The organism is Pseudomonas sp. JC1203 (assembly GCF_056175065.1).
In genome coordinates, this window is the sequence record NZ_JBWCAM010000015.1 from 1 (window position 1) to 54,371 (window position 54,371).

The window sequence follows — 54,371 nt, forward strand, 5'->3', positions numbered from 1 at the left end:
ATGTTCGAGGTCGGCTCGTTCAACTGTTCGGGCTTGTAGCCAGAGCGGAGAGGTGAATGGCGGTTCTGCTGCTACACGTGCTTATCAACACTGCTGCCGAACAACCTGCCATTCACCGCTCTCACCTCAGATTCTATTCCCTTCTCTAGACACAAGCTGCCGCCAGGCTGCGTCAGGCCACGCCGCGGTATGCCTGGAGATGCGCGGTGCGTTCGGACGCGGCCTGCGGCCGCTGCTACGGGGCGGGGATTTCGCTGAACTCTTCGCGCCGCGCGCCAGTCGACTGTGCACGCCCATTGCCCGGAGAGCGGCATGCACATTTCCCTGCAACATCAGGTCGCGCTGGTGACCGGCGCCAGCTCTGGCCTGGGTGCCGGCGCCGCGCTAGCCCTGGCCGAGGCTGGCGCCGCGGTGGTCATCAACTACAACCGCCACGGTGAGCCCGCCGAGCAGCTGGCCGAGCGTATTCGCGAACAGGGCGGCAAGGCCATCACCGTGCAGGCCGACGTGTCAAAAGAGGACCAGGTGCAGGCATTGTTCGCCCGCACCGTGGAAACTTTCGGCGCGCTGGACATTCTGCTGGCCAACTCGGGCCTGCAGCGCGACGCCGCCACCGTCGACATGAGCCTGGCCGACTGGAACCAGGTGCTGGAGGTGAACGTCACCGGCCAGTTCCTCTGCGCCCGCGAAGCCTTGCGCCAGTTCACCCGCCAGGGCCCCAGGCCGTGGGTGTCACGGGCGCTGGGCAAAATCATCCACATGAGTTCCGTGCACCAGCTGATCCCTTGGGCCGGCCACGCCAACTATGCCGCCTCCAAGGGCGCCGTCGACCTGCTGATGCGTAGCATCGCCCAGGAAGTAGGTAGCCAGCGCATTCGCGTGAATGCCATTGCCCCCGGCGCGGTGCGCACGGCCATCAACCAGGACACCACCGAGGGCGACAACGCCCGGCGCCTGCTGGAGCTGATCCCCTATGGCCGCCTGGGCGAGGTCGAGGACGTGGCCAACGCCGTGGTCTGGCTGGCCTCCGATGCCTCGGACTACGTGCACGGCACCACCCTGTTCATCGATGGCGGCATGAGCCTTTACCCAGGATTCAAAGACAATGGCTGAACACGACACGCAACGCCCCATCCAGGCCCACGGCATCATCGGCGACATGCGCAGCGCCGCACTGATCGCCGACACCGGCGCGGTGGACTTCTTCTGCTGGCCGGACTTCGACAGCCCGTCCATTTTCACCGCCCTGCTGGACACGCCCGAGGCCGGGGTATTCGAACTTGCCCCACTGCTGCCGGGCGCGCGACGCCAACAGATCTACCTGCCCGACAGCAACATTTTGCAGACACGCTGGATCGACCATGAGGCCGTGGTGGAGATCACCGACCTGATGCCAATCGGCGAAACCGCCGATGACCTGCCGCGCCTGGTGCGGCGCATCCGCGCGGTGAACGGCACTGCGCAGGTACGCATGCGCTGCCGGGTGCGCCATGACTACAGCCGTGCGGCCAGCACCGCCCGGCAGGACGGCGACAGCGTGCGCTTCACCGCTGAAGGCCAGCCTGGCCTGCGCCTGGCGTCCTGCCAGGCACTGAGCGCCACGAGTGACGGTTGGGCGCTGGCCGAGTTCGAGCTGCGCGAAGGCCAATGTGCCGAGTTCATTCTGGGCGGCGACGACGACCCGCTGGTGCGTGCCGGCCAGGGCCTGAGCTGCTTCGAACACACGCTGAAGTTCTGGCGCGACTGGTTGCGCCAGTCCAGCTACCAGGGGCGCTGGCGCGAGATGGTCCACCGCTCGGCCCTGGCGCTGAAGCTGCTGACCTCGCGCAAGCACGGCGGCATCATCGCCGCGCCCACCTTCGGCCTGCCCGAGCAGGCCGGCGGCGCGCGCAATTGGGACTACCGCTACACCTGGATCCGCGACGCCTCGTTTACCGTGTATGCGTTCATGCGCCTTGGCTTCAGCGAAGAGGCCAACGACTACGTGCGCTGGGTGCGCGCGCGGGTCAGCGACTGCTGCCAGGAGAAGGTCGACCTGCGCCTGATGTACGCCCTGGACGGCCGCCAGGAGCTGCCGGAAAGCGAACTGCCGCACTTGGCCGGCCACGGTGGCGCGCAACCCGTGCGTATCGGCAATGGCGCCTACACGCAGACGCAGCTGGACATCTACGGCGAGCTGCTGGACGCGGTGTACCTGGCGAACAAATACGGCGAGGCCATTTCCCATGAGGGCTGGGCCAACGTGCAGACCCTGGTGGACAAGGTGTGCGAACGCTGGCAAACCAAGGACGTGGGCATCTGGGAGATGCGCGACAACCCGCAGCACTTCCTGCACTCGCGGCTGATGTGCTGGGTAGCCCTGGACCGCGCCCTGCGCCTGGCGAACAAACGCTCGCTGCCGGCCCCCTTCGCCCGTTGGGACGAGGTGCGCCAGGCCATTCATGCCGACATCTGGGACAACTTCTGGGACGCCGACGCCGGGCACTTCGTGCAGCACCTGGGCAGCCGCGAAGTGGACGCCGCCTTGCTGCTGATGCCGCTGGTGCGTTTCGTCGGCGCCAGCGACCCGCGCTGGCTGGCGACGCTGGCCGTGATCGAACGCAAGCTGGTGCGCGACGGCATGGTATACCGCTACCGCAGCGGCGACGGCCTGGACGGCGAGGAAGGCGCGTTCACGGCGTGCAGCTTCTGGTACGTGGAGTGCCTGGCGCGGGCGGGCCGGGTGGAGCAGGCGCACCTGGAGTTCGAGCAGCTGTTGCGCTACGCCAGCCCGCTGGGCCTGTACGCCGAGGAGTTTGACCGCCAGGGCTGCCACCTGGGCAACACGCCGCAGGCGCTGTCGCACTTGGCGCTGATCAGCGCCGCCAGCTTCCTCGACCGCAAGCTGGGCGGCCAGCGCACCCATTGGCAGCCATGACGCGGTGCTTGTGGGAGCCGGCTTGCCGGCGAGTTTTGGGCGGATCCGAAAAACTCGCTGGCAAGCCAGCTCCCACAAAGGGCATGACGAATTGTGCATGTGCAATGAAGTTTTTCATTCAGGCAGGCGCAAACGCGTGGAAACAGCCATAATGGCATGCATCACATCCTGATACTTATTTGTTTCCTATTCTGAAAAGACCGGATCAAGGCAAGTTCGGGGAATTTAATCCGGTCTTGTGCGTCTCAATCCCGACCCGAAAGTCAAAAGTGGACTCACTGACCCAGCAAGGAGCAGCACATGCTGATACTCACTCGTAAAGTAGGCGAGACAATCGTCATCAACGACGACATCAAAATTACCATCCTGGGCGTCAAGGGGATGCAGGTTCGCATCGGCATCGACGCGCCGAAGGAAGTCCAGGTTCACCGCGAAGAAATCTACAAACGCATTCAGGCCGGCAGCCCTGCCCCCGAAAAAGAAGACCACAACCACTAAGGTCTCCTGCGTTCCCGCCTTGCCGCCTGGGCCTTAGGCCCAGTCGCACGTTCTCGAAGCCACCACGGTGCTGAAGGTGCCCCTGTTCATTCAGGGCAGCGGTTGCGTGCCCGCAAGGTTGTGCTCGGCCACCAGTGCCTGCTCCAGCTTCTCGGCCAGTTCATCGTCACGGAACGGCTTCTGCACCACCAGGGGTTCATTGCCCACCAGGCCGCCCATTTCCGCATACCCGGTGATAAACACCACGGGCAACTGCGGGAACAGGCCACGCGCCACCTGGGCCAACTGCGCACCGTTCATGCCCGGCATGGCGTAGTCGGTCACCAGCACGTCCACCTGCTCGCTCAACACATCCAGCGCCACCTGGCCGCTGGCGGCTTCCAGCACGCGGTAGCCCAGGCGTTCGAGCAACTGCGCGGTCACCTCGCGCACCTGATGGTCATCGTCCACCAGCAGCACCGTGCGGTCGCCACCGTTGACCGGGCGCTCAGTGCGCGGCGCCGCAGCGGCAGGCCGCTCGACATGGGCGGCCAGCGCCGGCAGGTAAACGTCCACCGTGGTGCCCTGCCCCGGCGCCGTGACAATGCCCACGCCGCCGCCCGATTGCTTGGCGAAGCCGAACACCTGGGCCAGGCCCAGGCCTGAACCCTTGCCGATGTCCTTGGTGGTGAAGAACGGCTCGAACGCCTTTGCCAGCACCTGGGCGCTCATGCCGCTGCCGGTGTCGCCGATGGACAGCACCACGTAGGCACCCGGCTCCGGGTCTTGGGGACTCTGTGCCGGGCGCTCGACGGTTTCGTTGCGGGTACCCAGGCGCAACGTGCCGCCGCCAGGCATGGCGTCGCGGGCGTTGATGGCCAGGTTAAGGATGATCATCTCGGTTTGCGTGGGGTCGACCAGCGCGCTCCACAGGCAATCGTCGGTGTGGGTCTGGATCCAGATGCTGCCACCCAGGGTGCGCTGCAGCAGCTCGAACATGCCGAACACGGTGTCGTTGAGGTTCACCGGAATCGGCTCCAGCCGCTGGCGCCGGGAGAACGCCAGCAACTGCGCGGTCAGCTTGGCACCGCGCTCGCCGGCTTCCTGGATGTTGTGCAGGCGGCTCTGCACCTTCTCCATCACCCCGCGCGACAGGTCGCGGGACAGGAAGGTGGCGCTGGTGAGAATCACCGTCAGCAGGTTGTTGAAGTCGTGCGCCACGCCGGCAGTCAGTTGCCCCACCGCTTCCAGGCGCTGCATCTGCTGCAGCGTGGCCTCGATACGTTCGCGCTCATTGATCTGCTGGCGCAATTGTTCGTTGGCCGCGGCCAGCTCGTCGAGCACCGCGCGTTCGCTGGTGATGTCGCGCACGGCGGCGTACATCAGGTCCTCGTCGGGGACGATGGTCCAGGACAGCCAACGGTAGTCGCCGTTGGCGTGGCGCATGCGGTTGACGAAACGGGTGGAAACGTTGCCGCTGGCAATGTTCTCGGTCTCGCGCACCGTGGCGCCGATGTCGTTGGGGTGCACCAACTCCCACAACTGCATCTGCCCCAGGGTTTGCCGCGACCAGCCCAGGGCGTCTTCCCAGGCGGGGTTGAGGGCGATGGGCGACATGTCGAAGCGCATCACCGCCAACAGCTCGCGGGACAACTCCCAGGTGCGGTCACGCTCGCGGGTGCGTTTTTCCACGCGGTCGCCAAGCAGTTCGTTCAAGCGTTGCAAGGCTTCGGTGGCTTGCTTCTGTTCGGTGATGTCCTGGATGACGCCGGTGAAGCGCACGCACACCAGGCCTTCGAAGAACGCCCGGCCACTGGTGGACAACCAGCGTTCGCCACCGTCGGGCAACAGCGCACGGTACTCCACCTGATAGCCGACACTGCCTTGGGGGGACATGGCCTGGGCCATCCTGGCCTGCACCAGCGAACGGTCCTCGGGGTGGCAGTGCTCAACAAAATAGGCCATGTCGATGGGCGTGGATTCGGGGATGCCGTACAGCGCGCGGCAGCGCTCGTCCCACAGCAGCAGGCCGGTGACCGGGGAAAAATCCCACACGCCCATCTGCGCGGCATCGATGGCCAGGCGCGCACGCACTTCCACCTGCTGCAGGTTTTCCTCGGCGCGCACGCGCTGGCGGCGCTCGTCCACCTCGGCCAGGGCGCGCTTCACGGCCTTGGGCAGCAGGCTGAGGTTTTGCTTGAGCACGTAGTCGATGGCGCCCAGGCGCATCATCTCCACGGCGTTTTCTTCGCCGAACACGCCGGAGAGGAAAATGAACGGGGTCTGCGGGGCGATCTCGCGCGCGCGCTGCAACACTTGCGCGCCGGACGAACCGGGCAGCAGGAAGTCGCACAGAATCAGGTCAAACACTTTGGTGCGCAGGGCTTGCTCGGCACCCTGGTGGTTGTACACCAGTGTCGATTCAATCACCAGGCCGGCCCGCTCCAACGTGAGCAAGCTCAGTTCGGCGTCGCGCGGGCTGTCTTCAATCATCAGCAGTTGCAGGGGCTTGGACAGCATACGCAGGTGTCGATCTCGCTTGGGGTATACCGCTAAAGGGTCAGGTGGGGCGGCGCTGCAGGCGCAACGAGCCCGGCGGCGGCTCGTTGAGCACAGCCCAGAACACGCCGAGGTCGGAGATCGCCGCGACGAACTCCTTGAATTCCACCGGCTTGACCACGTAGGCGTTCACGCCCAGTTCGTAGGCGCGCATCAGGTCCGGCTCTTCGCGTGACGAGGTCAGCATCACCGTGGGAATGCTGCGCAGCTCCGGGGTACCGCGCACGGCCTCCAGCACCTCAAGGCCATCGACCTTGGGCAGCTTGAGGTCCAGCAACAATACCGCCGGGTTGCCTTCGAGGCGCTCGGCATGGGCATTGCGACGGAACAGGTAATCCAGGGCCTCGGCGCCGTCACGCATGACGATCACTTCGTTGGCCAGCTGGCTGCGCTCAAGCGCAACCAGGGTCAGCTCCAGGTCTCGTGGATTGTCTTCCACCAGCAGGATGGGTTTGAGCATGTATGGCCTCAGTACAATTAATCTTGGGAATGGGCCGCGGGCCGGGGCAAGGCGAAGCTGAACGTCGCCCCTTCACCCAGGCTGCCCTGGGCCCACACACGGCCATCATGGCGTTCGATGATACGGCGCACGCTGGCCAGGCCAATGCCGGTACCTTCGAATTCTTCCATGCGGTGCAGGCGCTGGAACACGCCGAACAGCTTGTCGACGTACTCCATGTCGAAACCCACACCGTTATCACGAACATAGACAACCGTTTCGCCGATTTGCTCAGTGGCGCCGATTTCGATGATGGCCGGGTCGCTGCCGCGGCTGTATTTGATCGCGTTGCTGATCAGGTTGCGCAGCGCCAGGTGCAGGAAGGCGGCGTCGGCGGTAACCCGAGGCAGCGGCTGAATGTGCCACTGCACCTCGCGCCCTTCATAGTCGGGCGCCATCTCCAGGCGGATGGCTTCCACCAGCGCCCCCAGGTCGACGTCGGACAGGCGCAGGGCCGCACGGCCCATCTGCGAGAAGCTCAACAGGTTGTCCACCAGGCTGCCGGCGAAACGCGCCGACTCGCCAATGTGGTCGAGGAAGCGCTGGCCGCGCTCGGAGAGTTTTTCGCCCTCGAAGTCGCCCAGAAGCTCGGCGTAACCGGCGATGTGCCGCAGCGGCGCACGCAGGTCATGGGAGACGCTGTAGGAGAAGGCTTCCAGCTCTTTGTTCGAACGTTTCAGCTCGCCCGCCAGCTGTGCCAGCTCCTCGGCCTTGCGCAGCACGATGCCCAGCACTGCGGTACGCAGCTCGGCCACGCCCTCCACTTCCAGCGGGTCCCAGGCGGTGGAGAAGCCTTTGACGGTCTGTTGCCAGCTGTCGAAGCTGTTGCGCGGGGTGAGCGTGCCTGTGGCACTGACGGCTTTTTCCGGCTGCCCGGCCCAGGTCACGGTGCGCGCCTGCTCGGGCTTGAACCAGATGAGGTAGTGCGAGTGAATTTCCGAGATGGCCACCGCCAGCACGCCGCCGATGTGCGCCGCCAGCCCGGGCAGGCTGGGGATGTCCCGGCCGACGTTGTCACTGTGGAACACGGCGTTGCCGCCGCGCTCGGCCAGCCATTCGGTCAGTGCCAGCACCAATTCCTGGGGCGGGGTGTCGCCCACCAGGTCGCAGCTGGACGAGGTGATGATGGCGGCGCCGCCAGCCCGGGCAAAGCCCAGCAGCGTGTCGCTCAAGGCCAGGGCGCCGTCGCGCACGCTGTCGCGGTCGGCCATGGCCGACAACAGTTGCACGATCTGCTGGCGCACCCCCAGCAGGCGCTGGTTGCGCACGTGCAGCTCCATGGATTCGATCTGCAGCGACAGCACGCTGCCCAGCAGTTCGCAGGCCGTGCGGCTCTGGAACCGCACGGGCCGCGGGTCGGCATGGTGGCAGGAAATCAGGCCCCAGAGCTTGCCGCCCACCACGATGGAAATCGACATGGACGCCAGGGTGCGCATGTTGCGCATGTACTGCAGGTGCACCGGCGAGACGCTGCGCAGCGCCGCGTGGCTGAGGTCCAGCGGCTTGCCCGTGACCGGGTTGAGTGCCGGCACCAGCGCCGCCGGCACGTAGTTGGCGTCCTCGATGACGCGGATGCGGTTGGCGCAGTACAGCGCGCGCGCCTGGGGCGGGATGTCCGACGCCGGGAAGCACAGGCCCAGGTAGCTGGGGTAGCCGGCGTCGGCCTCCTCGGCCAGCACCAGGCCGTTGCCCGCCGCGTCGAAACTGTAGGCCTTGACCCGGCCGAAACCGGTGATGCGCTTGACCTCGGCCACCGCCTGGGCGCACACCTGCTGGATGCTGTCGGCACCCTGCAACTGGCCAATGAAAGTACGCACCAGCGGATAGAGGCTGGCGTAGGCCGCCAGCACGTCGCTGGCAGGCTCGAATTCGGCGATCAGCACACCGTCGTAGCGGTGCACCATCAAGGCTATCGGCGGCCCGTCGTAAGTGCCCACGGCGAAACGCACGTCGGCCACATGCACCGGCTTGTGCTCTTCGCTGGCCCGCTCGGCCAGCAGCCGCACCACCTGGGCGCCGTTGTGCAGTACATCCGGCAAAGCCTGCCCCAACCACCAGGGCGCGGGCTCACCCAGCCAACGCTGGATGTTCTCACTGACCTGCAGCACCACCAGGCTGTGCGGGTCGAGCACCAGCATGAAACCATGGGGCTGGATGCTGCCTGGTAGATGAATAAGTTCTTTCGCACAGTTGTCGGTGGCCTGAGCCAGGGCAGCTGAATTGTCGCCGGATGTCAAAGAAGATCTCCTTATACGCACCGATCGCTCCAGGACGGGAACGGCACGAATCATGGTCATCCGCTCGTAAATCAAACAGACAGTCAGGACTCAGACAGCACATTAGCAAATTCTATCGCTTTACCTCGGAAAAAACCTCTACAGCCGTTGTACAACCCTCCACCCCGTAGCAGCTGCCGAAGGCTGCGTCAGGGTACGTGACGCAGCCTTCGGCAGCTGCTACGGGGGTCACATGCCTTTGGCCACCAATTCCTTGCCGTAGTTCACCAGCCAGCTGCGTACCTGCGGTGTGGTGCCGGCCTTGTCGGCCAGGTGGTGGGTGTTGTTCGACACCCAGGTGAGCCGGGTGTAACTGTTGCCATCGGCATCGCGCACCCCGTACATCATGCCGCGGTGCCCGGCCAGGTCGACGTTGGCCAGTTCCTTGATGGTAGTCACCGACACGCCCTTGAGCACCATGTCCTGCAACAGCAGGTCACCGTCCGGGCAGTGCAGATAACGGCGCAGGCCGTTAAGCCCATCATCGGTGGCGACGCCCATCTTGTAGGACGCCTGCACCTCACACTGCCGCGTCAGGCCCAGGCGCGGCGGCTCGTACAGCCCTGGCGCATTGGCCCGCTTGCGCGCGGGGCGCTGGGCCTGCATCTGCGCCAGCCGCGCGGCCATGCTGGCGTTGTCCACGGTTTCCACGTAGCTGGCAGGCTTGCGGCGCTGACGCAGCTTTTCGGCGATCAACGCCCGCTCTTCGGCGCTGGGCCCCATGGGCATGCCGGTACTGGCCCGCAACAGGTGCGCGCTGGTCATGGCCGCTTCCAGGTTGTCCTGCTGGCGCAGGGGAATGTCGTAAATCGAGATCTCGCGGTTGCCTTCCGCTACCGGCGGCCGCTCAAGCGGCGCGGCGTGGGCAGACAGCGCTACCACGACGGGGGAAAACAACAGGCCGCAGGCCAGGGTCTTGGTGGGGGTCATGGTTTCAGTCCTTGAAACACGAAGGGCAACGTATTGGATCAACACGGCCGTTGAATCGTTTTACTACAAACAGAATAAATGGGGAATGCGGGGCGTGGGGTGATTTGGGTCAAGGGGCGGGGCGCATAGCCCAAAAACAACAAGGGCCTGCCAGCACAATGTGCGGCAAGCCCTTGATTTTGTGTGGTGCCCGAAGCCGGGGTCGAACCGGCACGTCCTTACGAACGGGGGATTTTAAGTCCCATGCGTCTACCAATTTCGCCATTCGGGCGGTAGCGCGGTGCAGCTTTCAACACGGGATTTCAAGTCCCTTGCGCTCGCTTTCTTAATGCGCGCCAATGACTTGAAGTCACCAGGCCATACAGCTGCGAGCCGTCGAATATATACATCCCCCCCTGCTGACGCAATAACCATCAGGGGCTTTCCAAGACAAAATATTACATCGTCATGGAAATAAAAAAGCTCTGTAGATCAAGGATCTACAGAGCTCGTTTATAATGGAGGCCGAGGTCGGAATCGAACCGGCGTAGACGGATTTGCAATCCGGAGCATAACCACTTTGCTACTCGGCCTCAAATGTGAAGCAACTTTACAACCGCTGCTCCACATGTAAAGTGGAGCGGGAAACGAGACTCGAACTCGCGACCCCGACCTTGGCAAGGTCGTGCTCTACCAACTGAGCTATTCCCGCGTCGTGTTGATGGGCGCCATTCTAACGATTTAAAAATCGCCGTCAACCCTTTGATTCAAAAAAGTTTTATTTATTTTCAGAATGGCTGTTCAGGTGCGGCCACGCAGCGCGCAGGTAGTGCGCCATGGACCACAGGGTCAGCGCCGCCGACACCACCAGCAGGCCATAACCCAGCAGCACCCAGAACGTAATGGCGGGCGGGTTGGCCAGCAGGATCACCAGCGCCAGCATCTGCGCGGCGGTTTTCCATTTGCCCAGGTTGGACACGGCCACATGGGCACGCGCACCAATTTCAGCCATCCATTCACGCAGCGCCGACACCACGATCTCGCGACCGATGATTACCGCCGCAGGCAACGTCAGCCACACGTTGTGATGGGCCTGCACCAGCAGCACCAGGGCCACCGCCACCATCAGCTTGTCGGCCACGGGGTCGAGGAAGGCGCCAAAGGGCGTGCTCTGCTCCAGGCGACGCGCAAGGTAGCCGTCCAGCCAGTCGGTGGCCGCAGCAATGGCGAAGACAGTACTGGCCGCCGCGTAACTCCACTCGTAAGGGAGGTAGAACAGCAGGATGAAGAACGGAATGAGCAGGACGCGCAGAACGGTAAGCAGGTTCGGGATATTCATCGGCACAACTGGCGGCTGGGTGAGTGGGGAATTCTACTCGCTGTGCAGGTTCGCATAAATCGACTCCGCCAGCTTTTTGCTGATGCCAGGGGCTTTGGCAATTTCTTCGATGCTTGCACGAGACAGCTCCTGCAAGCCACCAAAATGTTTCAACAAATCGCGTCGGCGCTTCGGCCCCACGCCCGCCACCCCTTCAAGGGTCGAGGTGCGCCGGGTCTTGCCGCGCCGGGCGCGGTGGCCGGTAATGGCAAAACGGTGGGCTTCATCGCGGATCTGCTGTATCAGGTGCAGCGCCGGCGAATCGCCCTTCAGGGTGAATTCGTGGGCCACGTCGTTCAGGTACAGGGTTTCGAAACCGGCCTTGCGGGTGGTGCCTTTCGCCACGCCCAGCAAAATCAGGTCCGGCACCGCCAACTCGTCCAGCACCTCGCGGGCCATGTTCAACTGGCCCTTGCCGCCGTCCACGAGCAGCACGTCGGGCAGCTTGCCCTCGCCGTCCTTGAGCCGGCTGAAGCGCCGGGTCAGGGCCTGGTGCATGGCGGCGTAGTCGTCGCCGGCGGTCACGCCTTCAATATTGTAACGGCGGTAGTCCGACTTGATCGGCCCTTCCGGGCCGAACACCACGCAGGAAGCCACCGTGGCCTCGCCGCTGGAGTGGCTGATGTCATAGCATTCAAGGCGCTGCGGCGGCTCGTCGAGGTTGAGCACTTCGGCCAGGGCGTCGAACCGCGCGGCCACGTGCTGACGGTTGGCCAGGCGTGCGCTCAGGGCCTGCTCGGCGTTGGTCACCGCCAGTTGCTGCCAGCGCGCACGCGTGCCGCGCACCCGGTGGCTGACACTGAGCTCGCGCCCGCGCAGGCTGTCGATGGCGGCCACCAGGGCCTCGACGTCCTCGGGCACCACGTTGACGATCAGCTCGCTGGGCAGGTCGCGTTCGGAGCTGGTGAGATAGTACTGGGCAAGGAATGCCGACATGACCTCGGCCACCTCCTCCTCGATGCCCACCTGCGGGAAGAAATTCTTGCTGCCCAGCACCCGCCCACCGCGCACGCTGATCAGGTGCACGCAGGCGCCGCCGGGGTTGACGAAGGCCGCCACCACATCGACATCGCCGCTGCCGCCTTCCATGCTCTGCTGGTCCTGCACCCTGCGCAGCAAGGCGATCTGGTCGCGCAGCAGGGCCGCGTTTTCGAAATCCAGGGCCATGGCAGCCTTTTCCATGCTGGCCGACAGCTCATTGGTGAGCTGGTGGCTGCGCCCTTCGAGGAACATGATCGAGTGGCGCACGTCCTCGGCGTATTCCTCTGGTTCCACCAGGCCCACGCACGGCGCCTTGCAGCGCTTGATCTGGTACTGCAGGCACGGCCGGGTGCGGTTCTTGTAGTAGCTGTCCTCGCACTGGCGCACGAAGAAGGTCTTCTGCAACAGCCCCAGGCTTTCGCGAATGGCGCCGGCACTGGGGTAAGGCCCGAAATATTTGCCCTTGGCCTTCTTGGCCCCACGGTGGATGCTCAGGCGCGGGAACTGGCCGTCGGACAGGAACACATAAGGATACGATTTATCGTCGCGCAGCAGGATGTTGTACGGCGGCCGCCATTCCTTGATCAGCGTCTGCTCCAGCAGCAGCGCCTCGGTCTCGTTGGCGGTGATGGTGGTTTCCACCTGGGCGATACGCCCCACCAGCGCGGCGGTCTTGGGCGCCAGGCCCGTCTTGCGGAAATAGCTGGCCAGGCGTTTCTTGAGGTTCTTGGCCTTGCCCACGTACAGCAGGCGCGCCTCGCTGTCGAACATGCGGTACACACCAGGGCGACCGCTACAGGTGGACAGGAAGGCAGAAGGATCGAAAGGGGTGTCCATGGTCAAAGTGCAGCGTCAACCATGCCGTGCCGTACTGCCAACAGCGTCAGCTCCACGTCGCTGGCGATCGACAGTTTCTCGAAGATGCGGTAGCGGTAGGTGTTCACGGTCTTGGGCGACAGGCACAGCTTGTCGGAGATGATCTGCACCTTCTGGCAGTTGACGATCATCAACGCGATCTGGATCTCGCGCTCGGACAGCAAGTCGAAAGGCGAGTTGGTGGTCTGTGGCTGGAACGACTTGAGCGCCAGTTGCTGGGCGATCTGCGGGCTGATGTAGCGCTGCCCGGCAAACACCAGGCGAATGGCCTGGATCATTTCATCCAGGCCCGCGCCCTTGGTCAGGTAGCCGGCGGCGCCGGCCTGCAGCAGCCGCGTGGGGAACGGGTCTTCTTCACAAACCGTCACCGCCACCACCTTGATGTCGGGGTAACTGCGCAGCAGCTTGCGCGTGGCTTCCAGGCCGCCGATGCCAGGCATCTTGACGTCCATCAGGACCACGTCGGGCTTGAGCTCACGGGTCAGCCTCAAGGCTTCTTCACCCGACTCGGCCTGGCCGATTACCTGCAGCCCATCGATGTCCGCCAGCATACGCGTAATGCCCGTACGTACCAGGTCATGATCATCGACAACTAGGACCCTAATCAAGCAGACACCTCGTTCTTGTGGGCTTTACAGAATGTTAGCCACCTTATCAAAAAATCGGATCCGTAACCTAGCGCAAAGCGTCATCTACATGACGCCATGCGTCTGCCTGGTGGCTGTCATCGTGGCTTTGGCGCCCCGCGACGCGTGCGCGTGGTGTAGCTGGCGGCCATTTCTGCGAGGCTGATAGCCATGTGCCGAATAGCGTCCTGCCCCTCCCTTGGCAGCACTCGATAATGCCCCAGAACATGCTCCTCGGCCTGGCTTAGCCGATCAGCGGGGATGGGCGCGCGAACCCCCGTGAGCACGTAGAGCACATCGACACCGTGGGTGGCGACGCTGGCGAGGTACGTCGCCTTGGGCGTGCGCTCACCGCTTTCGTATTTTCCCTGGGCGTTGGGCTCGACACCACCGATGTCGCCAAACTCCTTTTGGGTCAGGCCAAGCCTGTCCCGCTCTTCCCGCAAACGCGAACCGATTCCAGTCATTTGAATGTATAATCCCTTATTAATCACCCATTCGGGTGATGTCTATAACCACAATTACACCAAATAAAACGGACTTGAACTATGCACGGTATACGGACTGCCGCACAAGCCAGGGCCTGGCTAGACCAGCAGGGAAAATCGGTACAAGAATTTGCCAGGGAACATGGCGTGGATCCGGCAACCACCTATCAGGTGCTGTCGGGACGCAAGAAGGGACGCCGCGGGGAATCGCACCGCGTCGCCGTTTTGTTGGGGATGAAGGACGGCATATTGCCGGAACGGGCGCCCAAGTGACGGGCACCCCGGGTCAGTCGGCGCTCAGGCGCTCCATGCGCCAGAAGCACTGATCCTCGCCCACCTCGGCAAAGCCTTTGCGCAGGTAAAGGTGCCGGGCGGGGTTGGACTGGAACACCATGAGCCGCACCCGCGGCAGGCGCCGCTCGCGAGCCAGCTCCACGATCCGGTCCAGCGCCCACCCGCCAATGCCGCGGTTGCGCGCTTCGGGCAGCAGGTGCAGTTCACGGATGAACAGCGCCTGCCGGTCGATGCTCAGGCTGAAATAGCCCTGGCCGATGCCATCGGCCAGGACAATGAAATTGTCGCGCCACAACCAGGCCTGGTTGAACGCCTCTTCCTGCCACAGCAGGCTGTAGCGGCCGTAATAGGGCAACATGGCCCGGCGCGTAAGGTCACGCGCGAAGGTCAGGTCATGCTCGGTGGCCGCACGCAGCGCAAGCTCCATCGCCCCTCCCCTCAAGTGAACTGAACCACGTCGCCCTGCCAGCCGTGCGTACCCAGGCGCGCCACCAGCAACTGGTCACCCGCCCCTTGGGCTTGGACAATGCGCGTGCCGCGGGCGTCCCACAGCACGCTGCGCCCGGCGGCCTGCCAGCCACCCGTGACGCCACCGTGGTTGGCCACCAGCACCGCCATGCCATGGGTTTGAGCATAGCCCTGAAGGATAGCGCTATCGACCGCGTAGCCCGTTTCGCCGATGAGCACGCTGGCCGCGTACAGGCTGGCGCCGGCCTCGCGTGCCAGGCGCGCATGGCTGGCCTGGCCGAAGTCTGCGCACACCGCCAGGGCAATCTGCTCGCCGCCCAACTGCAATGGCGCGCCGCCATGGCCGGGAATGAAATACACCTCCTCGCCGCCGTGCAGGTGCTGCTTGGTGTAGACCGCCTGCTGGCCATCGGCACCCAACACCAGCGCGCCGACGTACACGCCCGGCTGCCCGGCTGCACGCAGGGGCAGGCCGACCACGGTGGTGATACCCAGCAGGCGCGCGCGGTCGCGCAGGGGTTGCAGCACGGGCGCGTCAGGGGCCAGCGCAAGGTCGGCAGCCAGCGTCGGCTCGTAGCCAGTGAGGGACAGTTCGGGGAACAGCAGGAACTGCACGCCGTGTGCGGCGGCCAGGTCCATGAAGCGCAGGTGATGGGCGATGTTGGCGGCGAGGTCACCGGCCACTGAACAGGCTTGGGCGGCGGCAATGCACAGGCGGGTCATGGGTCCTTCCCTTTGAGCAGACGAGAAGGCCTGCATCATGCCGCAACATTTCCCCCAACGCACGATCTCCGTAGCAGCTGCCGAAGGCGGCGTCCGAGGCCATCCGCGAAATCCGTGGTGCCCCGTGACGCGGCCTGGTGGCCGCTGCTACGAGGGTGATGTGAATAGTTCTTGAAACATTTAGCCACGCTGCAGTAAGCTCGGCGCATCGAAACGGAGACATTTCATGTCGCACCCAGCTCACCTCCAGGCTCAACACACTGCCAGCGCTCGTCGCCCGGTAGCGGTTGCCTGCGCGTGCGCTGCCGTTGTTGCAGATTATTACTATGGGTATTGGTTTAGCCACTGGCGCGCCTGATACCTGATATCCGGCGGCCAGATTCCAAGGTCGCCCGGTTTGAGAAACTCCAAAACCCCCGGTCGGCCTCCCGACCGGGGGTTTTGTTTTTTCCGCCTTCCAACATTTGATACAGAGGATTACCGCAATGAACTACGCCACCTATTACCGCTACGACTACTGCACCGCCTGGCGATTTACCACCCTCCGTTCGGGCCAGCTTGCCGCCTCCGACCGGTCCTGCCTGGGTGGCCATACACAGACAAACGTCATTAGTCGAACATCGCGATAGGGTTGCGCGAGCGCAGCAGACTGCGCCGCCAACCCAGGGAAAAAATACACATGAACATCTCCATCAGCGCCCTGCCCCTTGCCACCGCCCCCGTCCAGGCCCTGGCGCCTGCTGCCAACGCCCCGGCCTTGCAACGCCTGCCCAGCACCACCGAACTCAAGCAACAGCTGCCCCTGAGCCGCGACCTGGCCCAACAGGTGAACGCCCACCGCAACGCGATCCGCGCCATTCTTGAAGGCCGCGACGAACGCGTGCTGGTAGTGGTCGGCCCCTGTTCGCTGCACGACCCCGAATCCGCCCTGGAGTACGCCGAGCGCCTCGCCGCCCTGGGCAGCGACCTGAAAGGCCAGATGCTGCTGGTAATGCGCGCCTACGTGGAAAAGCCGCGTACCACCGTGGGCTGGAAAGGCCTGGCGTACGACCCGCGCATGGACGGCAGCGACGACATGGTGGGCGGCCTGAAACTGTCCCGCGAGCTGATGCGCGAAATGCTGCACATGGGCCTGCCCCTGGCCACCGAGCTGTTGCAGCCCATGGCCGCCGGCTACCTGGACGACCTGCTGAGCTGGGTGGCGATCGGTGCCCGCACCACCGAATCGCAGATCCACCGCGAGATGGCCAGCGGCCTGAAGATGCCCGTGGGCTTCAAGAACGGCACCGATGGCGGCGTTGCCATTGCCTGCGACGCCATGCGCAGCGCCGCCCACCCGCACCGCCACTTCGGCGTGTCGGCCGACGGCCACCCGGCGATCATCGAGACCACCGGCAACCCCGACACCCACCTGGTGCTGCGCGGCGGCCACCGTGGGCCGAACTACGACCAGGACAGCGTCGCACAGGTGCACAGCGCCCTGGGCAAGGCCGGTATCCCGGCGCGCATCATGGTCGACTGCAGCCACGCCAACAGCAGCAAGAACCCGCTGCGCCAGCCCGAGGTGTTCAACGACGTGCTGCGCCAGCGCCTGGCCGGTGACCGCTCGCTGGTGGCAACCATGCTCGAAAGCCACCTGTTCGAAGGATGCCAGGCCATTGGCCCGGGCATGCGCTACGGCGTGTCGGTGACCGACGGCTGCCTGGGCTGGGACGACACCGAGGCGCTGCTGCGCAACGCCGCGCGCCAATTGCGCGGCTGAGCCGGACGCAGCCTTCGGCAGCTGCTACGCGTGTAAAACAATGCGGTCCCGTAGCAGCGGCCGCAGGCCGCGTCCCGGGGGCCACATAATCGCCCCTGGGGCAGCGCTTTTGCGCAAATTGCGGTAGGCTGCCTTCTTTAAGTTTTTTTGGAGTACGTTCCCATGGCCAAAGCCACTGCCCGTCACATCCTGGTTTCCTCCGAAGCCAAGTGCAACGAACTGAAAGCGCAAATCGAAGGCGGCGCCGATTTCGCCGAAGTCGCCAAGGCCAACTCTACCTGCCCATCCAGCCGCCAGGGCGGTGACCTGGGTTCGTTCGGCCCAGGCCAGATGGTCAAGGAATTCGACACCGTGGTATTCAGCGCCCCGGTCAACGTGGTGCAAGGCCCGGTCAAGACCCAGTTCGGCTACCACCTGCTGGAAGTCACCAGCCGCCAGGACTGATACCTGTCCCGCTGCTGACGGCCCGCCTTGTGCGGGCCGTTTTGTTTGTGATTGGTGCCTTGGTTGATGATAGGGTAAGCACGCGCCCACACTCATTCGAACAAGGCAGACAATGCGCTCGGTTTTCGCCCTTCTCTTCCTGACCGCACAGGTGCTGTTGCTCCCCAGTGCGCTAGCTGCCGCACAGCATGCCCTGACCGTTTACGGCGAAGCCCCCAAGTACGCCGACGGTTTCAAGCACTTCGACTACGTCAACCCCGATGCCCCCAAGGGCGGCAGCCTGCGCCGCTCGGCGGTAGAGATCGGCCAGTTCGACCACCTGCTTCCTTATATAGACAAGGGCACCGGCGTGAGCCAGGTGGACGGCCTGCTGTATGCCCCCCTGGCCCTGCGTTCGCTGGACGAGGCCTACACCGTGTACGGCCTGATCGCCGAGAAAATGGAGCGTGACGACAGCGGCATGTGGTTGCGCTTTTATATCAACCCCAAAGCGCGCTTCAGCGACGGCGTGCCCATCACCGCCGCCGACGTCAAATACACCTTCAACCTGCTGATGAGCCAAGGCAGCCTGCGCTTCCGCACCCAGTTCGCCGAAGTCAAGGACGTCGAGGTCGAAGGCCCGCGCCAGGTGCGTTTCGACTTCAGCGCCAACGACAACCGCAGCCTGCCCCTGGACCTGGCCTCACTGCCGGTGTTGCCCGAGCACTGGTGGAAAGACCACGACTTCGCCAACGGTGGCGGCTTCGAGGCACCGCCCGGCAGCGGCCCCTACACCGTGGGCAAGATCGACAACGGCCGCAGCATCACCTTCCAGCGGGACAAGGACTGGTGGGCGCGGGACCTGCCGGTGACCCGCGGGCTGTACAACTTCGACCAGTTCGGCGTGGAATTCTTCGGCGACACCGAGGTGGCGCGCCAGGTGCTGCTGGGCGGCGCCTTCGACTACAACCGTGAATTCTCGGCCACCGGCTACACCCTGAAATACAAAAGCGCCGCCCTGGACGATGGCCGCTTGCAGCGCGCGCACCTGGCGCCGCAAAGCCTGCAGTCGGCCCAAGGCTTCGTGTTCAACCTGCAACGGCCGGTGTTCAAGGACCGCCGCGTGCGCCAGGCCCTGGCGCTGCTGTGGGATTTCGAGTGGACCAACCGCCAGCTGATGCGCAGCATGTACATCCGCCAGCAGAGCTTCTTCGCCAACAGCCCGTTGGCGGCGCGGCAGTTGCCGGACGCCGCCGAGCTGAAAATACTCGAACCGCTGCGCGGGCAGGTGCCGGACGAGGTGTTCACCGAGGTGTTCGAAGCGCCGCGCACCGACGGCACCGGCTTTATTCGAGACAAGCAATTGCAAGCCCTGGCGCTGTTGAAAGAGGCAGGCTGGACGCCCGACGGTGACCGCCTGGTGAACGCCGCCGGCGAGCCGCTGAGCTTCACCTTCCTCAACGGCCAGGCAGGCCTGGAAAAACTCATCCTGCCGTGGAAGCGCACCCTGGCGCAGATCGGCATCGACCTGCAGATCCGCCGCATCGACTCCTCCCAATACATCAACCGCTTGATGGCCCGGGACTACGACATGATCATCACCGGCTACCCGGTGTCGCCCTCCCCCGGCATGGAACTGTCCAACTACTTTGGTTCGGCTGCCGCGACCGATACCGGTTCCAGCAACTACATGGTGCTCAAGGACCCGGCCGTGGACACGCTGATCAAAGGCCTGGTGAATGCCAGGAGCAAGGCCGACATGACCGAATACGCCCATGCCCTGGACCGGGTGCTGCAGTGGAATTACTACTGGATTCCCAACTATTACCCCCCGGGTACCTCGACAGTGTGGTGGAACCGCTTCGGCATGCCCGCTCACCCCGCCCCCAATGACGAGGCCCCGGAAAGCTGGTGGCAGGTAAGCCCCACGCCCCTGACCAACGCGCAGATGGACGAACTGCGCGCCAAGGAGGCCCATTGATGCTGGCCTATACCCTGCGGCGCCTGCTGCTGATTGTGCCGACGCTGCTGATTATCCTGCTGGTCAACTTCGTCATCGTCCAGGCCGCCCCCGGTGGCCCGGTGGAGCAGGCCATCGCCCGCCTGCAGGGCCTGGGCGGCGTGGCCGTGGGCGGTGGCGGCGGTGATTCGGCCCAGGGCGCCTCGCGTGCCAGCCGCGGCCTGGACCCGAAACTGATCAAGGACATCGAGCACCAGTACGGCTTCGACAAGCCCGCGCCGGAACGCCTGTGGCTGATGGTGAAGAACTACGCCACGCTGGACTTCGGCAACAGCTTCTTCCGCGGCGCCAAGGTCACCGACCTTATCCTGGACAAGATGCCGGTGACCCTGTCGCTGGGCTTCTGGGCCACGCTGATCACCTACCTGGTGTCGATCCCGCTGGGCATCCGCAAGGCGGTGCACCACGGCAGCCATTTCGACATCTGGAGCAGCACCGCCATCATCATCGGCTACGCCATGCCGGCGTTCCTGTTCGCCATGCTGCTGATCGTGCTGTTCGCCGGCGGCACCGAGCTGAACTGGTTCCCGGTGCGCGGCCTGGTGTCGGAAAACTTCGACCAGCTGTCCACCCTGGGCAAGGTCGCCGACTATTTCTGGCACCTGGTGTTGCCGGTGACCTCGCTGGTGATCGGCGGCTTCGCCACCCTCACCATCCTCACCAAGAACTCGTTCCTCAGCGAAATCACCCGCCAGTACGTGGTCACCGCCCGCGCCAAGGGCGTCAGCGAACGCCGCGTGCTGTATGGCCACGTGTTCCGCAATGCGATCCTGCTGGTGGTGGCCGGCTTGCCGCAGGCGTTCATCAGCGTGTTCTTCGCCGGCTCCCTGCTGATAGAAGTGATCTTCTCCCTCGACGGCCTTGGCCGCCTGAGCTACGAGGCGGCCGTGGCGCGTGACTACCCGGTGGTGTTCGGCACCCTGTTCATCTTCACGCTGTTCGGGCTGCTGATCAAATTGGTAGGCGACCTGTGCTACACCCTGGTCGACCCGCGCATCGACTTCGCCGGGAGGAGCGCCTGATGAAACGCCTGTCACCGGTGTCGCGTCGACGCCTCGACCGTTTCCGCAAGAACCGCCGCGGCTGGTGGTCGCTGTGGATCTTCATCGCCCTGTTCGCCCTGAGCCTGGGCGGCGAGCTGATCGCCAATGACAAACCGCTGGCCCTGAGTTACCACGGCCAGTGGTATTTCCCGGCCTTCAAGCGCTACACCGAAACCGAGTTCGGCGGCGTGCTGCCGTTCCAGCCCGACTACCGCAGCGACTATGTGCGCAAGCTGGTCGCCGACGGTGACGGGCGGATGATTTTCGCGCCCATTCCGTTCAGCGCCGACACGCCCAATTACGACCTCACCCAACCGGCGCCCAGCCCGCCCAGCGCCGACAACTGGCTGGGCACCGACGACCAGGGCCGCGACGTGCTGGCGCGGGTGATCTACGGCGCGCGGGTGTCGATACTGTTCGCCATTGCGCTGACGGTCATCAGCTCGCTAATCGGCATTCTGGCCGGCGCCCTGCAGGGCTATTACGGCGGCTGGGTGGACCTGTTCGGCCAGCGCTTGCTGGAAGTGTGGTCGGGGCTGCCGGTGCTGTACCTGCTGATTATCCTGTCGGGGTTCGTCGAGCCCAATTTCTGGTGGCTGCTGGGCATCATGGCGCTGTTTTCCTGGCTGGCCCTGGTGGATGTGGTGCGCGCCGAGTTCCTGCGCGGGCGCAACCTGGAATACGTCAAGGCCGCCCGGGCGCTGGGCCTCAACGACGGCAAGATCATCCGCCGGCACATCCTGCCCAACGCCATGAATGCCACCCTCAGTTACCTGCCGTTCATTCTCACGGGCGCCATTTCCACCCTCACCGCCCTGGACTTCCTGGGCTTCGGCATGCCGGCGGGCAGTGCCTCGCTGGGCGAGCTGATCGCCCAGGGCAAGGACAACCTGCAGGCGCCGTGGCTGGGTTTCACGGCCTTCTTTACCCTGGCACTGGTGCTGTCGCTGCTGGTGTTCATCGGCGAGGCATTGCGTGATGCCTTCGACCCCCGCGCCTGAGGCCAGCATGAGCGAAAACCTGATTGAAATACGCAACCTGAGCGTGGCCTTCAACGACCACACGGTAGTGCGCGACCTGAGCCTGGACATCCGCCCCGGCGAGTGCCTGGCATTGGTGGGCGAGTCGGGCTCGGGCAAGTCGGTGACGGCCCACTCGATTCTGCAGTTGCTGCCGCAGACCGGCAGCCACACCCAGGGCAGCATCCGCTACCGCGGCACCGAGCTGCTGGGTGCACCGGCGAACGTGCTGCGCGAGATTCGCGGCAACCGTGTGGCGATGATTTTCCAGGAGCCCATGACCTCGCTGAACCCACTGCATACAGTGGAAAAGCAGATTGGCGAAACCCTGCTGGTGCACCGTGGCCTGACCGGCAAGGCAGCCCAGGCGCGCACCCTGGAACTGCTGCAGCTGGTGGCCATCCAGCAACCGGAAAAACGCCTCAAGGCCTACCCGCACCAGCTATCCGGCGGCCAGCGGCAACGGGTGATGATCGCCATGGCCCTGGCCTGCGAGCCCGACCTGCTGATTGCCGACGAGCCCACCACGGCCCTCGACGTGACCGTGCAGCGGCGCATCCTGGCGCTGCTGAAATCGTTGCAGCAACGCCTGGGCATGTCGTTGCTGTTGATCAGCCACGACCTCAACCTGGTGCGCAGCATTGCCCAGCGGGTGTGCGTGATGCGCGCCGGCGAGATCGTCGAGCAGGCCGACACCGAGACGCTGTTCTGTACGCCCAAACATCCCTACAGCTGCATTCTGTTGAACGCAGAACCGGCCGGCGAGCCACTGCCGCGCCACGAACGGCCACCGCTGCTGGACGTCGACAACCTGCGGGTGTGGTACGCCACCAGCGGCGGTTTCCTGCGCAAGCCCCATTACGTCAAGGCCGTGGACGGCATCAGCCTGAGCCTGCAGAAAGGCAAGACCCTGGGCATTGTCGGCGAGTCCGGCTCGGGCAAATCCACCCTCGGCCAGGCCATCCTGCGGCTGCTGGATTCAGAGGGCAGCATTCGCTTCGACGGCCAGCCGCTGGAGGGCCTGAACCCCAAGCAGATGCTGCCGTGGCGCAAACGCATGCAGGTGGTGTTCCAGGACCCGTTTGGCAGCCTCAGCCCGCGCATGTCGGTGCAGCAGATCATCAGCGAAGGCCTGGAAGTGCACGTCGAGTGCGACGCCGAAAACCGCGAGCAACGGGTGATCAGGGTGTTGGAGGAAGTGGGCCTGGACCCGGCCAGCCGCCACCGCTACCCACACGAGTTTTCCGGTGGCCAGCGCCAGCGCATCGCCATTGCCCGGGCGCTGGTGCTCAAGCCCGACCTGATTCTGCTGGACGAACCCACCTCGGCGCTGGACCGCACCGTGCAGAAGCAGATCGTCGCCCTGCTGCGCCAATTGCAGGATGACCATGGGCTGACCTACCTGTTCATCAGCCACGACCTGGCAGTGATCAAGGCCCTGGCCCACGACGTGATCGTGGTCAAGGACGGCCAGGTGGTGGAGCGCGGCGCCAGCCACGACCTGTTCGAAGCACCGCAACACCCTTATACCCGTGAACTGCTGCTGGCCGCGCACGTGCAGGCCGAGCCGCACTGACCCTGGAGGCATAGGCATGACCTTGAACGGCAAGACGGCATTGGTCACCGGCTCCACCAGCGGCATCGGCCTGGGCATTGCCCACGGCCTGGCCGCTGCCGGCGCCAACGTGATACTCAACGGTTTCGGCGACACCCAGGCGGTGCTGGCCCAACTGGCCCGCCACGGCACTAAAGTCGGCCACCACCCGGCGGACGTCAGCCAGCCGGCGCAGATAGAGGCGATGTTCGCCTATGCCCAGGCCGAGTTCGGCGGTGTCGACATTCTGGTCAACAACGCCGGCATCCAGCACGTGGCCGCCGTTGAAGATTTCCCGGTGGAGCGCTGGGACGCGATCATCGCCATCAACCTGTCCTCGGTGTTCCACGCCACGCGCCTGGCCCTTCCCGCCATGCGCGAGCGCGGCTGGGGGCGCATCATCAACATCGCCTCGGTGCACGGGCTGGTGGGCTCCACTGGCAAGGCCGCGTACGTGGCGGCCAAACACGGGGTGATCGGCCTGACCAAGGTGGTGGGCCTGGAAACCGCGCGCACCCAGGTCACCTGCAACGCCATCTGCCCCGGCTGGGTGCTGACGCCGCTGGTGCAGAAGCAGATCGATGACCGCGCGGCCAAGGGCGTGGACCCGCAACAGGCGCGCGAGGACCTGCTGGCCGAGAAACAGCCGTCACTGGAATTCGTCACGCCCGAGCAGCTGGGCGAGTTGGTGCTGTTCCTGTGCAGCGAAGCGGGCAGCCAGGTGCGTGGCGCGGCGTGGAACATGGATGGCGGGTGGTTGGCGCAGTGAGACCGCGCGCTCAATGACGCGGCCTGCGGCCGCTGCTACAGATTTGCGTAGCAGCGGCCGCAGGCCGCGTCCGGGGGTCAGCTGTTCTCATCATCCACCAGGTTCCAGTCAGCGCTGTCCACATCCGCCGCCGGCTCCGGCGGCAGAGGCACGCTGCTGGGCTCGTGGCCGTTTTCACGGTGCAGCTTGAGGCGCAGGCGCAGGTTGTTCTGCGAGTCGGCGTTCTTCAGCGCTTCCTCTTCGCTGATCGCCCCTTCCAAGGCCAATTCGTACAACGCCTGGTCAAAGGTCTTCATCCCCAGGTTCACGGACTTCTCCATGATGCCCTTCAGCTCGCCAAACTCGTTGCGGTGAATCAGGTCCTTGATGGTGGCTGTGCCCAGCATCACTTCCACGGCTGCCCGACGCTTGCCATCGGTGGTCTTCACCAGGCGTTGGGAGACGAACGCCTGCAGGTTGTTGCCAAGGTCGTTGAGCAACTGCGGGCGCCGGTCTTCAGGGAAGAAGTTAATGATGCGGTCCAGCGCCTGGTTGGCGTTGTTGGCGTGCAGCGTGGAGATGGCCAGATGGCCGGTATCGGCGAAGGCCAAGGCGTGCTCCATGGTCTCACGGTCGCGAATTTCGCCGATCAGGATGACATCCGGCGCCTGCCGCAGGGTGTTCTTCAAGGCAGCCTGGAAGCTGCGGGTGTCGACACCCACTTCGCGCTGGTTGATGATCGATTTCTTGTGCCGGTGCACGTACTCCACCGGGTCTTCGATGGTAATGATGTGGCCGCTGGCATTGCGGTTGCGGTAGTCGATCAGCGCCGCCAGCGAGGTCGACTTGCCCGAGCCGGTGGCGCCGACGAACAGCACCAGGCCGCGCTTCTGCATGATGGTTTCGAGCAGCACCGGCGGCAGCTTGAGGTCTTCAAAGCGGGGAATGTCGAGCTTGATGTTGCGCGCGACGATGGACACTTCGTTGCGCTGCTTGAAAATATTCACCCGGAAGCGCCCAACGCCATGGATGGACATGGCGAGGTTCATTTCCAGGTCGCGTTCGAAATCCTGGCGCTGTTCAGCGTCCATGATATCGGCGGCGATGGCCGCTACTTCGCCGGGTTTAAGCGCCTCGGCCGACAGCGGCTTGAGCACGCCGTTGAACTTGGCGCAGGGCGGCGCCCCGGTGGACAGGTAAAGATCGGAACCGTCCTGGGTGGCGAGGATTTTCAGCAGGGCTTGGATTTCCATATGCGAGGGTCCACAGGGCGACAATAGAAAAGTAAGCTATAGCTTGGCGGTAGAACACCCCGCCATGCAAACAAAGGATAACCCCAATGAGCGGTCCCCCCGTCGGCGGCTCCATCGTCGAACTGATCGAACAGCTGCCATGGCGCGACAGCCCCCTGCCCGCGCCACACCAATGGCCGCAGAGCCTGCGTACCGCCGTGGACATCGTGGTGCACTCGCCAATGCCCATGTTGCTGCTGTGGGGCCCGCAGTTGTGCCAGCTGTACAACGACAGTTTCGCGCTGCTGGCGGGCAGCAACCACCCGCGCGCGTTCGGCCAGCCGGTGGACTTGATCTGGCCGCAGTTGAAGGAATTCACCGACCCCATCTACCGCGCCGTGCTCGACGGCGAGGTACGCACCTACGTGGAACAGGGCTTCACCCTGCCCCGCGACGCGGGCCCGGCCCAGGTGTGGCTGGACCTCACGTATAGCCCCATTCGCGATGAAAGCGGTGCGGTGGCCGGCATCCTCGTCACCGCCATCGAAGCCAACGAGCGCCGGCGGGTCACCGCCGAGCTGCAACGCCGCTCCGAAGCCAGCGCCAAGGCCCAGCTGGACACCGAAGAGCGCCTGCAGTTGGCACTGGAGGCAACCAACGGCGTCGGCACCTGGGACTGGGATATTCGCGAGGACCTGTTCCAGGCCGACGCGCGTTTCGCCCAACTGCACGGCGTTGACCCAGGCCTTGCCGGCAAGATGCCGATCGGCGAATACCTCAAGGGCGTACACCCCGACGACCGCGGCATGGTGGCGCGTAGCATCAATGCCTGCGTGCACAGCGACGGTGAATACGCCAACGAATACCGGCTGCTGCGCCCGGACGGCGAGGTGCGCTGGGTGTACGCGCGCGGGCGCAGCCACAACGATCACCACGGCCGGCCGGTGCGCTTCGTCGGCGCGTCCATTGATATCACCGAGCGTCGCGAAGCCGAGCGGACTCTGCTGCGCCTTAACGAAACCCTGGAAGAGCGGGTGGCCGAGCGCACCGAGGCGCTGGCCGAGGCCAACCGCCGCCTGCAGACCGAGATGCAGGAGCGCGAACGCGCCGAGGAGGCCCTGCGCCACGCGCAGAAGATGGAAGCCGTAGGGCAGCTGACCGGTGGCATCGCCCATGACTTCAACAACATGCTTACCGGCATCATTGGCAGCCTCGACCTGATGCAGCGCTACATCGCTGCCGGCCGCGCCGATGAAATCGGCCGCTTCAGCGAGGCGGCCATCACCTCGGCCCATCGCGCCGCCGCCCTGACCCACCGGCTGCTGGCCTTCTCCCGGCGCCAGTCGCTGGACCGCAAGCGCCTGGACCCCAACCAGTTGGTGCACTCGCTGGAGGAGCTGTTCAGCCGCACCAAGGGCGAGCACATCGAGCTGAAAATCCGCCTGGCGCCCAACGTATGGCCGGTGAACACCGATGCCAACCAGCTGGAAAACGCCTTGCTCAACCTGGTGATCAACGCCCGCGATGCCATGCCAGACGGCGGCTGCCTGCGCATCGAGACCAGTAACCTCAGCCTCGCCGCCCCCAGCGATGAACCTGGGCTGGAAGCCTTGAAGCCGGGCCAGTATGTACTGCTGAGCGTGAGCGACGATGGCGCCGGCATGAGCCCGGCCATCCAGGCGAAAGCCTTCGATCCGTTCTTCACCACCAAGCCCATCGGCCAGGGCACTGGCCTGGGGCTGTCGATGATCTACGGCTTCGCCCAGCAGTCGGGCGGCCAGGTCACGCTGCACAGCCAGCCTGGCCAGGGCACCTGCGTGCGCCTGTACCTGCCGCGCCACGTCGAACAGGCGGAAGCGAAGCCCAAGGTGCTGGCCCCCCAGGGCGCGCCGCTGGCCCAGCAGGGCGAAAGCGTGATGGTGGTGGAGGACGACCCGGCGGTGCGCATGCTGGTGCTCAACGTGCTGGACGAGTTGGGCTACCACGCCCACCCGGCGGCAGACGCCAAGGCCGCCTTGCCATTGCTGGAGTCAAGCCTGCGCATCGACCTGCTGGTGACTGACGTCGGCCTGCCCGGCCTGAATGGCCGGCAGCTGGCGGAAATTGCCCGGCAGCACCGGCCTGGGCTGAAAGTACTGTTCATGACCGGCTATGCCGAAAAAGCCGCCGAGCGCCACAGCTTCCTGGCCGAGGGCATGGACATGGTCACCAAGCCATTTTCCATCGACCTGCTGGCCAACAAGATTCGCGAGATGATCAATCAACCCGCCGCCGACAGCTGATTTGCGGCATAATCGCGCGCTTTTTCAACGTCGTACACAGGGCCCCGCGTCATGAAAGCTCAAGCTCGCCACATTCTGGTGAAAACTGCCGAAGAGGCCGAACAACTCAAGCAGCGCATCGCCAAGGGCGAAGCCTTCGACGTGCTGGCGAAGAAATTCTCCACCTGCCCGTCGGGCAAGCGCGGCGGCGACCTGGGTGAAGTGCGCCCGGGGCAGATGGTGGGCGCCATCGACCAAGTCATCTTCAAGAAGCCGTTGCGCACCGTGCACGGGCCGATCAAGAGCAAGTTCGGCTACCACCTGGTGCAGGTGTTCTACCGCGATTGATCCCTGTAGCAGCGGCCAAAGGCCGCGTCTAGCCATTGGACGCGGCCTTCGGCAGCTGCTACGTGGGTTTTTCAGAACTGCGTGGTGAAGGTTTCCACCACGTTGAAGCGCTCGTCGACGATGCAGCCTACGCGCCACTTGTCGAACGTGAGGCATGGGTGCGAGGTGCCGAAGGCGATGATGTCGCCGATGCGCAGGTCCACCCCCGGCGCGATCTTCAGGAATGCGTGCTGGTCCATGACCTTGGTCACCGCGCAGGCGCTGACGTCGTCGCCGGTGTCGCCCAGCAGCCCGGCCCGGTAGCGTTTCAACGGTTGCGGCAGGCCGGCATCGTGGGCGACGTCACGCTTGCCCAGCGCCACGATCGCACACCCCGGCTCGGGCATCGACTGTACGTGCGCCCACACTTCCATGGCTGGGCGCAGCCCCTCGGCCAGGTCGGCGCGGCGGGCCAGCACGGCGCGCTGGGCGACCTTGTAGATGCCGTGGTCATGGGCCACGTAGCTGCCCGGCCGCAACACCGCCAGGAAGCGCCCACGGGCCGCGTGGGCGTCGAAGGCTTCAGCGACCAGGTCGTACCAGGCCGAGCCCGAGGCAGTGACAATGGGCTGCGCCAAGGCGAACGCGCCTTGTGCCTGCAACTGCAGCGCAAGGCTTACCAGCGACACGGCAAAGGCGCGGATCTGGCCGATTTCCTGGTCGCCGTGAATCACCCCTTCATAGCCTTCGATACCGGTGAGGCGCAGGGCCGGCTGGGTAGCGATGGCGGCGGCCAGGGCCTTGACCTCGGCCTCGCTGCGGCAGCCACAGCGGCCGCCCGCGACGCCATATTCGATCATCACATTGAGGTGCTGGCCGCGCTGGGCGAAGTACTCACCCAACGCCAGCACCTGGTCGGGGTGGTCCACCAGGCAATGGAAGTCGAAGCCCGGGTCGTGCAGCAGGTCGGCCACCAGGCGCATGTTCGCCGCCCCCACCAGCTGGTTGGCCATCAGCACCCTGCGCACCCCGGCGGCATAGGCCGCGCGGGTTTGCACGGCGGTGGCCAGGGTGATGCCCCAGGCGCCGCGCTGCAACTGCCGCGCGAACAGCGCCGGGGCCATGCTGGTCTTGCCGTGGGGCGCCAGCTGCGCGCCGCTGGCATTGGCAAACGCCTGCATCCAGCGAATGTTGTGCTCCAGCGCCTCGCGGTGCAGTACCAGCGCCGGCAGGCTGACGTCGATCAACAGGTTGTCGCCGGGCACCGCGGCGCCCTTCTCTACTGCATGCATAACGTGTCTCCAGGTGCAGCGGCGGGCGTTCAGGATTTGGACTTGTAGGCCACGCAGTCGATCTCGACCTTGCAGTCCACCACCATGCTCGACTGCACGCAGGCCCTGGCCGGCGCCAGGTGCGGCGGGAAGTATTCGGCGAATACCTTGTTGAAGCTCCAGAAATCACGCGCATCGTCCAGCCACACGCCAGTCCGCACCACGTGCTCCAGGCCGTAGCCCGCCTCGTTGAGAATGGCGATGAGGTTCTGCATGGTCCTGTGGGTTTGCGCGACGATGCCGCCGTCGATGATCTCGCCGTTTTCCATGGCCACCTGGCCGGAGACATACAGCCAGCCATCGGCCTCCACTGCGCGGGCGAAGGGCAGCGGCTGGCCGCCGGCGCCGGTACTGCCAGTGCCATGACGAGTAATGGACATGTGGACTCCTGTGCTGTGCGACTGAACGCAATGATGGGTAATGACGGCAGTGATTGTGCCAGCCGCCCCGGCACTCATCGATGTGAACTTTGCGACAGGGTTTGTAAAACCGATACCAAATTCACATGCGCGCAGGGCCGCGACCGCGCTACTATCAGCGTTTCCGCTGGACGCACCACTTTTTCAAGGACTCGAAATGCCGCTGACTTTCCGTCGCCTCGCTCTTTTTTGCGCCTTCCTCTGCTTCGCCCTCGCCCTTGTATGGGGCACCTGTGCCGAACGCCTGCTCGCCTTCTGGGACATCCCCCACAGTGAAGCCGCCGCCTTGCTGGGCAGGCGCATCGCCGCCCTGCTGCTGGGCGTTGGCGTGATGTTCTTCAGTGTTCGCGCCTGCCCGCCCTCGCCGGCACGCGCGGCCATGGTGCGCGGGTTCATGGTGGGCTGCCTGGCCATGGCAATGCTGGGGCTGTTCGACTGGCTGAGCGGCCATGCCGGCCCGGGCATCCTGATCTCGGTGTTCGCCGAACTGGCCCTGGGCCTGGCCTTCGTCAGCGTGGGCAATGGCGAACGCGCCATGCTGCGGCAGATGCAGACCTCGCGCTGAGCGCACGCTGCGCAACAAAAAACCGGCGCCCCTCACGGGGCCGCCGGTTTTTTTTATGCCCGCGTTGCAGCCATCAAAGGCTGTCGTTCACCCTGCGCACCTGGTTCAGGTGGCGGTGCGCAAGGTCCGCCCGCAAGCCTGCGATCAGGTTGGAAATCGCGCGGCTGCTATTGAGCTGCTGGGCGCTGATGCCGGTGACGGTGAGATCCACGCGGTCGGAGGTGCGGTCGAACACCCTGACCGTCAGGGACTGGTCCTGGGCCTGGGTGCATTGGCAGCGCTGGGGCAGAAAGCTTGATTCAATGATGTTGCGCAGTTCAAGTGTAGACAACATGGCAAAGCTCCATTTCTTATCGGTTGCGTCCGTGATTGTTTCAGCGGCTTCGTGCAGCCTAGATGGCTATTTGATTGCGCGCTGCACCACCGGTCTGATGGCAGGGATCCTGCACTTTTCCTGTGCAGCTTCCATGCCCCGCCAGCGACGGCCCGCGCACCGTTCAAAATCAATGACATAGCCATTAATAGGCGAAAAGCCATCATGCAGATTGCCACGTCGCGAGCCCGTGTCGTTGCAAAATGCACTCTGCCTGCTCGCTGAAACTTAACCGGCCCGGCCATGGTCAGCTGAAAATATCGCACAGCACAACAGATCCCCGAGGTTCAGTCCCAGGAATACACATCATGGCCAAGCCGTTGAGCGAAGATCGTCGCAGCCCCCCTGCCGACACCCCCTCAGAGCCAGCACCCATCCCGCCCCACTTGGCGCCGCAACGGGCCACCCGTGTCGAGCAACCGCCCGAAGGCGAGTGGCTGTTCGAAATCAAGCATGACGGTTACCGGCTGATGAGCCGCATCAGCGGCGGCGAGGTACGCCTGTTCAACCGCGAAGGCCTGGACTGGACCGCCGAACTGCCACACCAGGTGCAGGCCATCGCTGCCCTGCAGCTCAACGAAAGCTGGCTGGACGGCAAACTGGTGCAAGCCAATGCCGAAGGCGTGGCCGACTACCGCGCGCTGCAGGAAGCCTTCGAGGCGGGCCGCTGCATGGACTTGCAGTACTACCTGTTCGACCTGCCGTTCCATAACGGCGAGGACCTGCGCGAGCACCCGCTGGAGCAACGACGGGCGCGCCTGAGGAAACTGCTGGGCAGCGTGAAACATCCGCTGCTGCGCTATTCCGACAGCTTCACCGCCAGCACCCCGGACATTCTAGAGGGCGTTTGCACCCTCAACCATGAAGGCGTGATCGGCAAGCGCCGTGGCAGCCTGTACCGCGACGGTGAACGCAACCTGGACTGGATCAAACTGGACTGCCATACCGACGCCAGCCACGCCCCGCTGATGACCGAAAGCCAGGCCCGCCACACCGACGAGCCCGCCCACGACTTCGGCGATGGCCACCGCGAATCGGTGGCCGGGGTGTCCCTGAGCCAACCCGAGCGCATTCTTGACCGCGTCAGCCAGACCGACAAGGCCGGGCTTGCGCGGCTCTACCAGCAGATCGGCGCCTGGCTACTGCCGCAGCTGCGGCAACGCCCCGTCGCCCTGATGCGCGCGCCCCATGGCGTGGAGGGCGACCTGTTCCTGCAGCGCCACACCGAACACCTGGCATTGCCGCACATCACCTTGCTGCCACCGGCGCTGGACCCCGGCCATGCGCAGCTGATGCAGGTGGACCGCCTGCCCGCGCTGATCGAAGCGGTGCAACGTGGCGCCGTGGAGTTCCACGCCTGGGGCGCGCGCAGCGACCGCCTGGACGCCCCTGACCGCCTGGTGCTGGACCTTGACCCGGACCCCGCCCTGCCCTGGCCCACTGTACTCGACGCCACCGCGCAAGCCTTGGCGCTACTGGACGAACTGGGCCTGCGCAGCTACCTGAAGACCAGCGGCGGCAAGGGCATGCACGTCATCGTACCACTGGCACGTCACACCCGTTGGGCCCAGGTGCTTGCGTTTGCCAAGGCCATCGCTCACTACCTGATGACCCAACTGCCCGAGCGCTTCACCGCCACCCAGGGCCCGCGCTACCGGGTCGGGCGTATCTTCGTCGACTACCTGCGCAACCAGCGGGGCGCCAGCACGGTGGCCGCCTATTCGGTGCGCGCACGCCCCGGCCTGCCAGTGTCCACGCCCATCGCCCGGCACGAACTGGCGAGCCTGAGCGGCGCACGGCACTGGCATGTCGGCAACATTCTGGAACGCCTGGAGCAGCTTGCCGAAGACCCGTGGCAGGGCTACGACTACCGCCAGCGCCTGACCCCACGCATGTGGACCCAGCTGGGCGTCGAGCCGCCGCACGATTAGGATCCGATTATTGTGCGGTTTGAAAAGGTGTTTCACTAATTGTTAGCTGGCTCATAGTTGGCGCAGCGGCTATCGTTGCAGTGTCGAGACAGGATGTCTCAACGTTTGCCCTTGAATGGCCAATGCCCGGAGATCCCCAACCCCGAGGGCATTGGTCTTTTTTTGCGGCAACTGTCACTTCTTACAGTTGTTGGATTTGTTACACAGCCTTATAACCCCCGTACACTCCCTGCTGTCGGGCGGTCGTAATGAACTGCAAACCCCTGCTGATCTGCGGCCTGCTCCCAGTGCTGTACCAGGAGGCGCATGCCGCCTGCATCCTGGCGCCCAGCGCCGCCAACGACACCTATACCTGTGACAGCGGCGCTGCCACCAGCCTCACCGACACGCTTGGCAGCAACTCCCTCACCCTGCCCGCGAATGGCACCGGCACCATTAATGGCAGCGTGACCTTCGGTGGCGGCACCGACCGGGTCGAAGTCGCCAGCGGCACCATCACCGGGGCAGTCATCCAGGGCACTGGCATCGATACCTTCAGCATGAGCGGCGGCAGCGTGGGTTCGGTGTCCCAGGGCGATGGTCGCGACCAGTTCAGCATGACCGGCGGCACCATCGTCGGTGCGTTCGAGGACGGCGATGTGGCCCAGTTCAGCGGCGGCAGCATCGGCCGGGTCGACATGAAGCTGGACAACAATGTGTTCGTCATGGCTGGCGGCACCATCCTGGGCAACCTGGTGACCGGCCTGGGAAGGGACACCGTCAGCCTGTCGGGCGGGCGCATCGGCGGCAACATCAGCATGAGCGGCGGCGCCGATGTGCTGACCATTACTGGCGGCGAAGTGGCCGGGCAAGTGCTGATGAGCACCGGTAATGACCACTTCGATTGGGACGGCGGCGGCACGCTCAGGGGCCTGGTATCGCTGGGCGATGGCAATGACACTGCCCGCCTGGCGAACCTCGACGAAACACGAATTGGCAACCTGCCGGCGCTGCTGGGCAACCTGGGCGACGATACGCTGACCTTCGACCACAGCGCCATCGGCCGCGCCGACCGCTACCTGCTGTGGGAAACAGTGAACCTGAGCAATGCCAGCACCCTGGACCTGGCCGACACACTCACGCTGGGTGACCCCGGCAGCCTTACCGGCCACCTGAATATCCAGGCCGGCAGCACGCTGGGGTCCACCACGGGCAGTGTCGTCGCCGCCGCTGCCGGCCAAAATGTCACCGTGACCAACGCCGGGCTGCTGGACCTGACGCGTAGCGGCATCGCTGGGGCCAACCGCTTGACCATTGCGGGCAACTACAGCGGCGCCGATGGGCAATTGAAGGTCAACAGCGTGCTGGCTGGTGACGGTGCGCCATCCGACATGCTGGTGGTGACTCAAGGTACGGTCTCCGGCACCACCAGCCTCGCCGTGGGCAACGCGGGCGGCCTGGGCGCCCTGACCACGGCCAACGGCATCGAAGTGGTGCAGGCCAGCCTGGGCGCAACCAGCACCGACAGCGCCTTCACGCTGGGCAGCAACGTGTCGGCAGGGGCCTATCAGTACTACCTGTTCAAGGGCGGTGTCACCGCGGGCAGCGAAAACAGCTGGTTCCTGCGCTCCAGTGTCGTGGCGCCCCCACCACCCGTGGCCGCGCCTCCCGCAACGCCCTCCATGCCCACCGGCACGCCCCAGGTACCCGAGCCGCCAAACGTGCCAAACGTGCCAAGCATACCTGCCGCGCCTGTTCTCCCGGCCACATCGCCAGCCGCCCAACCACCCGTCGCAGCCCCCGGCACTCCCCCCCTGCCAATGCCAGCTCCCGGGGAAGCGATCCCGCTGTACCGCGTGGAAGTCCCCAACTACGCCGCCAGCGTGCCCGCCGCAGCGCTGCTCGCCCAGACCACGTTGGGCAGCTTTCATGCGCGCCAGGGCGACCAGGCGTTACTCGACCAGCGCAGCGCCAGTGCCGCCGGTTGGGCCCGCACCTTCGGCAGCCAACTGCGTCAAAACTGGCAGGGCGACGCCTCGCCGCGCCTGCACGGCTCGGTGGGGGGCTGGCAGGCGGGCCATGATCTGTTTGCCGAAGGCGATGCCGGCGGCTGGCAACAGCACGCCGGGCTATTCGTCAGCCATGCTCGCCTCTCAGGGGATGTGCAGGGCTTCGCGCTGGGTTTCCAGGGGCATGAGGCTGGCACGCTGAACCTGGGCGGCGACAGCCTGGGCGCTTACTGGACCTTGGTCAGCCCGACCCGCAGCTACCTCGATGCCGTGCTCATGGGCACGCGCTTCGATGGCCGCAGCCGCTCCGCCCGCGGCTGGAACCTGGACCTGCATGGCCATGGCAGCGCGGCTTCCCTTGAGGCAGGCCAACCCTTGCCGCTGACAACGCACTGGGCCCTGGAGCCGCAGGTACAGCTGACCGTGCAACACATCCAGCTGGACAGCGCCAACGACCCGGTATCGCGAATCAGCTTCAGCGCCGAACCCTGGTGGCGCGCCAGGCTAGGTGCGCGCCTGGTGGGAAGCTATCAGGCCTTTGGCATGCCGCTGCAGCCGTGGCTGCAGGCCGACCTGTGGCACACGCTGGGCGGCCAGGACAGCGTCAGCTTCGACCATGGCGACCGCCTGACCACCGAGCACCGGGCGAGCACCGCCCAACTGGGTGCGGGAATCAGTGCGCGGCTAGGTCGCGGGGTAAGCGTCAACCTGGGCCTGGGGTACAGTCGCAGCCTGGATACGGATGAGGGTCAGGGGCTGGGGGGGACTGTGGGGGGCAGGGTGAGTTGGTAGAGCATGCTTAAAGTAAAGGCCTTGGCGGAGCCCGAGGCTCTCGCCGAATATGAACGGGTTTACCGCGAGGAATCCGCCTTGCTGGACCACATGCTCAACGCCGCGCCGCCAGCAACCCCACCCCCGCGCAACTCAACAGCACCGCGCTGGAGCGGTTGAACGCCCGCCGGGGCCGTGGCTCGCTGAACCAGCGTTGCAGGTGGCTGCCCAGCCAGGCGTAGATGGCGATGGCCAGCCACTCCAGCAGCAGGAACATCGCCCCCAGCCAGAAGAATTGCTGGCCTACCGAGGTGGGGCCGTCGACGGTGACGAACTGCGGCAGGAAGGCGGTGAAGATGAGAATGGCCTTCGGGTTGCCCGCCGCCACCCAGAACTCCTGCCCCGCCAGCCGCAACAACCCACGGCCGCCCGGCCCACCTGGCGCCTGGCCGTCCACAGGGGCGCGCCACAGTTGCACGGCCAGGTAGAACAGGTACAGCGCGCCTGCCACCTTCACCAGCAAAAACAGTTTTTCCGACGCATGCAGCACCACCGCCAGGCCCATGGCAGCCAGCGCGATCATGCCGGCGAAGGCCAGCAGCCGCCCGGCGCCAGCCAGGCATGGGGTGCCGAAGCCGTAGCGGCTGGCGTTGTTCAAGGACAGCAGGTTGTTCGGCCCCGGGGCCATGTTCAGGGCAAAGCAGGCGGGCACGAACAGCAGCAGGGTCGCAAGGTTCACGGCAGGGCGCTCAAGGCAAGACGGCCTGGCAGCTTAGCACCGCCTGTCGGCATGGCTCAACGAGGGTCGTCGGGGCTCATTTCGCCGTCGTCGGTTTCAGTGCGGACCTTGTCCGGGTCCAGCTCCGGGTCCTTGTCCAGGGGCAAGGGCGGCAGGTTTTCGTCGCCCGGGCGGGCGTCGGGTACGCGCGGCGGTACCGGGTCCGGGGCCAGGGGGTTGCTGGAGCGATCGAGCGGGTCGGAGGTCATGGTGCACCTGGGTTGCTGGGGACTGGTCCTGTTTTGATCGCCCCGCGCGTCAGGAGTTGCCTTGGGCATATCCGAGTGAATCCCTGGAGCGTGCCCGGGTCGGAACTTACGAGGAGGCCGCGCAACCCTGCGCGCCCGAACCGCAGAATGAGGTATTCATGAGCAATAAACCATTGGAGAAAGAAGTCCTCACCCGCCTGCTGCACGCTCACCCCCAAGGCCTGGGCAAGGAAGTGCTGGATAACTACACCGGCGAAAAGGCCGTGGCCGGCATGCTCAAGCATTTACAGGATGAAGGCTATATCCACCATGGCACGGTGAGCATCACCGATCACCTGCCAGCGGTGACTTACCCGGTCAAATTGACCGCCAAGGGCGTCGAGGCCGCGAAAGCCCTGGACCACTGAGGCCTGATTCACGCCAGCTCCGGCTCCACCCGGTCACGCCCACCCTGCTTGGCCGCGTACACGCCGGAGTCGGCGCGCAGTAATAGCGCATCGGCGCCCTCGCCGCAGCGCCAGCTGGCCACACCGAAACTGGCGGTGACAATGCCCACGCCGTCCACCGGGGTGTGGCGCAGGCCCTGCCACAGTTCCAGCGCCAGCGCGTGGGCCTGCTCGGCGTTGCTGCCCGGGCACAGCACCATGAACTCTTCGCCACCCAGCCGGCAAAAGACGTCCGTACGGCGCAGGCGGTGGCTGATTTTCTCGCAAATGGTCTTCAGCACCCGGTCGCCCACGGCATGGCCGAACTGGTCGTTGATGCGCTTGAAGTGGTCGATATCCAGCATGATCACCGCCAGGTGCAGGTGATCGCGCTCGGCGCGGTCCAATTCAACCTTGAGCCGTTCCTGGAAATAGCGGCGGTTGTGGATGCCGGTAAGCACATCGGTGACCGACAGCGCGCGCAGCTCTTCCTCCACGCGCTTGAGGTCGGAGATGTCGGTGAGGTAGCCATGCCACAGCGTGCCGCCGCCAGCAGTGGGCTCCGGCGTGGCCTCGCCGCGCACCCAGCGCAGGCCCTGGCGCGGCAGTTGTACGCGGTATTCCTCGCGCCACGGGGTCTGGTGCTGGGCGGAATAGCGGATGGACTCCAGCACCCGCTCGGCGTCGTCCGGGTGGATGCGCTGCATCACCAGCCGGCCGTCCTCGCGCAGGGCGCTGGGCTCCATTTCGTAGATATCGCGGATGCCATCGCTGGCCCAACTGAAGCTGGTATGGCCGTCCGGGTCCAGGCGGAACTGGTAGATGCCACCGGGCACCTCCGCGCTGAGCTTGCGCAGCAGCTGGTCGCGGGCAGCCAGGGCTTCGTGTACGCGCTTGCGCTCGGTGATATCGATGCACACCGCCAGGTGCCCTACCCACTGGCCTTTCTCGTCGAGCACGGTGGTGGCCAACATGTTCACCGCCACGGTGCTGCCGTCGCGGCGCACCAGGGTCCACTCGCGGGCCTGGTCGCCGCCCTCGCCGGGGGTTTCCACCAGCATGGCCTGGGCCAGCGGGATATCGCGCTCGTAATAGGCGCGCAGGGTGCAGGCGCGCGCCACCAGCTCTTCGCTCAGGTGCAGGTTCTGCAGGGTCAGGTGCCCCACCGCCTCGTTGCTGCGGTAACCGAGCATGCGCTCCGCACCGGCATTGAAGATGGTGATAAGGCCGTTCAGGTCGGTGGCGATAATCGCCACTTGGGTAGCGGCGTTGAGCACACTGCTCAGCTGGTTGTGGGTGATCCGCAGGGCCTGCTCGCTGCTGCGCAACTGCGAGGTGCGCTGTTCCACCAGTTTCAGCGCACGCTGGCGCTGGCTGACCAGGCTGTACAGCAACGCGCTGAGCATCAGGCTGAGCAAGGCGCCCAGGGTTACTACCACGTTCAGCGGCGAGGTGTGGTTGGCCTCGGCGAACAGCGGGCTGGGGCTGATGTCCAGCTGGTAGTCACGGTCGGCCAGGCGCAGCAAGTGCGTGGCGATCAGGCCGTCGGTAGGTGCCGCGTTGCTGGACTCGTAAAGCACCTCATGCTCGCCCACCGTCGACAGGTCGAGGATGCGCACATGCAGGTTGTCGTCGTTCTGCGCCGGCAGCCCATCGCCCATCAGCTGGCCCAGGCTGATTACCGCAGAGACGAACCCCTGCGGCGGCCCGCCGTCCTTGCCCGGCACCGGCGCCACCATCAGCACGCCGCGGCTGTTGCGCAAGGCCACGCCCACCAGGTTCACCGGCGGGGTCACGGCCAGGTCGCCGGTCTTCAGGGCGCGCTGCAGGGTCTCATGCCGCGAGGGCTGGGAATTCACGTCAAAGCCAAGGGGCAGTTTCAGCCGTGTCTGCGACTGGGTGAAGAACACCGGGTAGTACTCGTCGCGCGTGGCTGCGGGCACCAGCGTGCCATCAGGCAGCTGATCGCGGATGGCGAAGTCCTCGTTGCCTTCATCACGGGCCGCCTGCTCAAAGGCGGCGCGCTGGGCCTGGGTGACGCGCGGCAGCCAGGAATAGGCCTGGGTGCGCAGCAGCAACGGGCCGGCGTAACCTTCGTATTCGTGGCGGCTGACGTTGTCGGAGTAGCTGAAAAAACGGCGCAGGCCAGCCAGCCGCTGGGTCTGGTCCTCGAAGCGCTCTTCGATGCGGCTGAAGCGTTCATTGGCCAGCAACTCGAAGCGTTGCCGCAGCTGACGCTGGTACAGCTCGGAGGTACCCAGCGCCACCAGGCTGGTGACCACGGCGCCAGCCGCCAGGGCTAGCGCGGCAATAAGCCAGGCAGACGCGTCCTCGCTGATAAAGCCAAGAATTTTCGGGCGAACGGCATGCAACGACATAAGCGGAACTCACAACGCCGGCGTGCTTCGTATCACTTTGGCTTTGGCTCAGTTATAGCTATTTGCCAGTAGTTTGCCTAGTGAGTCATCAAGCGAAATTGTTGATCATGGGGTGCAGCAAAAAGGGCTCCATGGGAGCCCTTTCGCGATGTAGCCAAAATGTACGACAGTCAGGACTGGCGCGGGCTACCGTTCATCGGGCCTGAATTTTCCAGGCACGGTGAATCTTGGTGTTGCGGGCGAAATCGGGGTCCAGGGTCTGGGCGCTGATCTCTTCCACGTTGTAGCGCTCGCCCAGGTGCTCGTCGAGCTGGAACTTGCGGAAGTTGTTGGAGAAATACAGCACCCCGTCCTTCGCCAGGCGGGCCACGGCCAGGTCCAGCAGCTGCACGTGGTCACGCTGCACGTCGAACACGCCTTCCATGCGCTTGGAGTTGGAGAAGGTCGGCGGGTCGATGAAGATCAGGTCGTATTCGTCACGGCTGGCTTGCAGCCAGGCCATCACATCGCCCTGCTCCAGGCGGTTCTTGTCAGAGAAACCGTTCAGCGACAGGTTGCGGCGTGCCCAGTCCAGGTAGGTTTTCGACAGGTCGACGCTGGTGGTGCTGCGCGCGCCGCCCTTGGCCGCGTGCACACTGGCCGTGGCGGTGTAGCAGAACAGGTTGAGGAAGCGCTTGCCCGCGGCCTCGCGCTGGATGCGCATGCGCATCGGGCGGTGGTCCAGGAACAGGCCGGTGTCCAGGTAGTCGGTGAGGTTCACCAGCAGCTTGATGCCGCCTTCCTGCACTTCGGTGAACTGGCCCTGGGCGCTCTGGCGCTCGTACTGCTTGGTGCCGCTCTGGCGCTCGCGACGCTTGATGATCACGCGGCTCTTGTCGATGCCCAGCGCCTGGGGGATGGCTGCCAGGGCGTCGAACAGACGGGCCTGGGCCTTTTCCGGGTCGATGGACTTTGGCGCGGCGTATTCCTGCACGTGCACCCAGTCGTGGTACAGGTCGATGGCCAGGGCGTACTCGGGCATGTCGGCGTCATACACGCGGTAGCAGTCGACCTTCTCGCGGCGGGCCCACTTGCCCAACTGCTTGAGGTTTTTCTGCAGGCGGTTGGCGAACATTTGCCCGCCTTCGCTCAGGCGCGCCTGCTCGACCACAACCGGCGCCGGCTTGATCGGGTTGCCGTTCTTGTTGACGCGGGCGTACGGGTCGGCAGCTGGCTGGGTGGCCTGCTCGTCGGCCTGCTCGCGCTCAAGCTGGCGCTGCTCGGGGGTGCGACGCTCGCCGGTGACGAACTGGTCGGGCAACACCTTGATCAGCAGCAGTTTGCACGGCAGCGCGCCGTTCCAGAACGAATACTGCTTGTGGCTGCGGATGCCCATGCGCTTGCCCAGGTCCGGGGCGCCGGTGAACACCGCCGCTTCCCAGTTCAGGCAGGCCTGGCGCAGGCGCTCGCCGAGGTTCTGGTAGAGGTACAGCAGGCTGGCCTCGTCCCCCAGGCGCTCGCCGTAGGGAGGGTTGCAGATAACCAGGCCTTTCTGGTTCTGGTCCGGGCGCGGCTCGAAGGTGGCGACTTCGCCCTGGTAGATCTTGATCCAGTCACTGAGGCCGGCACGCTCGACGTTGTTGCGGCCCGGTTGAATCAGGCGCGGGTCGGCTTCGTAGCCGCGAATCCACAGCGGCGGCTTGGCCAGGCCGGCGTCGGCGCGGGCCAGGGCCTCGTCGTGCAGCTTGCGCCACAGCGCCGGCACGTGGCCCAGCCAGGCGCTGAAGCCCCAGCGGGTGCGTTTGAGGTTGGGGGCGATGTCGGCGGCGATCATCGCCGCTTCCACCAGGAAGGTGCCCACGCCGCACATCGGGTCGGCCAGCGCGCCGCCCTCGGCGGCAATGCGCGGCCAGCCGGAGCGAATCAGGATCGCTGCCGCCAGGTTTTCCTTCAGCGGCGCCGCGCCCTGCTGCAGGCGGTAGCCGCGCTGGTGCAGGCTGTGGCCAGACAGGTCGAGGGACAGGATCGCCTCGCCACGGTCCAGGCGCAGGTGCACGCGCAGGTCGGGGTTGAGCTTGTCGACGCTGGGGCGCTCGCCTTCCGGGGTGCGCAGCTTGTCGACGATGGCGTCCTTGACCTTCAGGGCGCCGAAGTGGGTGTTGTCGATACCCGAGCCATGGCCGCTGAACTCCACCGCCAGGGTGCCGTCAGGCAGCAGGTGGTCTGCCCATTCGACGTCCTGCACGCCGTGGTACAGGTCTTCGGCGTCCTTCATGGCAAAGCGCTTGAGCACCAGCAGCACGCGGTTGCCCAGGCGCGACCACAGGCACAGCCGGTAGGCCGTTTCCATGTCGGCCATGCCGCGCACGGCGGAAGTATGTTCGCGGGTGTCTTCGAGGCCAAGCGCGGTGGCTTCCTCAGCAAGCAGGCCTTCGAGGCCCTTGGGGCAGGTGAGGAAGAGTTCGTAACGATCCGACATGGGGTATCCAGGGTTTGAGCCATAAGTGAAAGGGCAACGCATCACCCTTCCCGAGTTTAACCAGGCGCTTTTCTTTGGAAGCGCCCGTGTGACACCACCGTGGTGTCGACCGCCGGGACCAGAAAGCGGCTGTCGAACAGCCTTTGATCGTCCCGGCAGAAAAAAATTCTGCAAAACGACGGGGCTGAAAATGACCCTTCGTCGCTTAATACTGAAAAGCATTTAGCCATCAATGCCTGATGGCAACGTCCCATTACTGCGGCTGCAAGGCTGATCATAGCCGGGTTTCACCGCTGCCCACTCGTGAAGCATCCGTTTACTTATGGTTGAGACACCATAATCGTTACGTCCTTATGACAAAACGGTCGTTCACAGGGAAGAACGCATTGTTTAGAAATCCCTACAGGCCGCACCGCAACGGTACGGCACCACTGCTCGCCACGCCGGCAGCGAGCCTCTAAAACCGGCAGAACGACTCTGCCCGGCCTCAGACGAGGCCGACGGGACATAACAGTCAACAGACGAGGGCAACACCCTATGAGAAGACTTAAGCGTGATCCGTTGGAACGAGCATTTTTACGCGGATACCAATATGGCATCCATGGCAAATCCCGTGAGCTTTGCCCTTTTACTCTACCGTCAGTTCGTCAAGCCTGGATCAACGGCTGGCGTGAAGGACGCGGCGACAACTGGGACGGTATGACCGGCACTGCGGGTATCCACAGACTCAACGAACTTCACGCGGTCGGCTGACGAGGACGATTTTTCTCTTACATTCTTTCTGATCAACCATGCGCGCCCCAACGGGCGGCGGGCGAGAGCCCAGGGGCCCCTTAGCGGGCCCCTTTTTTATGCCTGCTTCAAATGGCTTCAGCCACGTGGCAGCGCGGCGATGGCGTCCACTGCCTCGCGAATCAGCGCCGGGCCCTTGTAGATGAAGCCCGAGTACAGTTGCACCAGGCTCGCACCGGCGGCGATCTTCTCGGCCGCGTGCTTGCCCTCGGTGATGCCACCCACGGCGATGATGGGCATGCGCCCGGCCAGTTCACCCGCCAGCACCTTGACGATGTGGGTGCTCTTCTCGCGCACCGGCGCGCCGGAAAGGCCGCCCGCCTCGTCACCGTGCGCCAGGCCCTCGACGCCTTCGCGGCCCAGGGTGGTGTTGGTGGCGATGACCGCGTCCATGCCGGCGCCCAGCAGGGCCTGGGCCACTTGCACGGTTTCCTCGTCGCTCATGTCCGGGGCAATCTTGATGGCCACCGGCACGCGCTTGCCGTGCTGGGCGGCCAACTGCTCGCGGCGTTCGGCCAGGGCGTCGAGCAGCTGCTTGAGCGACTCGCCGAACTGCAGGCTGCGCAGGCCCGGGGTGTTGGGCGAGCTGACGTTGACGGTGATATAGCTGGCGTGGGCGTAGACCTTGTCCAGGCAGATCAGGTAATCGTCGACGGCGCGTTCCACCGGGGTGTCGAAGTTCTTGCCGATGTTGATGCCCAGCACGCCCTTGTACTGCGAGGCGCGTACGCGGTTCAGCAGGTTGTCGACGCCCAGGTTGTTGAAGCCCATGCGGTTGATGATGGCGGTGGCTTCAGGCAGTCGGAAGATGCGCGGCTTGGGGTTGCCCGGCTGTGGGCGCGGGGTGACGGTGCCGATCTCGACGAAACCGAAGCCCAGCTGCGCGAAACCGTCGATGGCCGCGCCGTTCTTGTCCAGGCCTGCGGCCAGGCCCACCGGGTTGTCGAACGACAGGCCCATGACGGTCACGGGCAGGCGCGCCGGCGCCTTGGTCAGCAAGCCGTTGAGCCCCAGGCGGCCACCTGCGCCGATCAGGTCCAGGGACAGGTCGTGGGAGGTTTCCGGAGAGAGTTTGAACAACAGCTGGCGGGCCAGGTTATACATGGGCGGGCATGACTCGTTGGAAGATCGTCGGGGGCCGGCATTATAGCCACATTTGCGCCCTGGTAGCAGCTGCCGCAGGCGGCGTCCGCCCCCAGCACCGTCCCGGTGCACTGGCATACCTCTTGCGTCACTTTGGGTACTTCCATACGGAACCCCCACATGACCGAACCCCACACCCCCCTGGCCTGGGTGGCCGGCAGCGATGCGCCGGAGAAAACCAGCCTGAACATCGGCTACATGGCCCTCACCGACTGTGCCCCGCTGGTGGTCGCTGCCACCCAGGGCTTCGCCCAGCCCCACGGCCTGACCCTGAACCTGCGGCGGCAGGCGTCCTGGGCCGGGCTGCGCGACAAACTGCTAAGTGGCGAACTGGATGCCGCCCACAGCCTGTATGGCATGGTCTACGCCGTGCACCTGGGCATTGGCGGCACGCCGGCCAACGACATGGCGGTGCTGATGGGCCTGAACCAGAACGGCCAGAGCATCAACCTGTCGCCCACCCTGCAAGCGGTGGGCGTGACCAACCCCGAAGCACTGGCGCGCCACGCGCACCAGCAAGGTGCACGCCTGACCTTCGCCCAGACGTTCCCTACCGGCACCCACGCCCTGTGGCTCAATTACTGGCTGGCCGCCCAGGGCATCCACCCGCTCGACGACGTCGACAGTGTGGTGGTGCCCCCGCCGCAGATGGTGGCGCACCTGCAGGCCGAGCGCATCGACGGTTTCTGCGTGGGCGAGCCCTGGGCCGCCAGCGCCGTGGACCAGGGCCTGGGCTTCACCCTCAGCACCAGCCAGGCGATCTGGCCCGACCACCCGGAAAAAGTCCTGGCCTGCACCCAGGCTTTCGTCGACCAGCACCCCAACAGCGCACGCGCCCTGGTTGCCAGCGTGCTGCAGGCCAGCCGCTTCATCGAGCAAAGCCCGGAGAACCGCCGCGGCACCGCGCAACTGCTCAGCGGCGCGGATTACCTGGATGCGCCCTTGGCCTCCATCGAACCGCGCATGATGGGTGAGTACGACGACGGCCTTGGCCACCAATGGCACGATCCCCACGCCCTGCGCTTCTTCGCCGGCGGCAGCGTCAACCAGCCGTGGCTGTCCGACGCCATGTGGTTCATGACCCAATTCCGCCGCTGGGGCCTGCTGCGCCATGACCCGGACTACCTGGGCATCGCCCGCCAGGTGCAGCAGACCGCGCTGTACCGCAGCGCAGCCGCCAGTGTCGGTGTGCCGGTGGCCCTTGATGACCTGCGCAGCAGCCAGCTGATCGACGGCAAGGTCTGGGACGGCAGCGACCCCGCAGGCTACGCGCGCAGTTTTGCCCTGCATGCCCTGGCCAATGACTGACGGGAGACGACCACTATGCTGCGTATCCTGTTGATCAACGACACTCCGCGCAAGGTCGGGCGCCTGAAGTCGGCGCTGGTGGAGGCCGGTTTCGAGGTAATCGACGAGTCGGGCCTGACCATCGACCTGCCGGCGCGCGTCGAAACGGTGCGCCCCGACGTGATTCTGATCGATACCGAGTCACCGGGGCGCGATGTGATGGAACAGGTGGTGCTGGTGAGCCGGGACCAGCCACGCCCCATTGTCATGTTCACAGACGAGCACGACCCGCAGGTGATGCGCCAGGCGATCAAGTCCGGGGTCAGCGCCTACATCGTCGAAGGCATCCAGGCCCTGCGCCTGCAGCCGATCCTGGACGTGGCCATGGCCCGCTTCGAGAGCGACCAGGCCCTGCGCGCCCAGCTGCAGGCCCGCGACCAGCAACTGGCCGAGCGCAAGCGCATCGAGCTGGCCAAGGGGCTGCTGATGAAGATGAAGGACTGCAAGGAAGAAGAGGCCTACACCCTGATGCGCCGCCAGGCCATGAGCCGCCAGCAGAAGCTGATACAGGTGGCGGAGCAGATCATTGCCATGAGCGAACTCCTGGGCTGATACCCCCCGTAGCAGCAGCCGCAGGCCGCGTCCCCAGGCCTGGCCCAGGATTTGCTTTGTATCAGCTAGGTAGCCAACGGCGGTTGCCCCCACACTGAACGACAAAGACGTCGCACACCCTTCTCGCCCTGGCGAGCCGGGTTGCGGCGTTTTTTCGTTTTCGGCCCCTGCTGTCCCTGTCGAGGTGTTCGATGAACACAAGCTTCTGGAAATCCGGCCACGCCCCTACCCTGTTCGCCGCCTTCCTGTATTTCGATCTGAGCTTCATGGTCTGGTACCTGCTGGGCCCGCTGGCCGTGCAGATCGCCAATGACCTGCAACTGACCACCCAGCAGCGCGGCCTGATCGTCGCCACGCCCATTCTCGCCGGTGCCATCCTGCGCCTGGTGATGGGCGTGCTGGTGGATCGCCTGTCGCCGCGGACCGCCGGCCTGATTGGCCAGTGCACGGTGATCGTGGCGCTGTTCTGCGCCTGGCACTTCGGCATCCACAGCTACGAGCAGGCGTTGCTGCTGGGCGTGGGCCTGGGCGTGGCGGGCGCCTCGTTCGCGGTGTCGCTGCCGCTGGCGTCGCAATGGTACCCGGCCCAGCACCAGGGCAAGGCCATGGGCATCGCCGGCGCCGGCAACTCGGGCACGGTGTTCGCCGCGTTGTTCGCCCCGGCACTGGCCGCAGCGTTTGGCTGGAACAACGTCTTCGGCTTCGCACTGCTGCCGCTGCTGGCCGTGCTGCTGGTGTTCAGCCTGCTGGCCCGCAACGCTCCGCAACGGCCCAGGCCCAAGGCTGTGGCCGACTACCTGAAGGCGCTGGGCGACCGTGACAGCTGGTGGTTCATGTTCTTCTACAGCGTGACCTTCGGCGGTTTCATTGGCCTGGCCAGCGCCCTGCCCGGCTATTTCAACGACCAGTATGGCCTGAGCCCGGTGACCGCCGGCTACTACACCGCTGCCTGCGTGTTCGGCGGCAGCATGATGCGCCCCTTGGGCGGCGCCCTGGCCGACCGTTTTGGCGGCATCCGCAGCCTGCTGGCCATGTACAGCGTGGCAGCGATCTGCATTGCTGCGGTGGGCTTCCACCTGGGCAACTCGTACGCGGCATTGGCGTTGTTCGTTGGCGCCATGCTGGGCCTGGGCGCCGGCAACGGTGCGGTGTTCCAGCTGGTGCCGCAACGCTTCCGCCTGGAGATTGGCGTGATGACCGGGCTGATCGGCATGGCCGGTGGCATCGGCGGCTTCCTGCTGGCAGCTGGCCTGGGCATGATCAAGCAGCACACCGGTGACTACCAGTGGGGCCTGTGGCTGTTCGCCGGGCTGGCGGTAGTGGCGTGGTTCGGCCTGCACGGGGTCAAGCGTCGCTGGCGCACCACCTGGGGCTCGGCGGCCGTCACGGCGGCGCGGGTCTGACCATGGCGCTGCAATTGAGCTGTGCCCAGGCCAGCGCGTGCGGCCCGCGCCAGGAGAACCAGGACGCCTTGCGCCTGGTGACTCCGGCCCCTGAACTCGCGGCCAGCAAGGGCTACCTGTTCGCCCTGGCCGATGGCGTCAGCCAGTGCGCCGACGGCGGCCTGGCCGCGCGTTCGACGTTGCAGGCGCTGGCGCTGGACTACTACGCCACGCCGCAGACCTGGGGCGTGGCGCAGTCGCTGGACCGCCTGCTGGCCGCGCAGAACCGCTGGCTGCAGGCCAACGGCGGCGGCCAGCCGCTGCTCACCACCCTCAGTGCCGTGGTGCTGCGCGGCCAACGCTTCACCCTGGCCCATGTCGGCGATTGCCGCGTGTACCGCTGGCAACCGGGCCAGCTCCGGCAGATCAGCGAAGACCATGTGTGGGAGTCGGCCGGCATGGAACACGTGCTGACCCGCGCCCTGGGCCTCGACCGGCATTTGGTGGTGGACTATCAGGACGGTGAGCTGCAGGACGGCGAGGTGTTCCTGCTGCTCAGCGATGGCGTGTGGGCCACACTGGGCAATGCACAGATCGCCGCCGTGCTGAGCGACCACGCCGAGCACCTTCAGCAGGCAGCCCAGACCCTGGTCAACGCCGCGCACCTGGCCGGCAGCCAGGACAACGCCAGCGCCCTGCTGGTGCGGATTGACAAACGTGGCGCCGACAACCTCGGCGACACCCTGCAGCAGCTGCGCCAGTGGCCCCTGCCACGCACACTGAAGCCCGGCCAGGTGTTCGAAGGCTGGCACGTAGTGGCAGCGCTGGCGCAGAGCCGGCAATCGCTGCTGTACCAGGTGGAGGACGGCCAGGGGCAACGCTGGCTGCTGAAGACGCTGCCCGCCGACCGCCACGATGAAGCTGGCGCGCAGCAGGCGCTGCTGATGGAAGAATGGTTCCTGCGCCGCGTGGCCGGCCGCCACTTCCCCCAGGTGCACGGCCTGCCCGGCCGCCAGCACCTGTACTACGTGATGCGCGATTACCGCGGGCAGACGCTGGCCCAGTGCCTGGAGCAACAAGGCCCATTACCCCTGGCGCAGTGGCAGGTCATTGCCCAGGGCCTGTTGCGGGCACTGGGGGCACTGCACCGACGCAACATCATTCACCGCGACATCAAACCCCAGAACCTGCTGCTGGCGGACGACGGCGAGTTGCGGGTGCTGGACTTCGGGCTGGCGTTCAGCCCCGGGCTTTCCGCTGACAGCCCCTACACCCTGCCGGGCACCCCCAGCTACCTGGCACCGGAGTGCTTCGCCGGTGCCGCGCCCGCACCGCAGCAGGACCTGTACGCCGCGGGGGTGTGCCTGTACCAGCTGCTGACAGGGCACTATCCGTATGGCGAAATCGAGGCCTTCCAGCACCCGCGCTTCGGCATCCCGGCCAACGCCCACCGTTACCGCCCCGACGTGCCGGACTGGCTGGACGCCATGCTGGCGCGCAGCGTGGCGGCCGACCCGGCACAACGCTTCGAGACGGCAGAGGAATGGTTGCTGGTGCTGGAACAGGGCGAGCGGCAGGGCCCGCAGGCGCGTGGCGTGCCGTTGCTTGCGCGCGAGCCGTTGAGGGTGTGGCGGGGGTTGGCGCTGGGGTCGCTGCTGGTGAACCTGGTGTTGCTGGTGTGGGTGCTGCAGCACGCTTGACGCTGCTTTCACATCGCCGTAGCAGCAACTGTCTTTGTGGGAGCTGGCTTGCCAGCGAGTTTTCAGGGCGTCAACAGCTCGCTGGCAAGCCAGCTCCCACAGTAGGTAGCAGTGGCCGCAGGCCGCGTCTTGAGCAAAAAATTCCAGGCGAAAAAAAACCCGGCCTAGGCCGGGTTTTTTTCAAGCTTTATCCAATTACTTGGATTGAGCTTCTACTTCAGCTTCTACGCGACGGTTAACGGCGCGGCCAGCATCAGTCGAGTTGTCAGCAACTGGACGGGTCTTGCCGTAGCCGATCGAGTCGACACGGTTGCCCTGCACGCCGTACTGGTTGACCAGCACGTTTTTAACGGCCAGAGCACGACGCTCAGACAGCTTCTGGTTGTAGGCGTCTGGACCGACGTTGTCGGTGTGGCCTTCAACACGAGTAGTGGTCTGTGGGTACTGCTTCATGAAGTCAGCCAGGTTCTTGATGTCAGCATAGCTGTTTGGCTTGACGACCGACTTGTTGAAGTCGAATTTCACGTCCAGCTGAACGCGAACGACTTCTGGAGCTGGAGCTGGAGCTGGCTCTTCAGCAACTGGAGCAGGTGCTGGGGCTGGAGCAGGAGCTGGAGCCTTGCCACCGTTGCCGCCGAAGTTCACACCCAGGCCGATGGTAGGAGCGTAGTCCCACTTGCCGTTGTCCAGTTTGTAGTCAGCATCGATACCGGCACGAGCGTACAGGTTGTCGGTGATGTACCACTTGGCGCCAGCGCCGATGGTGGCGAAGGTGGAGCTGTCGCGACCGCTGTGGCCGTCAGCCTGAACGTTGCTCAGGCTCTGGTGAGCGAAGCCACCGGAAACGTACGGACGAATGGCATCGCCAACAGTACCGAAGTGGTACATGGCGGTCAGGGAGCCAGTGTCACCGTGGATTTTCTGGCTGCCAGTACCGTCGTTCGAACGAGTGTAGTTGGTCTTGCCGTAGCCCAGGATGACTTCAACGTCGTCAGTCAGGAAGTAACCCAGCGAACCGCCGGCGGTACGACCATCTTCAACGTGCTTGACGCTGTCGTTGTAGTTCTTCTGGTAGAAGGCTTCACCTTCGACCGCGCCTTGGCCTTGTGCCAAAGCGCCGAAAGAAGTTGCGGCAACAAGAGAACCAATGGCAATGCCTAAGGTGTTTTTCAGTTTCATCCGTTAAATCCCCATCTGGTGATTGTTAAGCAGTACCCCCTAACACGGGGGACAACTCGGCGGCCAGTCTAGCAGAACTAGCCCCCACGTTAGAGATATTTGCACCGAACTAAGTTTCGGCGATACCTGCAAATTTCTCACGTAGCTTGTCGAGCGCACGCTTGTATCGCATTTTCGTCGCGCTCAACCCCATGTGCATGATGTCCGCAATCTCTTGAAATTCAAGCTCTGCGACGAATCGAAGCACAAGTATCTCTCGGTCGATTGGATTGACATGTATCAGCCAACGATCCAATCCACCACGCTCCTCCGGTTTCGGCGCCTTCTCTTCGGATGCCTCCTCGAGTGGGTCGAGGCTCAATGCATCCATGAGGCGGCGCTTGCGCCGTTCTTTACGGTACTGCGTGATACATTCGTTGTAGGTGATGCTGTAGAGCCAGGTCTTGAACTTCGATTTACCCTCGAAATTCTTCAGACCGTACAACACCTTCAACATCACCTCCTGACAGACATCATCAGCATCACGATCGTTCCCTAAATATCTCGCACACACGTTGAAGAGGGTGCGCTGATAGCGCCTCATCAGCTCTTCGTAAGCACGTGTGACGTGGAAAAGCTCCACATGCGAACGCGCCACCAGCTCCTCGTCAGTGAGCGTGCGGGGGTCGTAACGCAGGGGCAACGAATGAACTTTATTCAAAACAAGTCGGGCCGACAGTCAGGTCAATATCCACCATGGCCCGACACCCGGGCCATTTTGCGGCGGCATACAGTAGCAGAATTCGCCGGCTCAGCGGCTACTAACCCGCTGTTCCAAAAGGATCCGATTCGACAGGGAAACCAGTTCCCCCTCGTCGGTCAGCAACGTCGTCTTGACCGTGCCGATCTCCTCGATCTGGCCTTCAACCTCTCCAATTCGCACTTGTTGCCCCACCTGGTACAACTCCCGCACGTAAATTCCTGCCAGGATCTGCCCGGCAATTTCCTTGCTGCCGAGGCCCATGGCCAGTGCAACGGCCAGACCAACGGTAATCAAAACGATGACGATGACGTGGTTCAGCAGGTCGGTCTTGACCTCGAGCTGGCTAATGGCCACCGAGATACTGATGACGATGACCAGCCATTGGGCCACTCGCCCAAGGCCTGCCGAGTAGTCCAGGCCCACCCCTTCGGCGGCGCCACGCACCAGGCCATTGACCAGTTGCGCAAGCAGCACGCCTACCAGCAACACCAGCGCGCCACCGAAAACCTTCGGCAAATAGAGCGCCAGCATGTCGAGCGTAGCTGAAACTCGCTGCAAGCCAAGCGATTCAGCGGCGGAAACCAGGAAAATCAGCAAAACGAACCAATAGACGATCTTGCCCACCAGGGTGGAGATCGGCACCTGTATGCCGCCGCGGCTCATCAGCTTGGTCAACCCGGTACCTGCCATCAGGCGGTCCAGGCCCAGCTTGGCCAGCAGCTTGGACAACAGGGTATCGAGCAGCTTGGCGACGACGAAGCCCAGCAGCAGCACCACCAACGCACCGAACAGGTTGGGGATGAAATTCGCGACCTTCGTCCACAGTGCGGTCATGGCCGTCACCAGGCTCTGAGTCCAGAGATCAAGTTGCATAGTCAATCAGCCTTATCAGCAGTACGAGCAGTGGGTGTGCGTCGCGAGACTGGCGCCACGTGGCCCGATCCATTTTCCACGGCGATCATGAAGGCCTGCAACCAGCGGCCCATCAGGCTGAAAAGATCGCCAGCGCCGACCTGGCGATTGGCGGTCTTGAGAACACGGCCCAGGCAGGCGTCGTCATCCCGTCCCGGGGACGATGACGCCTTGAGCATGTCACGCAGTGATTCTTCAAACGGATCGTGCATAGGCACCTCACGAATTATCAGTCAAAGACGAGAGCTGTCGCAGGCGGGTCACATCGATCCGGTAGGCATATGCAACCATATGTGTCCTGAACGGCAGCTAAACCCAGCGCAATCGACGAAACAGCCACCACTGCCCCACGCCCAGCACCACCATCAGCGTGCAGGCCACCATGAAGCCGTACGGGCTAGTACTCAGCGGTATGCCGCCGACGTTGATGCCCAGCAAGCCGGTGAGAAAACTCATGGGCAGGAACACACAGGTGATGATGCCGAAACGGTACATGGTGCGGTTCATGCGCTCGTTCAAGCGCCGGTCTTCCGCCTCCAGCACCAGGCCCACGCGCTCACGGGTCAGTTCCAGCTCTTCCAGGTAACGGGTGAGGCTGTTGTTCAACTCGTTCCAGTAGTCGGCGTCGTCTTCGACGAACCAGGGCAATTTGTTGCGCGACAGCTGGCCGAATATTTCCCGCTGCGGTGCCAGGAAGCGCCGCAGCCCGGCGGCACGCCGGCGGATCTGCAGAATGTTGCCGTGCTCGGGGGTGTATTGCTCGTCGGCGTCGATCTTGTCTTCTTCGTCGTCCACCACCTCGCTCAGCTCGCCCACCAGGGTCTGCACCTTCTCGGTGAGGTACTGGGCCAGGTACAGGATGAGTTCGGACGAAGTACGCGGCCCGCGGCCTTGCTGCAGCAGCACCATCAGTTCATCGGTGGCACGCAGCGGGCGCAGGCGCAGGGAGATGACCCGCCGGGCTTCGGCGAAAATACGCACCGAAACCATGTCTTCAGGCTCGGCACCGGGGTTGAGATTGACGCCACGCAGGAACAGCAGCAACTGGTCATCGGGCAACGGCAGCAGCCGTGGCCGGGTGTTTTCCTCCAGCAGCAGGTCACAGCTGAACTCGTTCAGCCCGCTGTCATTGCGCAACCACGCCTGGGTTTGCGGATGGCCACGGTCCCAGTGCAACCACAGGCTTTCCTGCGGTTCCAGAACCAGTTCATCCAACTGGGCGCGGGCGATCTGCCGCGCGCCACCTTTACCGTCGAGCACCAGGGCCTGGACCAGGCCCCACTGCGCGTTCTCTTCCTCGAACATCCATACCCCAATTGATCGATTGCGAACCGCTTAACTCGGCATTTTCAATGCACTGGGCGACACGATAACGCCATTATTGTCGGCGTAGATGAATTCTCCCGGCTTGAACGTGACACCGGCGAAGGTCACCGGCACGTTCAGGTCACCCAAGCCACGCTTCTCGGTGCGCAACGGGTGGCTGGCCAGGGCCTGCACGCCGACATCGGTCTGGGCGATGGCATCGACGTCACGGATGCAGCCGTAGATCACCAGCCCTTCCCAGCCGCTCTTGGCGGCCTTGTCCGCCAGCATGTCGCCCAGCAGCGCGCAGCGCAGCGAACCACCGCCATCCACCACCAGCACCTTGCCCTTGCCGTTCAGCTCGACCTGGGCCTTGACCAGGGAGTTGTCCTCGAAGCACTTGATGGTGACGATTTCGCCACCAAAGGAATCGCGCCCGCCAAAGTTGCTGAACATCGGTTCCAGCACCTTGACCAGCTCGGGGTAGGCATCGCACAAATCGGGAGTGAGGTAATGCATGGGGTAACTCCTGTCAGCTAAAGACACGGTCGATCGAAAAGGCGACCGCTACTGTAGGAACGAGCCGGCCAACCCTGCGTTTACACCCTGCGCGCATTGCTGCCAACGCACGCGCAATCGACATAGCTTAGCCGCCCCACCGCTGACCGTGAAGTCACGCACCCACCGGCACTTGTTGCGCGTGCGCCAGCAGCGGCGCCTGCGGGTTGTTCAACCAGCGCCCCACCAACGGCCAGACCTCGGCCTGGGCCGCCTTGCTGACCAGCATTTCAACGTGACCGAAGTTGTCGGCGAAGCCGTGCTCGCGCCCCAGTTGCACGAACTGCCGCTGTTCGCCGCCAAAGGCCTCGAACAGCTTGCGGCAGGCCCATGGCGGGTCCTGGTGGTCACCACTGGCCGTGACAGCCAGCAGCGGCACCTGCACCTCGGCCAGGCCCGCCCACCAGTCTTCCTTGCCATCGCCGAAACGGCCGAACAGGCCGTACCAGCGCATGGCCTCCAGGGCCAGGCCGATGGGCTCATCCTCGGGGCCGCGCTTGAGACGCGAGCCGGAGATGTGCGCGAAACGCTTGAGCAGCAGGCGCGCGCTCCATTCCAGCGGCGGCATTTTCAGCGGCCAGTAGGTGCGGCTGACCTGGCAACCGAACAGTGCCGCCGAAGCGACGTTGGCCTGCTCCAGGTAACCGCCGCCCAGGGCTGCGGCCAGGCTGATGCCACCCAGGGAGTGGCCGATCCAGTGCGGCGCGCGGCCGGTCTGCTCCTGCACGAACGCACCAATCACCGGCAGGTCGTAGCGGGCGTAGTCGGCGACGCGGTTGCGCGGGTAATCCAGGTTACGCGGCGACAGGCCGTGGCCGCGCATTTCCGGGATCCACACATCGAACCCCTCGCGCACCAGCCAGGCACCCAAACCGATACCGCGTGGCGATACCCAGAAACGCCGGTTGGAGAAGCTGCCATGCAGCAGGATGACAGGCACGGCCCCAGGCTGTACCTGGTCGGCCAGGCCCAGCCGGGTCACGGCCAATTCAACGCTGGCATCCGGGCTGTTGGCAGCCTTGATGCGGTAGACGTCTTCGCTCAGGTCGCCACGGCGCTCGGCGCTGAGCAAGGCGACCGGGAAGAGATTGCTGCTGCTTTGCATAGGACTTCTTGTACAGAAAATAAACGGGAGATCAAAAACGCTGTGGGAGCTGGCTTGCCAGCGAGCTTTTAAAGCCTAAAAGCTCGCTGGCAAGCCCCCCCCCCCAAAAAGGGGCGGCCGCCGGGGCG

General features: G+C 64.7%; 48 protein-coding genes and 3 tRNA genes. 22 read left to right on the forward strand and 29 right to left on the reverse strand.

Annotated features, from left to right (window positions below; translation table 11 throughout):
* The first annotated feature begins 312 nt into the window (after positions 1 to 312).
* The 3 genes from AC0SZ7_RS21140 to csrA all read left to right on the forward strand — a co-directional run bounded on the left by AC0SZ7_RS21140 (position 313) and on the right by csrA (position 3,415).
* On the forward strand, positions 313 to 1,113 hold the full coding sequence (locus AC0SZ7_RS21140) for a glucose 1-dehydrogenase (protein WP_475506210.1): 801 nt from the start codon (positions 313 to 315) through the stop codon (positions 1,111 to 1,113).
* The gene (locus tag AC0SZ7_RS21145) at positions 1,106 to 2,917 is read left to right on the forward strand and encodes a glycoside hydrolase family 15 protein (protein WP_475506211.1); all 1,812 of its coding nucleotides are present in this window, start codon (positions 1,106 to 1,108) and stop codon (positions 2,915 to 2,917) included. Before AC0SZ7_RS21140 ends, AC0SZ7_RS21145 begins: the two co-directional genes overlap by 8 nt.
* A gap of 300 nt (positions 2,918 to 3,217) precedes the next feature.
* Entirely contained in the window at positions 3,218 to 3,415 is a 198-nt protein-coding gene (csrA, locus tag AC0SZ7_RS21150; protein WP_027979421.1) for a carbon storage regulator CsrA, read from the forward strand.
* A gap of 90 nt (positions 3,416 to 3,505) precedes the next feature.
* On the opposite strand, the gene AC0SZ7_RS21155 is transcribed toward csrA, so the two are convergent.
* The 11 genes from AC0SZ7_RS21155 to AC0SZ7_RS21205 all read right to left on the reverse strand — a co-directional run bounded on the left by AC0SZ7_RS21155 (position 3,506) and on the right by AC0SZ7_RS21205 (position 13,965).
* Positions 3,506 to 5,914 (reverse strand): hybrid sensor histidine kinase/response regulator, encoded by a 2,409-nt coding sequence (locus tag AC0SZ7_RS21155; protein ID WP_475506212.1) that lies wholly within the window; start codon positions 5,912 to 5,914, stop codon positions 3,506 to 3,508.
* 40 nt (positions 5,915 to 5,954) lie between these two features.
* Positions 5,955 to 6,413 (reverse strand): response regulator, encoded by a 459-nt coding sequence (locus tag AC0SZ7_RS21160; protein WP_475506213.1) that lies wholly within the window; start codon positions 6,411 to 6,413, stop codon positions 5,955 to 5,957.
* 17 nt (positions 6,414 to 6,430) lie between these two features.
* Positions 6,431 to 8,743 carry an ATP-binding protein gene (locus AC0SZ7_RS21165; protein ID WP_475506214.1) on the reverse strand — a complete coding sequence of 771 codons (2,313 nt, stop codon included), beginning with the start codon at positions 8,741 to 8,743 and terminating at the stop codon, positions 6,431 to 6,433.
* Positions 8,744 to 8,917: 174 nt separating this feature from the next.
* Positions 8,918 to 9,658, reverse strand: a complete 741-nt coding sequence (locus tag AC0SZ7_RS21170) for a hypothetical protein (protein WP_475506215.1) — start codon at positions 9,656 to 9,658, stop codon at positions 8,918 to 8,920.
* A 184-nt stretch (positions 9,659 to 9,842) separates the two neighbouring features.
* A tRNA-Leu gene (locus AC0SZ7_RS21175) sits at positions 9,843 to 9,929 on the reverse strand.
* A 227-nt stretch (positions 9,930 to 10,156) separates the two neighbouring features.
* Positions 10,157 to 10,230: transfer RNA gene (locus tag AC0SZ7_RS21180), tRNA-Cys, on the reverse strand.
* Between the two features lie 43 nt (positions 10,231 to 10,273).
* A tRNA-Gly gene (locus AC0SZ7_RS21185) sits at positions 10,274 to 10,349 on the reverse strand.
* Positions 10,350 to 10,415: 66 nt separating this feature from the next.
* Positions 10,416 to 10,976: a CDP-diacylglycerol--glycerol-3-phosphate 3-phosphatidyltransferase gene (gene pgsA, locus AC0SZ7_RS21190; protein WP_416423354.1), complete on the reverse strand. Its 561-nt coding sequence runs from the start codon at positions 10,974 to 10,976 to the stop codon at positions 10,416 to 10,418.
* Between the two features lie 33 nt (positions 10,977 to 11,009).
* Entirely contained in the window at positions 11,010 to 12,833 is a 1,824-nt protein-coding gene (gene uvrC, locus AC0SZ7_RS21195; protein ID WP_475506216.1) for an excinuclease ABC subunit UvrC, read from the reverse strand.
* A 2-nt stretch (positions 12,834 to 12,835) separates the two neighbouring features.
* Positions 12,836 to 13,480 (reverse strand): response regulator transcription factor GacA, encoded by a 645-nt coding sequence (gacA, locus tag AC0SZ7_RS21200; protein WP_416423352.1) that lies wholly within the window; start codon positions 13,478 to 13,480, stop codon positions 12,836 to 12,838.
* Positions 13,481 to 13,596: 116 nt separating this feature from the next.
* On the reverse strand, positions 13,597 to 13,965 hold the full coding sequence (locus AC0SZ7_RS21205; RefSeq protein WP_475506217.1) for a helix-turn-helix domain-containing protein: 369 nt from the start codon (positions 13,963 to 13,965) through the stop codon (positions 13,597 to 13,599).
* Positions 13,966 to 14,046: 81 nt separating this feature from the next.
* On the opposite strand from AC0SZ7_RS21205, the gene AC0SZ7_RS21210 reads away from it, so the two are divergent.
* Entirely contained in the window at positions 14,047 to 14,259 is a 213-nt protein-coding gene (locus AC0SZ7_RS21210) for a DNA-binding protein (protein ID WP_475506218.1), read from the forward strand.
* Positions 14,260 to 14,272: 13 nt separating this feature from the next.
* Here AC0SZ7_RS21210 and AC0SZ7_RS21215 read toward each other — a convergent pair whose 3' ends face one another.
* Both AC0SZ7_RS21215 and AC0SZ7_RS21220 read right to left on the reverse strand, forming a co-directional pair.
* On the reverse strand, positions 14,273 to 14,707 hold the full coding sequence (locus AC0SZ7_RS21215; protein ID WP_475506219.1) for a GNAT family N-acetyltransferase: 435 nt from the start codon (positions 14,705 to 14,707) through the stop codon (positions 14,273 to 14,275).
* An 11-nt stretch (positions 14,708 to 14,718) separates the two neighbouring features.
* A complete protein-coding gene (locus AC0SZ7_RS21220) occupies positions 14,719 to 15,471 on the reverse strand; it encodes a carbon-nitrogen hydrolase family protein (RefSeq protein WP_475506220.1) in 753 nt (250 codons plus the stop codon).
* A 679-nt stretch (positions 15,472 to 16,150) separates the two neighbouring features.
* Here AC0SZ7_RS21220 and AC0SZ7_RS21225 point away from each other — a divergent pair.
* The 7 genes from AC0SZ7_RS21225 (at position 16,151) to hbdH (ending at position 24,101) form a co-directional block, all read left to right on the forward strand.
* Complete coding sequence (locus AC0SZ7_RS21225; RefSeq protein WP_475506221.1) at positions 16,151 to 17,233, forward strand: 3-deoxy-7-phosphoheptulonate synthase; 1,083 nt, start codon at positions 16,151 to 16,153, stop codon at positions 17,231 to 17,233.
* Positions 17,234 to 17,395: 162 nt separating this feature from the next.
* A complete protein-coding gene (locus tag AC0SZ7_RS21230) occupies positions 17,396 to 17,677 on the forward strand; it encodes a peptidylprolyl isomerase (protein WP_375747239.1) in 282 nt (93 codons plus the stop codon).
* Between the two features lie 112 nt (positions 17,678 to 17,789).
* Complete coding sequence (locus AC0SZ7_RS21235; RefSeq protein WP_475506222.1) at positions 17,790 to 19,637, forward strand: extracellular solute-binding protein; 1,848 nt, start codon at positions 17,790 to 17,792, stop codon at positions 19,635 to 19,637.
* The gene (locus AC0SZ7_RS21240) at positions 19,637 to 20,698 is read left to right on the forward strand and encodes a microcin C ABC transporter permease YejB (protein WP_475506223.1); all 1,062 of its coding nucleotides are present in this window, start codon (positions 19,637 to 19,639) and stop codon (positions 20,696 to 20,698) included. Before AC0SZ7_RS21235 ends, AC0SZ7_RS21240 begins: the two co-directional genes overlap by 1 nt.
* Complete coding sequence (locus tag AC0SZ7_RS21245; RefSeq protein ID WP_475506224.1) at positions 20,698 to 21,720, forward strand: ABC transporter permease; 1,023 nt, start codon at positions 20,698 to 20,700, stop codon at positions 21,718 to 21,720. The genes AC0SZ7_RS21240 and AC0SZ7_RS21245 overlap by 1 nt, the downstream gene beginning before the upstream one ends.
* 7 nt (positions 21,721 to 21,727) lie before the next feature.
* The gene (locus AC0SZ7_RS21250; RefSeq protein ID WP_475506360.1) at positions 21,728 to 23,314 is read left to right on the forward strand and encodes an ABC transporter ATP-binding protein; all 1,587 of its coding nucleotides are present in this window, start codon (positions 21,728 to 21,730) and stop codon (positions 23,312 to 23,314) included.
* 16 nt (positions 23,315 to 23,330) lie between these two features.
* Positions 23,331 to 24,101 (forward strand): 3-hydroxybutyrate dehydrogenase, encoded by a 771-nt coding sequence (hbdH, locus tag AC0SZ7_RS21255; protein WP_475506225.1) that lies wholly within the window; start codon positions 23,331 to 23,333, stop codon positions 24,099 to 24,101.
* A gap of 77 nt (positions 24,102 to 24,178) precedes the next feature.
* Here the strand turns inward: hbdH and AC0SZ7_RS21260 are convergent, their stop codons facing one another.
* Positions 24,179 to 25,333 carry a PilT/PilU family type 4a pilus ATPase gene (locus AC0SZ7_RS21260; RefSeq protein WP_475506226.1) on the reverse strand — a complete coding sequence of 385 codons (1,155 nt, stop codon included), beginning with the start codon at positions 25,331 to 25,333 and terminating at the stop codon, positions 24,179 to 24,181.
* An 86-nt stretch (positions 25,334 to 25,419) separates the two neighbouring features.
* On the opposite strand from AC0SZ7_RS21260, the gene AC0SZ7_RS21265 reads away from it, so the two are divergent.
* Both AC0SZ7_RS21265 and AC0SZ7_RS21270 read left to right on the forward strand, forming a co-directional pair.
* Positions 25,420 to 27,594 (forward strand): ATP-binding protein, encoded by a 2,175-nt coding sequence (locus AC0SZ7_RS21265; protein WP_475506227.1) that lies wholly within the window; start codon positions 25,420 to 25,422, stop codon positions 27,592 to 27,594.
* A gap of 51 nt (positions 27,595 to 27,645) precedes the next feature.
* Positions 27,646 to 27,921 (forward strand): peptidylprolyl isomerase, encoded by a 276-nt coding sequence (locus tag AC0SZ7_RS21270; RefSeq protein ID WP_008369722.1) that lies wholly within the window; start codon positions 27,646 to 27,648, stop codon positions 27,919 to 27,921.
* A gap of 71 nt (positions 27,922 to 27,992) precedes the next feature.
* On the opposite strand, the gene AC0SZ7_RS21275 is transcribed toward AC0SZ7_RS21270, so the two are convergent.
* Complete coding sequence (locus AC0SZ7_RS21275) at positions 27,993 to 29,192, reverse strand: amino acid deaminase (RefSeq protein ID WP_475506228.1); 1,200 nt, start codon at positions 29,190 to 29,192, stop codon at positions 27,993 to 27,995.
* Positions 29,193 to 29,221: 29 nt separating this feature from the next.
* Positions 29,222 to 29,611, reverse strand: coding sequence for a RidA family protein (locus tag AC0SZ7_RS21280; protein WP_475506229.1), 390 nt, complete (start codon positions 29,609 to 29,611; stop codon positions 29,222 to 29,224).
* A 196-nt stretch (positions 29,612 to 29,807) separates the two neighbouring features.
* Here AC0SZ7_RS21280 and AC0SZ7_RS21285 point away from each other — a divergent pair, with 196 nt between their 5' ends.
* The gene (locus AC0SZ7_RS21285; protein ID WP_475506230.1) at positions 29,808 to 30,215 is read left to right on the forward strand and encodes a hypothetical protein; all 408 of its coding nucleotides are present in this window, start codon (positions 29,808 to 29,810) and stop codon (positions 30,213 to 30,215) included.
* A gap of 73 nt (positions 30,216 to 30,288) precedes the next feature.
* Here AC0SZ7_RS21285 and AC0SZ7_RS21290 read toward each other — a convergent pair whose 3' ends face one another.
* A complete protein-coding gene (locus AC0SZ7_RS21290; RefSeq protein WP_475506231.1) occupies positions 30,289 to 30,549 on the reverse strand; it encodes a DUF1652 domain-containing protein in 261 nt (86 codons plus the stop codon).
* 347 nt (positions 30,550 to 30,896) lie between these two features.
* On the opposite strand from AC0SZ7_RS21290, the gene ligD reads away from it, so the two are divergent.
* Positions 30,897 to 32,519 (forward strand): non-homologous end-joining DNA ligase, encoded by a 1,623-nt coding sequence (gene ligD, locus AC0SZ7_RS21295; protein ID WP_475506232.1) that lies wholly within the window; start codon positions 30,897 to 30,899, stop codon positions 32,517 to 32,519.
* A 248-nt stretch (positions 32,520 to 32,767) separates the two neighbouring features.
* Positions 32,768 to 35,299 carry an autotransporter family protein gene (locus AC0SZ7_RS21300; protein WP_475506233.1) on the forward strand — a complete coding sequence of 844 codons (2,532 nt, stop codon included), beginning with the start codon at positions 32,768 to 32,770 and terminating at the stop codon, positions 35,297 to 35,299.
* Positions 35,300 to 35,393: 94 nt separating this feature from the next.
* Here AC0SZ7_RS21300 and AC0SZ7_RS21305 read toward each other — a convergent pair whose 3' ends face one another.
* Entirely contained in the window at positions 35,394 to 36,017 is a 624-nt protein-coding gene (locus AC0SZ7_RS21305; RefSeq protein ID WP_475506234.1) for a LysE family translocator, read from the reverse strand.
* Between the two features lie 56 nt (positions 36,018 to 36,073).
* Entirely contained in the window at positions 36,074 to 36,265 is a 192-nt protein-coding gene (locus tag AC0SZ7_RS21310) for a hypothetical protein (RefSeq protein ID WP_475506235.1), read from the reverse strand.
* 158 nt (positions 36,266 to 36,423) lie between these two features.
* Here AC0SZ7_RS21310 and AC0SZ7_RS21315 point away from each other — a divergent pair, with 158 nt between their 5' ends.
* Entirely contained in the window at positions 36,424 to 36,672 is a 249-nt protein-coding gene (locus AC0SZ7_RS21315) for a hypothetical protein (RefSeq protein ID WP_475506236.1), read from the forward strand.
* Between the two features lie 8 nt (positions 36,673 to 36,680).
* On the opposite strand, the gene AC0SZ7_RS21320 is transcribed toward AC0SZ7_RS21315, so the two are convergent.
* Together AC0SZ7_RS21320 and rlmKL are read right to left on the reverse strand one after the other, a co-directional pair.
* The gene (locus AC0SZ7_RS21320) at positions 36,681 to 39,068 is read right to left on the reverse strand and encodes a sensor domain-containing diguanylate cyclase (RefSeq protein WP_475506237.1); all 2,388 of its coding nucleotides are present in this window, start codon (positions 39,066 to 39,068) and stop codon (positions 36,681 to 36,683) included.
* Positions 39,069 to 39,261: 193 nt separating this feature from the next.
* Positions 39,262 to 41,526 carry a bifunctional 23S rRNA (guanine(2069)-N(7))-methyltransferase RlmK/23S rRNA (guanine(2445)-N(2))-methyltransferase RlmL gene (gene rlmKL, locus AC0SZ7_RS21325; protein ID WP_475506238.1) on the reverse strand — a complete coding sequence of 755 codons (2,265 nt, stop codon included), beginning with the start codon at positions 41,524 to 41,526 and terminating at the stop codon, positions 39,262 to 39,264.
* A 537-nt stretch (positions 41,527 to 42,063) separates the two neighbouring features.
* On the opposite strand from rlmKL, the gene rmf reads away from it, so the two are divergent.
* Positions 42,064 to 42,279 (forward strand): ribosome modulation factor, encoded by a 216-nt coding sequence (gene rmf, locus AC0SZ7_RS21330; RefSeq protein WP_008368461.1) that lies wholly within the window; start codon positions 42,064 to 42,066, stop codon positions 42,277 to 42,279.
* A 117-nt stretch (positions 42,280 to 42,396) separates the two neighbouring features.
* Here rmf and AC0SZ7_RS21335 read toward each other — a convergent pair whose 3' ends face one another.
* A complete protein-coding gene (locus tag AC0SZ7_RS21335; protein WP_475506239.1) occupies positions 42,397 to 43,422 on the reverse strand; it encodes a quinone-dependent dihydroorotate dehydrogenase in 1,026 nt (341 codons plus the stop codon).
* Between the two features lie 159 nt (positions 43,423 to 43,581).
* Here AC0SZ7_RS21335 and AC0SZ7_RS21340 point away from each other — a divergent pair, with 159 nt between their 5' ends.
* The 4 genes from AC0SZ7_RS21340 (at position 43,582) to AC0SZ7_RS21355 (ending at position 48,442) form a co-directional block, all read left to right on the forward strand.
* Complete coding sequence (locus tag AC0SZ7_RS21340; RefSeq protein ID WP_475506240.1) at positions 43,582 to 44,769, forward strand: CmpA/NrtA family ABC transporter substrate-binding protein; 1,188 nt, start codon at positions 43,582 to 43,584, stop codon at positions 44,767 to 44,769.
* A gap of 15 nt (positions 44,770 to 44,784) precedes the next feature.
* Positions 44,785 to 45,360, forward strand: a complete 576-nt coding sequence (locus AC0SZ7_RS21345) for an ANTAR domain-containing response regulator (protein ID WP_475506241.1) — start codon at positions 44,785 to 44,787, stop codon at positions 45,358 to 45,360.
* Positions 45,361 to 45,551: 191 nt separating this feature from the next.
* Positions 45,552 to 46,763 (forward strand): nitrate/nitrite transporter, encoded by a 1,212-nt coding sequence (locus tag AC0SZ7_RS21350; protein ID WP_475506242.1) that lies wholly within the window; start codon positions 45,552 to 45,554, stop codon positions 46,761 to 46,763.
* Between the two features lie 2 nt (positions 46,764 to 46,765).
* Positions 46,766 to 48,442: a bifunctional protein-serine/threonine kinase/phosphatase gene (locus AC0SZ7_RS21355; RefSeq protein WP_475506243.1), complete on the forward strand. Its 1,677-nt coding sequence runs from the start codon at positions 46,766 to 46,768 to the stop codon at positions 48,440 to 48,442.
* A gap of 195 nt (positions 48,443 to 48,637) precedes the next feature.
* On the opposite strand, the gene AC0SZ7_RS21360 is transcribed toward AC0SZ7_RS21355, so the two are convergent.
* From AC0SZ7_RS21360 to AC0SZ7_RS21390, 7 genes are all read right to left on the reverse strand, one after another.
* Positions 48,638 to 49,621 carry an OmpA family protein gene (locus AC0SZ7_RS21360; protein WP_475506244.1) on the reverse strand — a complete coding sequence of 328 codons (984 nt, stop codon included), beginning with the start codon at positions 49,619 to 49,621 and terminating at the stop codon, positions 48,638 to 48,640.
* A 109-nt stretch (positions 49,622 to 49,730) separates the two neighbouring features.
* Positions 49,731 to 50,321, reverse strand: coding sequence for an RNA polymerase sigma factor SigX (gene sigX, locus AC0SZ7_RS21365; protein ID WP_008368464.1), 591 nt, complete (start codon positions 50,319 to 50,321; stop codon positions 49,731 to 49,733).
* Positions 50,322 to 50,411: 90 nt separating this feature from the next.
* On the reverse strand, positions 50,412 to 51,236 hold the full coding sequence (locus tag AC0SZ7_RS21370; protein ID WP_475506245.1) for a mechanosensitive ion channel family protein: 825 nt from the start codon (positions 51,234 to 51,236) through the stop codon (positions 50,412 to 50,414).
* Between the two features lie 2 nt (positions 51,237 to 51,238).
* Positions 51,239 to 51,493 carry a CrfX protein gene (locus tag AC0SZ7_RS21375; RefSeq protein WP_475506246.1) on the reverse strand — a complete coding sequence of 85 codons (255 nt, stop codon included), beginning with the start codon at positions 51,491 to 51,493 and terminating at the stop codon, positions 51,239 to 51,241.
* A 91-nt stretch (positions 51,494 to 51,584) separates the two neighbouring features.
* A complete protein-coding gene (locus tag AC0SZ7_RS21380; RefSeq protein ID WP_475506247.1) occupies positions 51,585 to 52,580 on the reverse strand; it encodes a zinc transporter ZntB in 996 nt (331 codons plus the stop codon).
* A 30-nt stretch (positions 52,581 to 52,610) separates the two neighbouring features.
* Positions 52,611 to 53,099 carry a ribonuclease E activity regulator RraA gene (gene rraA, locus AC0SZ7_RS21385; RefSeq protein ID WP_416423320.1) on the reverse strand — a complete coding sequence of 163 codons (489 nt, stop codon included), beginning with the start codon at positions 53,097 to 53,099 and terminating at the stop codon, positions 52,611 to 52,613.
* Positions 53,100 to 53,253: 154 nt separating this feature from the next.
* The gene (locus AC0SZ7_RS21390) at positions 53,254 to 54,243 is read right to left on the reverse strand and encodes an alpha/beta fold hydrolase (protein ID WP_475506248.1); all 990 of its coding nucleotides are present in this window, start codon (positions 54,241 to 54,243) and stop codon (positions 53,254 to 53,256) included.
* Positions 54,244 to 54,371: the final 128 nt, after the last annotated feature.

Bases quoted from the DNA above. Each gene is read 5' to 3' on its own strand.
- AC0SZ7_RS21140 (WP_475506210.1), top strand. From the start codon at position 313: ATGCACATTTCCCTGCAACATCAGGTCGCGCTGGTGACCGGCGCCAGC.
- AC0SZ7_RS21145 (WP_475506211.1), top strand. From the start codon at position 1,106: ATGGCTGAACACGACACGCAACGCCCCATCCAGGCCCACGGCATCATC.
- csrA (WP_027979421.1), top strand. From the start codon at position 3,218: ATGCTGATACTCACTCGTAAAGTAGGCGAGACAATCGTCATCAACGAC.
- AC0SZ7_RS21155 (WP_475506212.1), bottom strand. From the start codon at position 5,914: ATGCTGTCCAAGCCCCTGCAACTGCTGATGATTGAAGACAGCCCGCGC.
- AC0SZ7_RS21160 (WP_475506213.1), bottom strand. From the start codon at position 6,413: ATGCTCAAACCCATCCTGCTGGTGGAAGACAATCCACGAGACCTGGAG.
- AC0SZ7_RS21165 (WP_475506214.1), bottom strand. From the start codon at position 8,743: ATGATTCGTGCCGTTCCCGTCCTGGAGCGATCGGTGCGTATAAGGAGA.
- AC0SZ7_RS21170 (WP_475506215.1), bottom strand. From the start codon at position 9,658: ATGACCCCCACCAAGACCCTGGCCTGCGGCCTGTTGTTTTCCCCCGTC.
- pgsA (WP_416423354.1), bottom strand. From the start codon at position 10,976: ATGAATATCCCGAACCTGCTTACCGTTCTGCGCGTCCTGCTCATTCCG.
- uvrC (WP_475506216.1), bottom strand. From the start codon at position 12,833: ATGGACACCCCTTTCGATCCTTCTGCCTTCCTGTCCACCTGTAGCGGT.
- AC0SZ7_RS21205 (WP_475506217.1), bottom strand. From the start codon at position 13,965: ATGACTGGAATCGGTTCGCGTTTGCGGGAAGAGCGGGACAGGCTTGGC.
- AC0SZ7_RS21210 (WP_475506218.1), top strand. From the start codon at position 14,047: ATGCACGGTATACGGACTGCCGCACAAGCCAGGGCCTGGCTAGACCAG.
- AC0SZ7_RS21215 (WP_475506219.1), bottom strand. From the start codon at position 14,707: ATGGAGCTTGCGCTGCGTGCGGCCACCGAGCATGACCTGACCTTCGCG.
- AC0SZ7_RS21220 (WP_475506220.1), bottom strand. From the start codon at position 15,471: ATGACCCGCCTGTGCATTGCCGCCGCCCAAGCCTGTTCAGTGGCCGGT.
- AC0SZ7_RS21225 (WP_475506221.1), top strand. From the start codon at position 16,151: ATGAACATCTCCATCAGCGCCCTGCCCCTTGCCACCGCCCCCGTCCAG.
- AC0SZ7_RS21230 (WP_375747239.1), top strand. From the start codon at position 17,396: ATGGCCAAAGCCACTGCCCGTCACATCCTGGTTTCCTCCGAAGCCAAG.
- AC0SZ7_RS21235 (WP_475506222.1), top strand. From the start codon at position 17,790: ATGCGCTCGGTTTTCGCCCTTCTCTTCCTGACCGCACAGGTGCTGTTG.
- AC0SZ7_RS21240 (WP_475506223.1), top strand. From the start codon at position 19,637: ATGCTGGCCTATACCCTGCGGCGCCTGCTGCTGATTGTGCCGACGCTG.
- AC0SZ7_RS21245 (WP_475506224.1), top strand. From the start codon at position 20,698: ATGAAACGCCTGTCACCGGTGTCGCGTCGACGCCTCGACCGTTTCCGC.
- AC0SZ7_RS21250 (WP_475506360.1), top strand. From the start codon at position 21,728: ATGAGCGAAAACCTGATTGAAATACGCAACCTGAGCGTGGCCTTCAAC.
- hbdH (WP_475506225.1), top strand. From the start codon at position 23,331: ATGACCTTGAACGGCAAGACGGCATTGGTCACCGGCTCCACCAGCGGC.
- AC0SZ7_RS21260 (WP_475506226.1), bottom strand. From the start codon at position 25,333: ATGGAAATCCAAGCCCTGCTGAAAATCCTCGCCACCCAGGACGGTTCC.
- AC0SZ7_RS21265 (WP_475506227.1), top strand. From the start codon at position 25,420: ATGAGCGGTCCCCCCGTCGGCGGCTCCATCGTCGAACTGATCGAACAG.
- AC0SZ7_RS21270 (WP_008369722.1), top strand. From the start codon at position 27,646: ATGAAAGCTCAAGCTCGCCACATTCTGGTGAAAACTGCCGAAGAGGCC.
- AC0SZ7_RS21275 (WP_475506228.1), bottom strand. From the start codon at position 29,192: ATGCATGCAGTAGAGAAGGGCGCCGCGGTGCCCGGCGACAACCTGTTG.
- AC0SZ7_RS21280 (WP_475506229.1), bottom strand. From the start codon at position 29,611: ATGTCCATTACTCGTCATGGCACTGGCAGTACCGGCGCCGGCGGCCAG.
- AC0SZ7_RS21285 (WP_475506230.1), top strand. From the start codon at position 29,808: ATGCCGCTGACTTTCCGTCGCCTCGCTCTTTTTTGCGCCTTCCTCTGC.
- AC0SZ7_RS21290 (WP_475506231.1), bottom strand. From the start codon at position 30,549: ATGTTGTCTACACTTGAACTGCGCAACATCATTGAATCAAGCTTTCTG.
- ligD (WP_475506232.1), top strand. From the start codon at position 30,897: ATGGCCAAGCCGTTGAGCGAAGATCGTCGCAGCCCCCCTGCCGACACC.
- AC0SZ7_RS21300 (WP_475506233.1), top strand. From the start codon at position 32,768: ATGAACTGCAAACCCCTGCTGATCTGCGGCCTGCTCCCAGTGCTGTAC.
- AC0SZ7_RS21310 (WP_475506235.1), bottom strand. From the start codon at position 36,265: ATGACCTCCGACCCGCTCGATCGCTCCAGCAACCCCCTGGCCCCGGAC.
- AC0SZ7_RS21315 (WP_475506236.1), top strand. From the start codon at position 36,424: ATGAGCAATAAACCATTGGAGAAAGAAGTCCTCACCCGCCTGCTGCAC.
- AC0SZ7_RS21320 (WP_475506237.1), bottom strand. From the start codon at position 39,068: ATGTCGTTGCATGCCGTTCGCCCGAAAATTCTTGGCTTTATCAGCGAG.
- rlmKL (WP_475506238.1), bottom strand. From the start codon at position 41,526: ATGTCGGATCGTTACGAACTCTTCCTCACCTGCCCCAAGGGCCTCGAA.
- rmf (WP_008368461.1), top strand. From the start codon at position 42,064: ATGAGAAGACTTAAGCGTGATCCGTTGGAACGAGCATTTTTACGCGGA.
- AC0SZ7_RS21335 (WP_475506239.1), bottom strand. From the start codon at position 43,422: ATGTATAACCTGGCCCGCCAGCTGTTGTTCAAACTCTCTCCGGAAACC.
- AC0SZ7_RS21340 (WP_475506240.1), top strand. From the start codon at position 43,582: ATGACCGAACCCCACACCCCCCTGGCCTGGGTGGCCGGCAGCGATGCG.
- AC0SZ7_RS21345 (WP_475506241.1), top strand. From the start codon at position 44,785: ATGCTGCGTATCCTGTTGATCAACGACACTCCGCGCAAGGTCGGGCGC.
- AC0SZ7_RS21350 (WP_475506242.1), top strand. From the start codon at position 45,552: ATGAACACAAGCTTCTGGAAATCCGGCCACGCCCCTACCCTGTTCGCC.
- AC0SZ7_RS21355 (WP_475506243.1), top strand. From the start codon at position 46,766: ATGGCGCTGCAATTGAGCTGTGCCCAGGCCAGCGCGTGCGGCCCGCGC.
- AC0SZ7_RS21360 (WP_475506244.1), bottom strand. From the start codon at position 49,621: ATGAAACTGAAAAACACCTTAGGCATTGCCATTGGTTCTCTTGTTGCC.
- AC0SZ7_RS21370 (WP_475506245.1), bottom strand. From the start codon at position 51,236: ATGCAACTTGATCTCTGGACTCAGAGCCTGGTGACGGCCATGACCGCA.
- AC0SZ7_RS21380 (WP_475506247.1), bottom strand. From the start codon at position 52,580: ATGTTCGAGGAAGAGAACGCGCAGTGGGGCCTGGTCCAGGCCCTGGTG.
- rraA (WP_416423320.1), bottom strand. From the start codon at position 53,099: ATGCATTACCTCACTCCCGATTTGTGCGATGCCTACCCCGAGCTGGTC.
- AC0SZ7_RS21390 (WP_475506248.1), bottom strand. From the start codon at position 54,243: ATGCAAAGCAGCAGCAATCTCTTCCCGGTCGCCTTGCTCAGCGCCGAG.